Raw genomic sequence first — 57671 nt, 5'->3', positions numbered from 1 at the left:
CCGCCGACGCTGAGTTTGTACCGGTCGTCCGCCGCCTCTTCGAGTTCGATCGCGTCGCCCTCGTAGACGTAGTGGTCGTCCTCCGCTTCGAGTTCGATCTCGCGGTCGTCGACCTCGAGGAGCCAGCTCCCCTCCTTCGGCGGGAGCGGCGACTTATTCGCCTCGACGACCTGGCCAGGGGTCAGCGACCAGATTCCGAGCATCCCCTTCGCCTGGTTGTCGGTCATCCGCTCGTGGTAGCCCTCGACGTCGCGGATGTCGTCGTAGGGACCGTCGATCGCGATCAGTCCGGCCGCGCTCGCGCCGCGGGAGGTGTTGTGTCGCAGCTCCGGCCACGGCGGCAGTTCGCCCGTGGGCGTGATCGCGCGCATGTCCTTGGTGTAGTCGACTTCGCCGTCGACGAGGAGGAACAGCCGCTCTAAGTTGTTCGAGGGTTTGCCCATCTCCTCGCGGAGGTCGCCGAGAGCCAGCTCGGCCTCGCCGCTCTCGACGATGACCGACATGGCCAGACTTCCCTCTTCCAGCCCGTGCTCGTTTTCCACGATGGTGATGAACTCGTCGGCCTTCTTCCAGTCGTCGATGTCGCCGACCTCCGGGATCACGACGCCATCGAGGTGTTCGACGGCCCCGTTTTCGGGATCCGCGAGCTCGAGGATTTGCTGGAAGCCCTGGTATCGGGTCTCAGGGCTCTCGCGGTGCCAGACGACGCGGGGGTGGATCTCGCCGGGGACGTCGGCGCCGTGTTCGGACAGCACGTCGATGATGTTCTCGATTCCCTCGTCGCGCATCGAGGGGGCCGTCGCGTCCTCGTTGTCCGGCACCCAGACGTCCGGCGCTTCGATGCCGCTGAGCTGGGCGGCACGGCGCAGCATCTTGGCGGAATCGTCTTCCCCTTTCACGGCCGTCGGCGTCGTAAAGAACGTTCGAACGAACTTCCGATCGTGAAGGCGATCAGTGTGCGTACTCATGAATCCAATTATCGATATTCTTTCCTACTATTAATATTGTGCGGTGCGCTCTCTCGGTAGCCCCTATCACGGTCGACCGCACGAATCGTAGTTATCTCCCACTTCCAACCGGTTTTGTCGGCAGTTTCTACCGGATCGACACCCACGATCGGGCGTAGCGAAGTAGAACGTCAGACACGGATCGCTGACAGCGCTCGCGTCGTCAGACGTTGTATTTGTTGAGCTCGATCACGTTCACCGTTCGCTGGAGTTCGCTGACGAACTCGTTCGACTCCCAGTCGTCGTCGATCCGGGCGGTCGGCCCCGACACGCTGATCGCGCCGATGACGTCCGAATCGAACTTGATCGGCGCGGCGATACAGCGAAGCCCCTCGAGTCGCTCCTCGTCGTCGACCGCGAAGCCGCGCTCTCTCGTCCGCTCGAGTTCCTCGAAGAGTTTCTCGCGCGACGTTATCGTCTGGGGCGTCACCTGCGGCAGGCCGTGTTGGTCGATGATCGCGTCGACGCGATCCGCCGGGAGCCGAGAGAGGATCGCCTTCCCGAACGCCGTGCTGTGCATGTGGTGTCGACAGCCGATGTAGGTGTCCAGTTCGACCGCGCGCTCGCCCTTCGAACGGCACAGGTAGACGCCCTTGCCGGCCTCCTCGACGACGAGGTGGACCAGTTCTCCCGACTTCTCGGCCAGTTCTTCGACCTTCGGCTCCGCGACCTTGTAGACGTCTCTCTCGGCTCGGATCTGCCCGCCGATATCGAGGAACTTGAGGCTGAGACGGTAGGTTTTGGTCTCCGGGTCCTTCACGACGTAGCCGTGTTTCTCGAGCGTGCTGAGGTGGTTGTGGACCGCGCTCTTTCCCATCTCGAGTTCGTTCGCGACCGTCGTCACTCGAGCCTCCCCCAACCGATTGAGTTCCGCGATGACTTGCAACGATTTCTCGGTCGTCCGGACCGGGTGTTTCGCCCGTTTCGTCATACCGTACTGTATTATCACGGGAAGTATAAGTGTTGTTCTCACATAGCAAACAATGGGTCCGCCGGAATCGAGGAGAGTCCCCAGTTATCGTTTTCCGTCGGCGGCGCACTGGGGATCCTCCGGTTCCCGCCGATCATCGCCCGCCTCCAGGCTGCTTCCGGGCAATATCGTTTCGGACAGTGACTCGAACGGCGTCGGACCGATAGTCGCGTTTTGTGTGAAAACGGATCCGACCGCGCGTCACCGCGGATAATTGCGAATCTCTGCCTGTCGACCGCAAGAGGCGTTTTCCCCGATCGATCGTTCTGGAATAGAAAACGCCCACCCGCGGTCGCTTTGTTCCTCTCCGTTTCACGGCGACACTATCTCGTCTATTTACAGATGTACCAGTGTAATTCAATCGGGCGATGCGTTCAGGTTCGGCGATGATTCTGGAATAGAGAACGACCGAACGGACGTCTCCCTCGTCGGCGGTTCGCGTCGTCGAGGGCCCGATAGCCGCGTCTCGTCGGTTCTCCTGTCGATGCGTACCCCGTCATCGCGGAACATGGACGGATCACGGATGAAATGTGAGCAAGACTGGCGGAACCGGACGGAAAACGGGCGAACGGACGGAACACGAATGGCATACGATGACGGCGAGAGACGACGGAGGTAACTCTCGTAGAATCAGTGATCCGCGTCGCACCGAACTCCGTGAGCCGCGCTACACCGGAGTCAGTCCAACGGCTCGACGAGTTCGACTTTCCGACCGTCCGGGTCGTAGACGAACGCCGTTCGAGCACCGGCCTCGGGCTGATCGCCCGGTTCTTTGACGACGCCGTAGTGATCGATCTCCGCGAACACCTCGTCGACGTCGTCGACGCCGATGGCGAGGTGGTCCCAGGCCGTTCCCTCTTCGAACTCTGTCTCACCGTCGGTATCGGAAAGCTGCAGTTCGATCCCGTTCTCGTCCGCGATGTACCGGTTTTGCGTTTCGCCGTCCGGCGTTTCGAACTCCCAGCTCTCCTCGAACCCGAACTGTTCGTAGAACTCGATCGTCTCGTCGGCGTCGGCGACGTTGATGTTGAGATGGATGAACTCCATATCTCAGTTCCCGACGACCATTCTCTTAAAGTCGTTGATCAGTGCTCGAGGCGACCGGCTCGAGACACGGGTCGGTCCCCAATCAGTGTATCTTTCGCAGGTAACGGATGCAAATAATGGCAGGGTTTATAATAATTGATGTACGAAGAAGCATACGATGGCTGTTGAAAAGCCACAGGGCGATCTCAGCAACTACGAGGAGTTTCGAAATACGCTCGACCACGACTACAGCGACGTCGGCGAGTACGCCGAACTCGCGGACGATTTGCGATCGGTTATGAAGGGGGAGGTTCGGTTCGACGAGTACGCACAGGTGCTGTACTCGACCGACGGAAGCATCTACCAGGCCCGGCCGGCCGGTGCCGTTCTCCCGCGGGACACGGAGGACGTGCGAAACGCTATCCGCGTCGCGGCCGAGCACGACGTCCCGATCATGGCCCGCGGCGCCGGGTCGTCCCTCGGCGGACAGACCGTGGGGCCGGGCTGCGTCGTGCTCGATCTGTCGACCTACATGGACGACATCCTCGAGGTCGACGCCGAGGAGAAACGGGCGCGCGTCCAACCGGGTGTCGTCCAGGACCACCTCGACGACCACCTCGCACAGTACGGCCTCAAGTTCGCGCCGGATCCTGCTTCATCGAACCGCGCGACGATCGGCGGCGGGATCGGGAACAACTCGACCGGCGCCCACTCCGTTCGCTACGGAATCACCGACGCCTACACCGAGGAGTTGAACGTCGTCCTCGCCGACGGCTCGCTGATCCACACCCGCGAAGTCGTCCTCGACTCCGAAGAGTACGAGGAGATCGTCTCGAGGGGCGACCGCGAGGCGGAGATCTACCGAACCGTTCGCGCGCTCGTCGAGGAGAACGCCGACGAGATCGAGGCCCGCTATCCGGACCTCAAGCGCACCGTCTCCGGCTACAACCTCGACAGGGTGATCTACGAGAACGAGGACGGAGAGACGGTCATCAACCTCTCGAAGCTCTTCGTCGGCGCGGAGTCCACCCTCGGCGTGATCGTCGAAGCGGAGCTCAGTCTTGTGACCCTCCCCGAGGAAACGGCGCTCGTGCTCTACTGTTTCGACGATCTGATCGACGCGCTCGAGGCCGTCCCCGAGGCCCTCGAGTTCGATCCCAGCGCGGTCGAACTGATGGACAGCGAGGTGTTCAGGCTCGCCCGGGAGTCCGAGCAGTTCTCCCGCTACGAGGCGCCGATCCCCGACGGGACGGAGGCGGCGCTGATGCTGGAGTATGACTCCGAACTCCACGACGACTTCGAAGCGGCGATCGGGCGGACGAACGCCCACTTCGTCGATGAGGGCGACGCCTTCGAAGCCCTCGAGGCCTACACCGAGGACGAGCAGGCGGACCTCTGGAAGCTCCGGAAGGCGGCCATTCCGCTGCTGATGAGTCTCGAGGGCGATCCGAAGCCGTACCCGTTCATCGAGGACGCGACGGTTCCGCCCGAGGAACTCGCCGAGTACGTCCAGAAGTTCATGGGGATCCTCGACGACCACGACACCTCGGCGGCGTACTTCGCCCACGCGGGCAGCGGCACGCTCCACATCCGGCCCATCCTCAACCTGAAGGAGGACGAGGGCGTCCAGGCGATGCAGTCGATCTCCGGGGACGTGACGGACCTCGTCGTCGAACACCACGGCTCGTTCTCCGGCGAGCACGGCGACGGGCTCGCCCGCACGGCGTTCAATCCGAAGATGTACGGCGAGGACCTCTGGGCCGCGTTCCAGGAGGTCAAGTCGGTCTTCGACCCCGACTGGCGGATGAACCCCGGCAAGGTCGTCTACACCGACGAGAACCCGACCGACATGCGCGAGAACCTCCGGTACGGTGCGGGCTACACGTCGATCGAGCCCCAGACGAAATTGGACTTCACCGACGAGGGCGGGTTCTCGCAGCTCGTCGAACTCTGCAACGGCTGTGGGACCTGTCGGCAGACCGACGACGTGATGTGTCCGACCTACCGGGGGATGAAAGACGAAATCGCGACGACCCGCGGTCGCGCGAACATGCTCCGGGCAGCGATCTCCGGCGAGATCGACGAGGAAGAAATGTACTCCGAGCGCTTCCAGGAGGAGGTGCTCGACCTCTGCGTCGGCTGCAAGGGCTGCAAGAGCGACTGTCCGACCGGGGTCGATCTGGCGAAACTCAAGGCCGAGACCAAACACCAGTACCACGAGCGGGAGGGGATCGGGCTGCGCGAGCGGCTGTTCGGCAACATCGATACGGTCTCGAAGCTCGGAAGCGCGCTCGCGCCGCTGGCCAACGCCGGGAAGCAACTGCCTGGCAGTCGCCTCGTGATGGAGAAGGTCGCCGGCATCGCGCCCGAGCGGACGCTGCCCTCCTTCGAGCGCGAGTCCCTCCAGGAGTGGTTCGCCCGGCGCGGGTCGCGGGTGAGCCCGGAAGCGGCCCACCGGAAGGTGGTGTTGTTCCCCGACACCTACACGAACTACAACTACACCCGGCCCGGGAAAGCCGCCGTGCGCGTGCTCGAGTCGGCCGGCGTCCACGTCGAGATCCCCGAGGACGTCGCGCCGAGCGGCCGCGCGGCGTTCTCGGTCGGCATGCTCGACGCGGCCGAGGATCGCGCCCGAACGAACGTCGACCTGTTCGCCGAGTACATCGAGGACGGGTACGACGTCGTCGCGGTCGAACCGTCCGACGCGGTGGTCTTCCAGGACGAGTACCGCGATCTGGTGAGCACGCCGCAGGCCGAGACCGTCGCCGCCCACGCCTACGGCATCAGCGAGTACATCGACAAGTACCGGCTCCTCGAGCGACTGCCCCTCGACGAGACCGAGGAGACGCTCGCGTATCACGGCCACTGCCACCAGAAGGCGACCGGGAAGGACCACCACGCCGTCGGCGTCCTCCGGCGGGCCGGCTACGCGGTCGACCCGATCGACTCTACCTGCTGCGGGATGGCCGGCTCGTTCGGCTACGAGGCCGAACACTACGACCTCTCGAAGGCGATCGGCGAGCGGCTCTACGAGAAGTTAGACGAGAGCGACGGAATGCCGGTCGCGCCCGGCGCGTCCTGCCGGAGTCAGATCGGCGATCAAGAAACTCGAGACGAGAGACCGCCACATCCGATCGAGAAGGTGAACGACCTCCTCACGGGATCGTAGTCGCCTCCCCGATTCAGGGGCGGTTTCGCGAACTCGGACTCGCGCGAAACTCGGATTCACACGCTGGCACCCATTCACGAGCCGATTCCGGATTCGCAAACTAGTGGGATGCCCTCTCGAGACGCATCGAAACGAGAACCAGCAGCAGCTATCGTCAGCGACCGCTTCGCCGCCGCGGATCGAGCAGTTCCACCGGGTGGACGGCGTCGCGCTCGAGCAGCGAGCCGAGCTGGTCCTCACAGGAGGTGCCGCTCGCGGCAACGATCCGATCCCGCGCCTCGGGCTCGGTGAACTGCTCGCGGAGGCGGTCGCCGACGTCCACGCTCAGCTCGTAGTACTCGGACTTGTAGCCGAAGCTGCCGGCCATCCCGCAGCACTCGACGTCGCTCTCGAGGACGTCGTAGCCGACCTCCTCGAGGACCGTCGTCGTGTACGGCTCGAGGCCGAGGGTCCGCTGCTGGCAGTGGGAGTGGTAGGCGATCTCGGCGTCGGCGCCGCCGAGCGCGTCGGCGTCGGCGCCGTTCTCGAGCAGTCCGTAGACGTACTCGAGCACCTCGTAGCTGCCCTCGCGCAGGCGCTCGAACGACGCCTCGGGCAGCAGCTTCTCATACTCCCGGCGGAACATCGCGAGGTCCGACGGTTCGACGACGACCACGTCCCGGCCCGCATCGATGTGTTCGGCGAGGGCGGCGTAGACCCGGCTGGCGCGCTCGTCCGCAGTGTCGATCATCCCCTGCGAGAGCGGCGCGCGGCCGCTCTCGGGCACCGCGGGGATCCGAACGCGAACGTCCAGCGCCTCGAGGACCCGGACCGCCGCCTTGCCGCGGTCGACGTCGACGTGGTTCGTATAGGTGTCGGGATAGAGGACGACCTCCCGTTTCGCGTCGGCCGCATCGACCCGTGACCCCCGACTCTCGAACCAGTCTCGAAGCGTTTCGCGCTTGAACTCCGGCAGTTCGCGCCGACTGTCGACGCCGGCGACTCGCTCGAGGACCGTTCGCGCCGGTCCGGCGGCGGCGAGCCAGTTGGAGACGGGCGCGGTCGCGCTCCCGAGTTTCGCGAGCGCCTCGTAGTTGCCGAACAGTCGTTTCTGCAGGTCGATCCCGCCCGGTTCCTCGTCGGGCGTGAGCCCCTCGACCAGGAACTCGAACTGTCCCGCTTCGCCTCCGCGGTTGAGCCGGTCGCGGACGACGGTGTTGATCCACGGAATGTCGATCTTCACCGGACACTGGTTGACGCAGCGCGAACAGCCCGTACAGAAGTCGTTGAACTCGGCGGCGCTGTCGTAGCCGTGGACGCCGGCCTCCCAGCCGGTCGCGATGCCGCCCGAGTAGGTCTCGCCGCCGAAGGCGTGGCCGCCGACTGACTGGAAGTTCGCACACGAGTTGGCGCAGGCCGAACACCGAATGCAGTAGAGCGTCTCCCGCAGCTGGTCGTCCTCGCGCATGGCCATGCGGCCGTTGTCGATCAACACGAGGTGGAACTCCCGGTCGTCGTCGCGGTCCGCGAACGCGACGTCGGGCTCGTCGACGTCGACGACGGGCGACTCGACCGGTGGCGTCAGCAAGGAGATGTAGGAGGTGATGTCCTGGCCCGTGCCCGAGCGCCCGATCAACTCGATGAACGGGGACAGATCCTCGACGCTGGGGACGATCTTCTCGACGCCCGCCACCGCGACGTGCGTGTCCGGGACGACGGCCGACTTGCGGGCGTTGCCCTCGCTCGTGACGAGCGCGATCGTCCCCGAGTCGGCGGTGATGAAGTTCGCGCCGGTCATCCCGACGTCCGCCTCGCGGATGAGCCTGCCCAGCCGCTCGCGGGCGAACGCGGTCAGCTCCTCGGCGGTCTCGAGGGGCTCCTCCGGATTGAACCGCTCGTTGAACAGCCGGGCGATGTCCGCTTCAGATCGGTGGATCGCGGGCGCGACGATGTGCGACGGCGCCTCGTCGGCCACCTGTAACACCCACTCGCCGAGGTCGGTCTCGACGACGTCGACGCCGTCGGCCTCGAGGGCCTCGTTGACCTCGAGCTCCTCGGTGGTCATCGACTTCGATTTGACGAGCCGATCGGCGTCCTTCTCGCTCGCGACCTCCCTGATGTAGCGGTTGGCGTCGGCGGCGTCGTCGGCGAGATAGACGGTCCCGCCGTTGTCCTCGACGGTCGCGGTTAGTTCGTCGATCAGCTCCGGCAGCCGCTCGATGGCGTTCTCCTTGATCGCCCGCGCCTCGGATTTGAGCTCCTCGTAGTCCTCGAGGTCAGCCACCGACTCATATCGGCCCCGGTTGAACCCGATGGTGTTCTCCTCGACCGCGTCGCCCTCCGTCTCGAGCAGGCGGCGGATGTGCGCCGCCTTCGAACGGCGGCCGTCGGCGTCACTCATCGGTCTCACCGTCCTCGAGCAGGACGACGTGGACTGCCTTTGGTCCGTGCGCGCCGCGGACGAGCGCTCCCATGTCGGCCGTCGCGCTGGGTCCCGTCGCGAGGATCGCGCTGCCGCCGTCTCGCAGTACGGGTCCGAGGCGATCGATCGCCGTCGGCATGTCCGGCACGAGGTCCGACTCCCGGAGGATCGGAACGTGCAGTTCCGGGAAGAGACTGACCTGTTCGCTCCCGTCCGGCCGCGCGGGCAGGACGACGCTCCCGTAGTCGGCGATGCCGAGCGAGGCCGACGTGACGCTCGTCGTCGCCGCCTCGAGCGTCGCCGGCGTCGGCGCGTCGTCGATCCAGTTGGGCAGCGAGACCGCATCGAACTCGAGGGGCGTTCCGATCACCGGCTCGCGGACGATCTCCTCGAGCGTGGACTCGAGGTCCGTCGGTTCGGTGCGCGTCACTGGCACCTCGAGATCGGCGAGCGACTCCTCGAACCGCTCCCGCGTCGTCTGTACGTCGACTGTCATACCCGAAACCACCGAGGCCGGCTATTTCATTGTTCCCCTCGTTTTCGACGCGAGTACCGCTTCGATGAGGAACGGTGGTCGGACGCGTTTCGATCGGCGCTCGCTCACCACCCGAGGATGTCGCGTCGAAAGTCGACCTGTATTATCAATACAGCTTTTCGCTCGCTCGAGATCTGCTTCGACTGGTATCGCTTCGACGTCCGGTCGATCAGAGACGTTCATTATACTATTCGGTTGATGAACTAGGCTCTTCGAGCATCAACGCCTATTGCTCGTTCACGCCGTCGATGATGGTACACCACATGATAACAGTCGACAATTATAAATACTATCTGAACAGTTTACCACCCATGCCAGGCTCCACCAATGATGGCATCAGGGTAGTCTTCGAAGCACCGCTGCTCGGACGGTCTGCCGGAGGTGATTTAGATGGCTAGCGCGGTCGAACTCGCGCTGGCGGCGACGCCGCTCCTGCTCGCCGGGGTGTTGCTCGTGGGGCTATTGTGGCCGGCGACGCGTGCGATGCCGATCGCGTACATCGCCGCGCTGCTCGTCGGTTTCTTCGTCTGGGACATGCCGGGGGAGTATCTCTTCGCCGCCTCGGCGGTCGGCGTGATGACGGCGATACAGATCCTCTGGATCGTCTTCGGCGCGTTGTTGCTCCTCTATACGCTGATGCAGGCCGGGGCCTTCGATCGGATCAACAGGGGATTCGCGACGATCAGCGACGACCGCCGAGTACAGATCGTCCTGATCGGCTTCTTCCTGGCGGCGTTCATCGAGGGCGCGGCCGGCTTCGGGACGCCGGCGGCGGTCGTCGCGCCGCTCCTGTTGGCGCTCGGGTTCCCGGCGCTGGCCGCCGTGATCGCCGGACTGGTCGGTCACATCCTCGCCGTCACGTACGGTGCGGTCGGCACGCCGATCGTCATCGGGATTCAGGATCCGCTCGGCTCTACCCAGGCCACGAGCACCGCGATCACGGAGGGCGGATTCACCGTCCAGGAGTTCTCCCTACAGGTCGCCGTCTGGGCCGCGACCTACCACTCCCTCGTCGGATTCGTCATGCCGCTGTTCGCGGTCGGGATGGTCGTCTACTTCTTCGGCGACACGGACGAACGCAGTCTGCAACCGGCCTGGGAGGTCGCGCCGCTGTGTCTGTTCTCCGGGATCGCGTTCGTCGTTCCCTACTGGCTGTCGGCACAGGTCAGCGCCGAGTTCCCGAGCCTGATGGGCGCGATGGTCGGTGGCGCGATCGTCGTCGGCACCCTGAAGGCGGGCTACTTCGTGCCCGACGAGGAGTGGGACTTCCCGGACCGCGAGGAGTGGCCGGACCACTGGGTCGGGACGATCGAACCCGGCCAGGCCAACGCACCCGGAGTGGGCGGCGGCGCCGGCGACGTGACCGCCGCCGACGGCGGCGTCGCCAGAACCGACATGTCGCTGCTTCGCGCCTGGGCGCCGTACATTCTGCTGGTCATCTTGCTCGTCGTCACGCGAGTTGTCGACCCGCTCCCGTCCGTCCTCCAGCAGTTCGGTACGCAGTGGAACGACATCCTCGGTACCGGTCTCAGCGGGGGCATCGACTGGGTGTACGTGCCCGGCTTCTGGCTGTTCATCTGTGCGCTGATCGCGATCCCCCTGTACAGCATGTCCGGTACTGAGGTCAAAAACGCCTGGAGCGAAGCGATACAGAAACTCATCGCCCCGCTCATCGCGCTCGTGTTCGTCATCGCGATGGTGCAGGTGATGCTCCAGTCCGGCGCGCACACCGACGCGACCGAGAGCATGATCTTCGTGCTCGCGGAGGCGACCGCCGCCGCTGTCGGCCCTGCCTATCCGTTCATCGCCGCGCTCATCGGTGCGCTCGGTGCCGCGATGGCCGGTTCGAACACGGTGTCGAACATCACCTTCGGCGGATTCCAGTTCGAGGCCGCGTCACAGCTCGGACTGCCGACCCAGATCATCGTCGGCGCGCAGGCCGTCGGCGGCGCCATCGGGAACCTCGTGGCGATCCACAACGTCGTGGCCGCGTTGGCGACCGTCGGCCTCGTCGGCAGCGAGGGCCGAGTCATGCGATTGAACCTGATCCCGCTCATCTACTACGCGGTCGGGGTCGGAATCGTCGCCACCCTGTTTAGCTACGTTATCTTCTCGGGACTCTTCTAGCCGTCCCGCGCCGTTCTTTTGCGGGCCGACTCGAGGGTGAATTCGCGGCTCCAACCCGAGCGAATATCCGATGAACGATCGATTCCGAACAGCGACGCGTGGCCGCCCGTCCCGAGAGCAGCGAATCGCCGTGGCGCCTCGAGTCGATCTGCTTCCGGAAGAAATCGAACCGCTACTGGTACTATTCCTCGGCGCCGACGACCGAATTGCGCAGCGTCCCGACGTTCTCGTAGGTGATCTCGACGGTATCGCCGGGCTCGATGAGTCCGGGATTCGCGGGACTGCCGAAGGCGACGACGTCGCCCGGGCGGAACGTGAACCGTTTCGAGAGATACGAGACCACTTCGTAGGGATCGAACAGCATGAGCTCCGTGTTCGCTTCCTGTCGCCGCTCGTCGTTTACGTCCGTCCACATGTCGATACCGGTCGGGTCGACGTCGGTCTCGATCCACGGACCGAGGGGGCCGGAGCCGTCGAACGCCTTTCGCGCAGTCCGCCCCTGCTGATCCAGCGCGTCCACGTCGTTCATGATCGTGTATCCGCGGACGACGTCCGGAACCTCATCCGTCGAGAGGTCGTGACAGGGCTCGTCGATGACCGCCGCGAGCTCGCCGGCGTAGGTCAGTTCGTTCGTGAACTCCGGATAGGAAATCGGCTCCTCGTGGCCCAACAGGGAGGCGGGCGGTTTGATGAAGAAGTCGGGTTCTTCCGGCCGTTCGTAGTCCATCTGATCGAGCGTCTCCGCGTAGTTGCGGCCGACGCAGTACAGCGCCGAGGGATCACAGGGCGGGAGCAGCTCTCCGTCGACGCCGACTTCGTACGTCTCGTCGGCGTGTACGTGGCCGTCTTCGTACTCTCCGATAACCGGTCCGTCGGACGTTTCGATCCGTGCGAGTCGCATTATCGGCTCTCTTCCGTCCAGGACGGTAGGTTTACCGATTCGGTCGCGGTCTCGAGTACTCTTCCGCCACGGAATCGCGCGTCGTCCAGTGGTAGCGATTTCGTCGCGTAGCGCTTCGGCGGCGTACCGATACGGCACCGACTGTATCTATCAGCTTCGATATCCATCTGACCGAAACGCACCGGTCAAACCCATGCTTCAAAGTAGATAATTCTACGTTCCAGACTGATTGCCGATCTGTGGTTCAGTAGAATAGTTGATCAGAGAACTATCAGATACCGCTTCGTATAGCTCCATTACTGGCCAATAATCCTTGAATAACTGCCTGTTTTGGCTCAATTGATCGGTACAGAGGTGGCATCTCCGATATACAGTGATATGGGCGAAGTACATCCGCACTATTTGATTATCGACCTATATCAATACCTCATTATTTGACTTTCATCACGACTACTGGACATTGTTTTAAGAAGGACTCGGAATACACGCGTTTCAAAACACAAATATGTATTGTTGAGGGTCAAATTATAAAACATGTCATGTCTAGGAAGAAGTGTCTCTACCGCTAACGGAGGACATCGTAGCGATGAACCGAATCCGTCCGGTGAGAAACGGACCGAATCGCCCCTCGTCGCGGGAAGTTACTAGTCGATCGGGAGAGCAAGCGACCGTCGCCGATGACCCGGCGCGACCTCCTCCCTAGATTTATGTCACTCTATACCAATCAAATACACAATGACATCGCTCACGGTCGATCCGTTGAATCCACGGGTTCTCGCGCGCAACTACGATTACGCCCAGAAGAACGTCCGCGTCCTCGCGATGTGGTACGGATGCGAGATCGAACGGATGCTCGAACTCTTGGCGGCAAATGATATCAAACTCTCGAGAAACGATCGGCTACAGTTCGGCGCGGAGTATCGGGCGCTCCAGCGCGATCTCTCCGCATAACGATCTGTTCGTGATAACTCTCGAGGGCCGAGTAGATAACTGGATCGACATCCGTTCGAACGGTCTTCGATCGGGTCGTATAGTGGGCTACGCCACACTCGAACACATAAAATAGTTTCCATATACAAATATTTGGTGGTGACGGGAATTCGTTTTGTTGTTCCCGTTACGGCGGACGGTCCCGATACCGTAGTTACCGCCGTCGAAACGTGTTCTCAGAAGACTGTAGACCTCTGAAAACTCTGGACAGCCGCTGACAGTTGATAAAATTCGGGATAAATCCATAACGTTATATAATCGCTATCTTTGCGCGATTGCCGGCTAGATGACCGCTACTGCCGAACGTTCCGGCCGCCTCGATCGGACCCGCAACTGTCCCGGATTCCGCTGGAAGTTTCTGTTGCACGCGTCTAAATAACTACTCCCACAACGGTGCGAACCGACACTCAGTGTCGGCGTTCGCACTCGATACCGTTCTATCTTTCTCGTCTCTTTGTGGTATGTTATCAAACACCAACTATTATGTACGAGACCGTAGTCCACGGCCGTAGACGAAGAATGGTGCCCGAAAACCCACTCAATGTCCGCGCTGTGGCGGGAGACTCCGCAAAGGAATCTCGTGGCACGAGTTCCTGCTATCGAACGTGTTGAACTGCGAGGAGTGCCAGTACGCAGCGTACCTGATGCCGCCGGATACCCATGCCTGAGCCGAATCGCTCGAACGTACCGCTTTCTCGAGGGCAATGTCGACTTGTGTTGGCCACCGCGGTTTCGAATTCCCTTCGGATGACTATGATCGGTGCGGATTGGACGACAAATCGGCGGCTTGAGGAACGACGATCGTCGTTCCGCTCCTCGCTGTGGCAAATCGGCATGATTATTTTTCTTGCCACAGCAGGCAGTGATATGGACGTCTACGGTATCATCGGAAACCCCGTCGAGCACTCACTGTCGCCGCCGATGCACGAAGCCGCCTTCCGCGAGCGCGGAATCGACGCCAAGTACGTCACCTTCGAGGCCGATCCTGATCGGATCGAAGAGGCGTTTCGCGGCGCGGAAGCGCTCGGTGTCGACGGTCTGACCGTCACGCTGCCGTTCAAACACGACGCCTTCGAGTTCGCCGAGCCGGACGAGCAGATCCAACGGGTCGGGGCGGTCAACACGATCGATTTCACTGAGAACGGGCCCGTGGGATACAACACCGACATGACCGGGACCCTCCGTGCCTTCGAGCACCACGGTGTGGATCTCGAAGACACTCGCGCGGTCGTCGTCGGCGCCGGCGGCGCCGCCCGGGCGCTGGCCTTCGGATTCGAGGACGCGGGTGCTGACGTACAGATCGCCAATCGGACGGCGTCCAAGGCTCACGACCTCGCCGACGAGGTCCCGGGGGCGACCGGTCACGGGCTCGAGGCCCTTCCCGACCTGATGGCCGACGCCGACGTCGTCGCCAACGCGACCAGCGTCGGGCTGGAGTCCGACGAGTCGGTCGCGCCGGCCGACGCCTGGCACGGGGACCTCGTGGCATTCGACGCGGTGTACAAGCCGCTCGAGACGCGGTTCTTGAAGGACGCGGCAGCCACTGGCGCCCAGACGATTGACGGCGCCTGGATGCTGCTGTTCCAGGGCGTCGACGCCTTCGAGACGTGGACGGGCGAGGACGCACCGGTCGAGACGATGAACGAGGTGCTGCGCAGTCACCTGTAATCCACGCTCGGTCAACGACTTCGAACTGCGAACTGACCGCTCAAGCGCACTACTTTCGCTTTTCCTCGGTCGCTGCGAGGTGTCGTCCGTCGATGGACGGCACCTCGAGACCATCGGTTCGGGCGTGTCAGCGATCGTTTCGGCGTTACTAACGAAGGACGCGAGTCCCTAATCAGACGTCAGCGTCCGACTCGAGGACCCGCTTGCCGGCGATCAGGAACCAGCCCTGTCCGTAGAGGTTGATCGCCTGCGGAGCCTCCGGACCGCCGGGCATCGCCGCGTTGCGCTGGACCGCGCCGTCGGGGGTCACGACCGTCTTGGCCGCACCGATCGCGTCCTCGGCGACCTCGCGGTACTCCTCCTCGAGCAGGCCGCGATCGACGGCCTCGGTGAAGGCGTAGGCGTACTGGAGGGTCCCCGAGGTCTCCAGATACATCGTGTCGTCGTCGATGAGGTGGTGCCAGAAGCCGCTGGCGTCTTGATACTCGGCCATGCTCAGGAGGTGGTCACGGACGAGTTCCTCGAGGCGATCTCGCTCGGGGTGGTCTTCGGGCACGTAGTCTAACGTGTCGAGGACGCCCGTGGCGAACCAGCCGTTGCCGCGCAGCCAGAGCGAACCGTCGGGGTAGCTGTTGGGCTGCTCGCGCCAGATGTGCCGGTAGAGGTCGCTATGGGGGTCACGGAGGCGCTTCGCGTGAACGAGAATCTGGTCGACGGCTTCGTCGATCGCTTCGGGCGTGTCCGTAAGCTGGCCGTAGCGGGCCATGAACGGACACATCATGTAGATGGCGTCGATCCACAGTTCGATGTCGTCCATGTGGTGGGTAATCCCCCCGTCCTCGCTCCGAGGCGCGTCCTCGTGGAGGTACTCGAACTGTCGTCGGCAGGCGTCGAGATAGGAGTCGGGACCGCCGTTCTCGTAGGCCTCGAGTGCGAGGACGGCGACAGCTCCGGCGTCCGGAATGGGACGGAAGATGCGGTGTTCGTCCCACTCCGGGACGACGTCGATCGATCCGTAGGCCATCAGCCCGTCGCTCGACTGCGATCGGACGGCCCAGTCGATATATCGCTCAGCGATCTCGGTGTGTTCGTCGTCGTCCGTCGCCAGCAGGCCGCGGAGCACCATCGGCCGTTCTCCCTGGATGAAATCCTCGAAATCGAGGTCGATCGTGTACTCGGCGACGGTTGGAAGCAGTTCTTCTAGCAGACGTTCCATAGGCATACGCGGATATGTGACGGATTATCACTTAAGGTTATAGATGTCGGTTGGTTCGACGACCATCGAATCGACCTCTCGTATGGTCGAACGCACGGCGACATACTACGTGCTGACGAATAGAGCCTATTGGACCTATTGAACCTATTGGACCTATCTTGTCGATGGCGGAGATCGTTTCTGAAAAATTCTTAGGGGAAGCGTTCTCGAGCGCTATGCCGTGTAATCGGTCGAAGAGTCGGTCATCCCCGCGACAGCGGCGACTACGGGAGGGCCGCGAGGCCTCGAACGCGGTGATCCCCAGTGGCGAACACGAGTTCATCCGCTGGGGCCATAAGAAACTGCTCGAGCGGTTCCGGATAACGACGCTCTCACACCGGATCGCTGCTGTCGGCTTTCGTATCGGTTCATTGCCGGTCTATTGAATCACGATGATTGTCAGATCGAAACCCGATATGGTCGTCCGCGATGAGAATATCTGTTTGGTAGTCGGGAATATCGAGTGATGGCGGTTCTCGTTGCCGATATAACAGTTCTTGGCGGCGTGAATCGATAGAACCAGAACGGTAATCTCCGCTATGAGATACGTGTCGTAGCATATGCCACAGAATTTATTACATACATACGCCTGTAATGGTTCGTGAGTAGGGAACTGCTCGCGTTCGCCGGTCTTGACGACGAAGTGAGATAGGTCACCGGCGGTACTAACCTTACGCACGCCGGCGGGTGCGCCGGACGAGAATCCCGCGCGTTCGGTCGCGGCGGCCCCACCGAACGGGAATCGACGTGGGCGCTGCGCCTCAGCAAGAGCTAAATTCTGTTGCGGAGTACCGGAGACAACTACAAGCGGCACTCAACAACCGCTTCTGTGAGTTACTCGTTGAACTCACAACGGCGATTGGTCATACTATCGACTAATAGTGAGAAGTTTGGCACCTTCATTGACGTCTGACCGTTGAGTGAATACTGTGGTTAATATATGCTATAGTGCTGTACAAACTATCCAAGTCACTCCCTGACGCTCGGGCGACTGTCTCTCTAGGGCTTGTGGAAGCGATCGACTCGCATCTCGAACGTATGAACCACTTTTCGATGTGGTTTTGGTCGTCACACTCGAGGTGGCCGCCAGTTCTGACCAGGAAGGGACAGTCAGATCGCTGTAGTCATCGACGGAAAAAACCGTATCGGAGAGATTGCGTTGCTCGGTCAATTGCTGTAGGACTGCAACTGCTGAATCAGTATCCCAATGACCGAAGACTGCAACGTTGAGCATCAACTTCCACTCGATCTTATTGTAGAATATCTCCAAGACCAGTTCTCGAGAATACTATCATATCTATCACCAATTGCGACTCGAAATGGAGCCGTCCTCAAAAGCATCATATCTGATAAGTAACACACCGTACCGCTCTCATCGATACCAGTGGTTTTCCACGCTGTCGGTCAGCCGATATCCCACGAATACATCAATCATATTTCCTATATATGGGTAATTACATGGTACTAATTACAACCATATGCTTGTAACCTAGTCGTCGAATTCGGATTCTCGAGCTACGTATTTCGAGAGGTAATAGTCGAGATCGCTCGTCTCAGCTAGTTTGCTACACCACTTACGGCGATGGCGCTGGCCCACGGGCTAACGGCTGCTGTATTGTTGGGTGGGAAGTTTGAGCCGTCCGCTACCAGCGGTGGGGGACTAACACAGGTGAGAACCCCCGTCGGTAATGGCCGTGGTACCAATTGAGCGGCCGAATCGATATCGTTCTACGATGCGAAACAACGTGACAACTGAGACCGGCCCTAAATCACTCTTCACCCTCTCTCAGCGCAGACACGGCATGCAGAAACAGTTTCACCACTATTGTTTGGATGAGAACGAGTCAAATACCAGTATCGGGGTTCTTACCTATCGTTTCGTCATACAAAACCAGGTATTTGTAGAGGCGTGTGAACAGGACCACGACCAAAGGTCCCGACTAGCGTTAATTTCAGAATTTTAAAACCCTGGGGATAGTGGATGTTCTCCGAGGTAGACGGATACATGAAATCGTCGACGACCACGGGTTCACTCGAGACTGCGGGTCGGCCGTATCTTCCCTCAGTACTAACCGCCTCACCGGAGATAGCGCGTGAACTCCGCAACTACTCCGCAAGAATCAGTCGAGGGCGACGTTAACGACCGGCGCAGGCGACTCGAATATCACCTCCTGTGTTACGCTTCCGAACAGCGCCTTCCCGGTCGGCGACCGCTGCCGTCCACCGATGACGACGTATCGCGCATCCTGCTCCTCAGCGTACGCCGTGATCTCGGCCGCGGGATTTCCGACGCGTACCGATACGATGGGTTCTGGCAGTGTCGAATCACCCGTCGCCCGGGACACGATATTCTCTCCGATCTGTTGTACCTCGTAGTTATCGGTCAGATCCTGTCCCTCGACGTCTTTCTCGAGAACTTTGACGAGTTCCGACCGCTCGAGAACATGAACCGCATGCACGTCCTCATCGAAATTAGCCGCTAACGTCTGCGCTTCTTCGAGAACGGTTGCTGCTCCCTCCGAATCGTCAATTGCTGCCACGATCGCCATACAGAGATACTGTACTGGACCAACAAAGAGATTTCGGGAGAGAGGTTATCGAGCAATGGCCTCACCGAAATGCAGCAAGGTAGCAAACGAATCGTTCCGCGTCTTCCCCTAGTTTTAAGCCGGTTCAGGTCGGTTGTTAAATCGGTATACGAGTAGCAAGACTGTCGTGCTAGGCGGTTCAGGAACGATGGCAGCGGGCTGCGTCTACGACCTCCATCAGACGAGCGACTTCGACGAAATCGTCGTGGCGGACGCTGACGAAGAAAACGCGCGTCGCCTCCTCGAGGTCATCGACGACGACCGATTTCGGTTCGAATCCGTCGACGCGACCGACACGGACGATATCGCGCGGGTTCTCGAGGGGGCCGACTACGTCGTCAACGGCTTGCCCTATCCGTTCGAAGAGAACGTCCTCGATGCGATGCAAGAGGTGGGCGATCTCACGGGCGTCGATCTGAACGCGTTCGACTTCGAGGAGGTACTCGACCGATCCGAGGAGTTCGCCGAAGCGGGGAACTCCCTCTGGTTCGCCAACGGTGGTCTCGTCAGTACTATTGCGCTCGGAATGGCCGCCTGTGACGAATTCGACGACGTCGAAGACGTCAATTTCTACCGGGGGATGTGGCGTCTCCTCACTCAGACGACGCCCGGACTGACGGACACGGTCACTTACGAACACGACCCCGACGTCGACGAACGGGCGAAGTGGGAAGGTCATCAACGACCTCCCTGCGTTCAGCGAACAACGGACGTACGAGTTCCCCGGATCCGATCGGCGAAGCGGAGACGTACGTCATCTCTCACCCCGAACCGGTCACCTTCCCGAAGGCTCCGATCGCTCAGGAAAAGAACGTCGACCGCATCATTACGCGCGGCGCGTGGCACGACGAATGGAAGCGCTACGAGCGGACGCTTCACGCATCGAACGCGTTCGAGACGGATAGCCTCGAGGTCGACGGCACGGAGGTCGACCCCGTCGAAGTTATGCAACAGCAGGTAAAGAATCAGGGACTGGAGCTCGAAACGCAGTGGAAGTCCCCCGAAGACCTGTCGCCTGAAACGGAGTGGACGCCGCAGACCATCCTTTCGGCGGAGGTAACCGGAACAGCAGACGGTCAAGACGATCGTGCCGTCTTCCACCTAGAGCAGCCGTCCCCGTTCTTCGACGTCGACGAGATCACGGTAATGCGCGAGTACGGTTGCTACGTCGGTGTCCCGCTGTCCGTCACGCTCCCAACCCTTCTCGATTCGTCCCATAGCACGCGCTGCGGAGGGTGTGAGTAGCCATCCGACTCGACTTCACGGACGACTCACTCCTCGAACTGGCTCGGCGAGTGTCGCCTCAGCCGTGCATTGGCAAAGCAGAACTAAGAGTCGTAATCCGGAATGACGCCGTATTCGAGGCTTGAACGACACGAGCGTCGCCTCGAGGCGCAACTAGTGAGTGATCGCTCTCGACTCTCGAATTCCGCTCATCGGCCGACATAACGGTAGATGTGCAGCCGGTGTGGGGTGTTATCATAGATTCCGCAAACGGTTTATCTGGACCACGTGTAGGTGTTATACCGACTTTGGAACGGTCACCTACTACGCAATGATACAATGAGAAAGATGGAAGACGCGTTGCTGTTCAGCGCGCTCGCGTTCGTCTGGGGAACAGCCTTCACAGCGATCGAAATTGGGCTAGAAACCCTGCCACCGCTTCTGTTCGCGGCGGCCCGATTAGACATCGCTGCGCTCATCTTCGCTGGAGTCGTGCTACTCAGTCGAAACCAGTGGCTACCCCGGACTAGAGCGGACATGGCTCTCATCCTCTCGAACGGCATCCTCGTCATCGGAGCGCAATTCGCGTTCGCCTTCATCGGCCAGAGCTACGTTACCAGCGGTGTCGCCGCGATCATCATCAGTTTCACACCGATCATCACTCCGATTATCGCCATCCGTCTCCTCCCGACGGAACGCATCTACGTCACGGACGTCATCGGTCTGTGTGCCGGGCTCGCCGGCGTAATCGCGATCGCAATCGCCGGTGGGTCCTTCGACGGACAACTCCTCGGTGTCGGACTGCTGTTGGCGGCCGCAGTCGTCTTCGCGCTCGGCTCCGTGCTGACGGAACGTTGGACGGCCGCTCTCCCGACGATGTCCCTCTACGCGTGGTCGATGGGCACCGGCGCGATATTCCTGCACGTCACAGCCTACGCCTATTCGGGCGCATCGTTCCGAGACGTGGCGTGGACGCCATCAGCGGCCGCCGCACTCGTCTATCTCGGCATCTTCGCTACGGCGGGAGGGTTCCTCCTCTACTTCACCTTACTGAATCGAATCGGTGCGACGAGCGTCAGTCTGATCAACTACGCGTCACCCGTTGTGGCGGCGATTTTCGGTGCAGCACTCCTCGGTGAGCAAATTACCGTGGCGACCGTTGTCGGATTCGCGCTCATCGTCGTCGGATTCGCGCTTTGCAATATCCGACCGCTCTGGCGGCTTCTCCGGTCTACCTGGAACGCGGACGTCGATAGTCGATCGCTCGAACGCGATGAAGTCTGCGTCCGAGGCAATCTGTACAAGAAAACGGATGACTCACAAAACTACCAACAGCCGAGTGACTAACTGTTTCTCCCGACCGACGCGATTCGTTCAGTGGTACTGCGGTTGGTTCGTTACCAGTCCGGGATACACCCGCTAATCAAATTCCTCGAGTTCTCACCGCTCAAAATACACGTTCGATCGGTAACGAATTCTCTAGTCAACGAAGCCAAAACGAGATGGTGGACTCCCGACTCGAGTAGACAGACGGTCCATTCGTGCGTTCACGCCATTTGTGGAAACAGTCGCGTGAACTCGCCCTTATGTGCCTCGTTCGCGAACTCAACCGAACGCTCTCGCGGTCAGTAGCGGTGACGCACGTGCCCACGCCGAACTGCTACTCTCTGCTGGGACGTTGGGCAATGTATTCGCGTGTGTCTCCCTGCAAAACGTACTCCGCCCGCTGAAGGTCCCTGATCGACTCCGAGCCAGTGACAAACATTGCCGTCTGCAGTTCGGCGATCAGATCCTCGATTCGTTCGATAACGGCGTCCGGGCCGTCAGTAGCCGGTTTCAGGAACGGTTTGGCCAGTCCGCCCGCGAGTGCACCTAACGCGATTGCTTTTGCCACGTCCAGTCCCGTTCGTACGCCGCCACTCGCAATCACGCAATCGTGTTCGGCTACGCACTCGATCGTGCTTGCAGCGGTCGGGATTCCCCACGCCCGGAACAGTGTGCCGACTTTCTTCTGTCGCGGTGCGTTCGCCGCGGCTGCGCGGTAGGCTTCGATGCCGGACCACGTCGTGTCGCCTTTTCCGGCGACATCGATCGCGTCAACTCCCGCCTCGGCTAGCTTTCGGGCAGTCTTCCCGGAAATTCCGTTCCCTGTTTCCTTGACGATGACGGGCACCGAAAGATCCGCAGCTACGCGGTCGATGGCCGCCAGACAGTTCCGACCATCGACATCGCCTTCAGGTTGGATGGCCTCTTGGAGGAAGTTCAGATGGACTGCGAGCGCGTCTGCCTCGACCATCTCAACTGCGCCCTCGACTACCTCGAGGTCGTACTCGCGAAGTTGTGCAGCGCCGAGATTTCCGTAGATGAACGCATCGGGTGCGGCATCCCGGACGACAGTGTACGACTCGAGGACGCTGTCATCGTCGAGTTCGAGGCCGGCTCGTTGGCTTCCGAGTCCCATAGCGATACCCGTCTCGCCGGCAGCGCAAGCCAGTGCACGATTGATTTCCGTGGTGTTGTGATGACCTCCGGTCATGCTCTCGATGAAGATTGGAGCAGATAACTCGTGTCTCAAAAATTCGATAGACGTATCGATAGCCTCGTAATGAAGTTCCGGAAGCGCTTCGTGGACGAGCTGTACGTCTTCGAAACCCGCTCCTGAGGTTTTGACATCTTGATCCTGAACGATCCGTATATGGTCGTCTTTTCAATCCTCAGTCTCCGACGAGTGCTGTCCCGTTATTAATCTAACTTTCGAAGAATGTTGCAAAAAATACTGGTTTATCGATTCGACACTGTCTAGTTTAGCACCTCTGCTGGCGTCTGTCTGTTGAGTGACTGGTGCGGTCGCTGTGTGTTATAGTAGTGTACAAACTGTTCAAGTCACTCTCTGACGATCGCCCGACTGCCCACCTACGAGTTGTGGAAGCGGCCGATCCGCATTTTGAGCATGTAAAACCACTTTTCGATGTGATTTCGATCGACGTAGTCGGGGTGACAGCTCAATCCTAACCGGGAGAGGGCAGTCAGACAGTCGTAGCCATCAACGAGAAACTCAGTCTCGGAGAGATCGTGTTTCTCGGTAAATCCATGCAGAAACACAGCAGCTGGATCGGTACCTCGCCGCCCAAAGAGCGCGACGTTGAGAATGAGTTTCGTGCCGAGGTCTATTGCAGTATACAGACAAGATCGATCGCCGTTAATCCTGATAGCGGTTTCATCAACCGCGACCCGCGACGGCTGCGCCGTCGGCGGGTCTGGTACGCTGTTAGCTAGCCGATATATCCAGTGCCAAATTGCTTGATGAGACCGTTTGAAGCCGAGTAAGCGAAGAATCGCTTGTGTCTCTCGAAGCGAACAACCGGTCGCGTGGAGCCGGACGGCGAACGCCCTGACGCAATCGCCGTCCGCTCATTCTCCCAAGATTCTTCTAAATCCGCCTCGTAGCCCTCGCTGAGCAGGTCTGCGAGCATCCTAACCAATTCACTCAACGACCTGCTCGCTTCTCAAACTGGCTCAACTAGACAGTGCCGTATATGATTATATTCCAGAAAGTATCTGTGTGCTGCACTCGGAGTCAGACCTCAGTGGAGGAATTGCTTCCGTCGAACACACTTGATTAGTATTGTTTTATAAGATATATGTCTATTTCCGGCTCACGAACAATCCACCGAAACAGGACACGAGGCGGTGATCGCGCGTGAACGCAGAGACACCGGTCGGTGACCCGCTCGAGGCGTTCCTTTGATCGAAGTCGAAGGGCGGCAAAGGGAACGGCAACTACCGTCGGACCCTCGAGGGCTTGCTCTCGGACGACTCCCTTGGGCCGTCATTCGAAATCGTCTCACTATCTTCGATTCACCCTCCTCGATTACTCTTCAACGTTGCCGAGTTCTTTCCATTCTCTGGTCGATTCTGTTCGACTTCGAGTCGGCTCCACCCCTGCTTGTGCCTCGAGTATCCCGTTCTGGTCGGTCGGAAAGCGTGATCGGATTCGGTTTGGAAGCCCATTGATCGATCAGTCAGGATCAGAGTCATGGCCAGTGTTATTCTCGACAGTTACGGTAAATGGCTCTGCAATAGAGACTCCATCTGCGTATTCTGCGGTTACGCTAAGTTCGTAGTCTTTGGACGGTGCATCTCTTGGGGGGCGTATCATCCAGTCAGTTGCGGCGTCGTTTTGCGGACCAGATGCACCCGAAATCGCTGGTCCGGCCGCGATATCGGTAAACGTCGTTGAGGTGGGCTCGGATTCCCAGCCATCGGGCGAATCACAGGTGACGTGAACGCTATCGATTGCCATTGGCGAATAATTAGTGAATGTCAGCGATCGAGTGACTGCCTCACCCGGTGCGACTGTCGCTTCAGTATCGCCGAGTGAAACCGTTGCGAATGGGTTGGTACCGTCCGGGTTACCACTACTGACCCGGAATAATGCAAGCCCATGTGACGGAACCGATGCACTAATAAGACCGGCGGTCTGCCAGTCGGTTCCGTTCCAGAGATCGCGAGCAACGTAGCAAGAGGCAGCTTCAAGTCCGACCGCCTGAGCACTGGTCGTAACTGTCGTTCTCCTATCGCTACGATTCAGTAACCCGACTGCTCGATCCCCATTCGCGAGTGTTTTCGCCCAGACTGAACGTGAGAGACCGTCCTCACCCCTGATGTGTTGAATCCGCGTCGCCTGATTGCCCGCCGGATCCTGATCGATCGCGATCACCTCGTCGTTAGTGAGAATATCGCGAGTCTCGTCGGACATATTGCGAATGTCGTTACCAGCCATGAGCGGCGCGGCCATCATCGCCCACATGCCGAAGTGCGTTCGGTCTTCCGCTTCGGTTAGGTTTGGATACTCCGGCAGGTCCACGCCGACCACGAGCATGTCCGGATCATTCCAGCGACCGGGACCGGCGTATTCGGCGAGGGGCTCATTCTGATCGATGATGTCGATAATGCCGTTCCCCCACAGATCCTCTTGGGCCCTCCAGAGGGGTTTAATATCGCCAGTTGTCCGCCAGAGGTCGCCGCCTACCTCTGGGGCCCACATCCACGGATCGTTATCTCCCCATTCACAGATGCTGAAAATAATATCCCGATCAACGGCTTCGAGCGCGTTGTGCATTCGCGTATAGCGCTCAACCGCCGATAGGCCGTAATGGTCCCCGCAGTTATCGTATTTGAGGAAGTCAACTCCCCAGTCAGCGAACGTCTGTGCATCGGTTTCTTCGTAACCGAGGCTGCCGGGAAGGCCCTGACACGTCGTCGTCCCCGCTGATTCGTAGATACCCAGTTTGAGGCCTTTGTCGTGAACATAATCGGCGAGAGCACTGATGCCGTTCGGAAACGTCTCGGGATCTGGTTGGAGTTTCCCGTTCGCGTCGCGTTCGGGTGCCATCCAGCAATCGTCGATACAGACGTACTCGTAGCCCGCTTCTTTCATCCCGCTTTCGGCCATTGCATCGGCGGCGTCCTTGATCAATTCCTCGTCGATGTCACAGTAGAACGTGTTCCAGCTGTTCCATCCCATCGGTGGGGATTCCACCAATGTCTTGTCTGCACTCTCGCTCCGGTCGCTGTTGTCGTCGGCGGTAACCGTCGAGTTCGCGAGGAGACTACTGGCTCCCGTCGCCGCTGCCACTTTCATCGCGGACCGTCGCGTTATTGGTGGTGTAATCGAATCATCGTCGTCTACTCTCTCCGCTGCACCTTCGGGTTCATATTCATTTCTTTCGTTCATGATTTCATCTCTCTATTTGAGTGTCTGTAACACACTCATATGATTCCCAATCACAACCATTCACTTAAGCCTTGTGCAATGTGTTATGAGAGGACATGTCGATGTGTACCTTCCGCCGGTCAGAGACACGCAGATCAGCGTTCGTACGATAGTATTTCCCATTTTGGTCGCGAAGGAGAGCCGCGGCCACCTTGAGCAGTCCCGGAAAAATAACCGCGCAATGATGGTAATCCTTGTGGGCTCAGCGTCGTCTGTGGCCGTTTTTGGTATCGGGCCGTCGCTCGGTTTCGTGTACTCAGCTACGAACGATCGATCGAGCCCGTTCGACACCGAATCTCTCGAGAAGCTCGGATCGAAGTAGCCAATACTGGGACGAAAGAGTGTGGTTTCGGGCCCGGAACACGTTGAAGCCGTTACGTCTTACCTCCTTTCCCACCTCTGAATACCGTCATGAACGAACGGCGATGCCCATTAGGTCTTCCGTCCAGCGTCACACGATATTTCGTCGGTCCGTACAGGTGGTCTCAGGCCAGTTCTCACTCAACGACTACCGCATCGATATCATAGTAGCCCCAGCCGTTCTCTATTGTGATCTCGTTGTAGCCCGCGTCGAACTGATAGCTCCCCGCGGTCGTCTGCTGGAACGAGGTCGTGTATGGGAGCGATGCCTGCCCGACGGACTGCCCGTTGATGTACAGGTTACACTCTTTGTCGTCGTGTGGCGCGGCGTATCGGATCTTGACAGTCCGTTGCCCGCTCGCCGCCGCGTCGAAGTCCATTGTGACGGAGTCGCCCGAGCTGTCGAAGCCAGTGACGTACGCGTCGCCCCAATACCCCGATCGGCTCGTTGACGTCGAGACGCTGTTGAGCGAGTAGTACTCGGCGTTCAGGTAGTGAGCCGTCGTCTCTCCACCGCCGCCGCCGGAGCTTCCGCCGCCCAGCTTGTCGTACACGGTGCTGAAGTACGAGGTTTTCGAGTAGGACGTCGCACCGCAGTCGTCGCCCCAGAACGGGGCGGTCATGTTCATGGGGTCGGACTCGCCGTCGCCGTTCCAGGCCCACCCGAGCACTGGCCAGCCCAGCGACTTAGCGTGGTCGACGACGGCGGACCAGTCCGTCCGATCGTCCGGGCCGAGCGGGCCGAATTCGCCGATCAGGCATGGATGGGGCTGGTTCGTATCAAGGTAATCGAGGTGCGACATCTGTAGCGGCTCCCCGGCGTACTGGTTCCACGCCTTCGCGTACACGTGCACAGAGAACGCGATGTCGTCGTCGCTGATGTAATCGACGCTGTCGGCAGCGATCTGGGGCTCCTGCCCGTACCCGGGCACGTCGCAGATCACCGTCCCGTCGTAGGCGCTATCACGCAGTCTGCTGAGCGCGCTGTCGTAGGCGTTGCCGTACTCCTGCGCCGATACGTCGTGGGTCCCCCACTCGTTGTGGAGGTTGATCACAAACGAGGAGTTCTGCGAGAGATAGTCGTAGTTTTGCACCCACCAGTCCGCGGCGTCCTGCAGGTCCTGTGGGTCTCCGGAACCGTTGTTCGGCCAGTGGTGATAGGTCGCGATGACCTGATACCCGTTAGCGTTCGCCTCGTCGATCCAGCGCCGGATATCGGCCAAGTCCGCACTCGTCTCGCCGCCACTCGGCGGTTCGATCTCGATACGGACGGTCTCGATATCAGGATGGTCGTTCATCAGGTCCCACCCCAGGTTCTGGTCGCCACCGCAGTAGTACGCGGGTTGGAGATTGACGCCGTCACCGAACGATGCGCCCGCCGCAGTCGTCGTTGTGCTGCTCGCCAGTACACCTAAACCGATCGTCGTCCCAATCGCAGTGGACTTAAGTACTTCACGTCGGTTGTACATCTTTCTAACTCCAATAGGTGATTCAATAACATCTCTATTAAACATTATGATTGAGTTAAATCAACTATTTCGAAAGCGGTTGCGGACCGGCTGAGGATGTTTAGTCTCCGCCGCTCTGATCACGCCGTCAATTGCGTCTTGCGCGGCGTCGCTTCCAGTCCGCGTGGAGCGGACGACCGGATTCGGCATCCATCCGGTTCGCGAACCGTTCTATCCGTCGTATCGTGCGGTCGTCTCCGGGGAACACGTAGAAGCCATCGTCGTACGGGGCCCGCTTTTTCAGAGTGAGCTGCCAGACGACGCCCCCGTCGGCGTCCAGTTCGTCGAGTCTATCATACCAGGTGTCGTAAATGCTGTTCCGACGGATGATCTGCTGTCGCGCGTCGCTCGCGTTCCGATCCACCTGGATGCCGAACTCACCCAGGTAGACGGGCTTCCCGACCCGTTCGTGGCCGTCTCTGACATGGTCCTCGATCCATTCGGTACCGTACTCGGGGTTGACGCCCCAGTGGTCGGGGTAGAGGTGGAACGAGCACGCGTCGACGGTGTCGATTCGGTGGTGGTCCACGTATGCGGTTCCCTGAGAGCCATCGCGGAGCCAGTCGTCGCCGTCGCCGTCGTAGAACCCTTCCATACCGGTCGACACGAGGTGGTTCGGATCGAGGCGCTTGATGAACCCCGACATCTCCTCGATCCAGTCTCCGAGTACGTCGACGCCCTTCGTCTGGGCGCGCGGCTCGTTTCCGAGTTCCCACATCGCGATGGTCGTATCTTCAGCGTACGGGACTCCGGAGATGGAATTCGTTCGCGTCACGACCGTTTCGACGAAGTCGCGGTACAGCTGCCGCGTCTCGAGGTCGGTGTAGAAGTCGTCGTGCTTCTCGGCCGTCTCGGACCATTCGACGTACTGTTCCATGCCGCCGTACGCTCCCCAGTTGTTCGCGAGTGGGAGGATTAGACGGAGCCCCCGGTCCGCTGCAGCCTCGATCACGTAATCGAGATGCTCGAAGGCGGACTCGTCGTACTCGCCTTCGGACGGCTGGAAGCAGTGGCCGTTGCGTCCGGCGCAGAATGCCCACGTTCGGACGGTGTTGAGCCCCAGATCAGTCGCCCGGTCGAGCATGGTGTCGACCTCGTCTCTGGTCGTCCAGACGTCTGCAAGCCAGAAGTTGTTCGTTCCAGCGAGGTACTGCGACTCGCCGTCCACCGAAAACGACGTTCTGTCGGTCGCGAGGAAGCCGTCCGGTCGGTTCGACGCTTCGTCGGACGCCGGTGCCGCGAACCCGGGGAGAGTGAGTCCGCTGGCGACCGCACCGCCGCTGCAGAGAATCGTGCGTCTTCGTACCATAGATAGTGCGTTTCGGATTCACCGACATATGTAATAAATATTTTCGAAGGGGAACTAACGGTACAGATGCCATCGGACACAACGACAGGACAAGAACTAAGCGTTCGGGCGAATCTGTTCGTACAGAGCACTCGCATGCAACTTTCGCTCGTTCTCCCGCCGGAACCCGACGAACGGTGGGACAAGGCAAAGCAGATCGGCATCAACCACGCCGTGTATCACTCGCTCGAACTCGGCGACGGGCGGCGTCCATCGCAGTACGACGAACTGCTCCGTGTCGTCAACCGGTACCGCGATCACGGGCTCGAACCCGCCGTGTTCGAGGGGAGCGTCCCGCTGACCGACACCACGCGCCTCGCGATGGACGGCCGGGACGACGAGATTGACGAGTTTTGTCGGTTCCTTCGGAATCTCGGGAAACTCGGCGTCGATGTCGTCTGTTACGACTGGATGGCGGGGCTCCGGTGGGCCCGGACCTCGGTCACGACGCCGAGTCGGGGCGACTCGCTCACCACTTCCTACAGTGATGAGCAGATGCGCCGCGGGCCTGCGCCTGCCGCGGCCCGCTCAACGACGGCGGACGACCTCTGGGCGAACCTGGAGTACTTCCTCGAACGCGTCGTTCCGGTCGCCGAGGAGGCGGGCGTCAAACTCGGACTACACCCCGACGATCCGCCGATTGGGGACCTCCGTGGAATGCCGCGGATCATCAACTCGCCCGAGGCCTACGAGCGCACACTCGACGTCGTCGACTCGCCGTACAACGGCATCACGTTCTGCCAGGGCAACTTCGCGGCGATGGGCGTCGACGTCCCGGCGACGATTCAGCGGTTCGGCGATCGGATCAACTTCGTCCATATCCGCGACGTCGAGGGTGGTGCCGACGGCTTTGTCGAGACGTGGCACGATGACGGACCGACCGACATGGCTGGCGCGATTCAGGCGTATCGAGACGTCGGCTTTGACGGTCCGATTCGCCCGGACCACGTCCCGACGATGGCCGGCGAGGACAACTCGACCCCCGGGTATCACCTCTCCGGAAAGCTGTTCGCCAGCGGGTACATTCGCGGCCTGCTCGACGCGACCGAGTGAGACGCCGGCGTCGACTTCGCGGTCACTCTCGCTACGGACGCGGCGCGACGGTCGGTGGTTCCCGGAGTAGCGCGCTCGTGCTCGGTCACGGACAGCGTTCTCAGTTTCACGCGGCGCCCGTCGTCAGTAGGTTGCACGGAGGTGGTTCAGCGACAGTTCCTCAGTGAGTCGCCGTTCGAGATCGTCGGGTGGGTCCGCGGCGTTGAACGCGACCCTTTGCTCTTCGCCAGGCGTCAGGTGGAAGTAGTTGTCCGAGAACTGGCCGTCGAGCGGGACGTTCAGTTCGACGAACAGGGCGGCGGCGTCCGCCTTAATCGTCACCTCGTTCCTGTCGACAGCGACGTCGAAGTTCGGCTCCGGGAGTTCGAGGTGCTTGTACTCCTCGAAGAACGTGAACGCCGGATACGTCTCGTCGCTCCCGTCGAAAGTGACGCGGAGGAATGCCTCCTCCCGTGGGATGTCGCCGAGTAATCGATCCGCGTTGACGGTCGCGACGCGGGCGCTGTCGAGCGCCGCGACCGAGACGCGCTCGTCGGTCCCGTCGATGCGTTCCCCGTCGAAAGTGTATGCTTCGACAGCGACATTCCCTTTCAGGTGGTCGCGTTCGTCGTTCGTGAGCCAGATTTCGACCTCGTCGCCGTCGTCCGTCATCGTCGTCGAGAGCAGGACCGGTGCGTAGATACGGCGGCTGACGTGCTGGAGCGCCTTCCAGTCGCCGCCGTACTCGATAGATGACCACGACGCGCAGGGCCAGAGATCGTTCAACTGCCAGTAGAGCGTCCCCATGCAATCGGGTTTCAGCCGCCGCCAGTGTTCGATGGCGACCTTCATCGCCAGTCCTTGCTGCACTTGACTGAGATAGACGAAGTCTGCGAAGCTAAACGGGATGCGGAACAACGCCGCCATCCGCTGGAGGATCGTCCGATTTCCCTCCTCGTGTCGCTGATGGTGTTCCATCAGCGGCGCGGTCGGGTTGAGTTCGTTGTCGGGGAGCACCGACGAGAGGGCGTCGACCGAGGGGAATGACTGGTATCCGAACTCGGAGACGAATCGCGGTTCGACCGTCTCGTACTCCTCGAAGTCCGCGCCGTCATGCCAGACGTCCCAGTAGTGGATGTCGCCCTTGTTCGCCGGGTAGGGGTCTTGCCTCCCGGTGCCACTGGATGGTGATCCGGGCCAGTACGTCCGTGTCTCGTCCTCTTCAGCAACGGTATCGCCGATCACGTCGTAGAACAGCGTCTCGTAGTCCTCCTTCAACTGTTCCAGTTCGTCGGCGTCATCGAACCAGCTTTCAAGGCCCATTTCGACTTCGTTATTTCCACACCAGAGCGCGATCGACGGGTGGTCGGCGAGCCGGCGAACTTGGTACCGGACCTCCTCCTCGACGGACGCCAGATAATCGTCGTCGCTCGGGTACAGTGCGCAGGCGAACATGAAGTCCTGCCAGACGAGCAGTCCCCGCTCGTCGCACGCCTCGTAGAACCCGTCTCGCTCGTAGTAACCGCCGCCCCAGACACGAATCATGTTCATGTTGGCCTCGATCGCGCTGTCGAGCAGCGATTCGTATCGATCGCGCGTGATCCGTCCGTACAGCGCGTCCGCCGGGATCCAGTTGGCACCCTTCGCGAACACCGATACCCCATTGACCTCGAACGTGAACGACTCGCCGTCGCCCTCCCCGTCCGGTTCGCGGACGAGTTCGAGCTCTCGGAACCCGATGCGAGTGGACGTCTCGTGAGCCGGGTCGGGCAGGAGCGACGAGGCGGCCGTCGTCACGCCGCCGTCGGCTGTCACCGCGTCCGTGTCGTCCGCAACCGACTCGGGTTTCGTGTCGACGGCTATGATGAGGTCGTAAAGCGGTTGGTCGCCGTACCCATTAGGCCACCAGAGATCGGGATCTGAAACGTCGAGGGTGATCGTAACCTCATTGTGCCCCTCGACGACATCTACGACTTTATGTGTCGCCGTATTTGCGACCTCGGCAGCGAGCAATACGTCACCGTCGGCCGGTGCGTCGAGGCCAACGGTCACGTCGAGGCTGACGCTGTTGCCGTCGTGGTCCTGTACAGTCTTCGTGTACTCGATCCGCGGTTCAGAGTAGGCGAGGAGGTCGATGTCTCGCCAGATTCCCGAGGTCGGAAGACACGGCCCCCAGTCCCACCCGTAATGGCACTGGGCTTTCCGGATAAAGTTCCGTCCCGGCTGATCGACCGGATATCGAAGTGTTGGAACCTGATACCCGTGATTCTCTGAGTGACGAACGCTATACTCGACCGGAGAGTGGAACGTGATTTCGACCTGGTTCTCCCCGGGAGTGAGGGCATCACCGACGTCGAACTCGTACTTGCGGTGCATGTTAGCGGCTTCGCCCACGACCGTGCCGTTGATGCGTACCGTCGCGATAGTGTCAAGGCCGGCACAGCGCAAGCGTACGCGTTCCTCGTCGAGAAAGTCATCGTCGAGCGTCACGGTGTGTCGATACACCCAGTCGGACGTCCCGACCCACTGGAGGTCGAGTTCGTTGTCGTCGTCGTACGGATCGGGGATTTCACCTGCGTTGAGGAGGTCCGTATAGACTCCGCCGGGAACCGACGCATCTAACCAGCGATCGGTATCCGACTGACGTAACTTCCAGCTACCGTTGAGCGACTCTATCCGCATAACCGAACTGTATCAATAGAGCGTAATAATGCTACCGGTACCCGGGATGGGATCTCCGCTGCATTTTAATCGAGATAGGGGGACAACAGTAACCGGCCAATCACTGTGGGACTCTTGTCCGACCGAGGGACTACTGAGCTGGCAGTTCAGTCGAGATCCACCGTCACGGGTCCGGAGAACTCCAAGAGGAGTTGCTGTGTCCGATCACCGAAGATTGCTTTTCCGGTCGGGGTGCGTTGAGTGCCACACGTGAACAGATGATCGCAATCAGTCTCCTGGGCAGTCTGAAGGACTGTCTCGACATATTCACTGTCTGAAGCGACGCTCACACGGTATGTGATCTCTATGTTGTCGCCGTCAATAGCGTCATTGACTACGGACTGAACGGCGTTTCGCTCGGCGTCGAGGACGCTATGCTCGTCGTAGTGTGTATCTTCGACGTCTCCCATCGCTTCCAGCGTCTCGACGTTCGCTGCGAACGATTCCGGGTGGATAATGGACAGGACGATCAGCCCGCAATCGCTACCGCGAGCGGTCGCGGCTGCTTCGGCGAGTAGTTTTCGGCCTTTCTCAGTGTCTTCGGCGAGTACTAATCCACGTCGCATGGGGAGGCCAACGAACTGACTATACAAGAATCTACTGTCGCGAGTAGCGAAGCCATGATCAACTGACAGTAGTTCGATTGTTTGCTCTACTAGAATGGAGGTAGTTCACCCCCTCCCTATGTTTCCTACAGTCAAACGAAATACCTCTGTCCCGTGATCGCTTGCTGCTCACTCGAGTTGTGCTCAGGTGGGATCTGATCGTGATGATTTACGATCGTATTTTTGTAATAGTTGTCTATAGACGGATTATCGTAGCGCCCCTTTACGAATGTATGGTTGTAATAGAAACGCTGCACTCGATGGCGTCCCGGTCGCTTTAGAGTATGTCCGTCCACTCCGAATACGTGGTATTAATCTCGACGACGCCGGCGACGTTCTGGAGCTGATTCGGCACATCAGTGCGGAACCGCTCTTCGCCCATTCGCTCGACCGGCGCGGAGACGCTGAGCGCTCCGAACGGTTCTCTCGCCTCGGTGCTGATAGCGGCGGCGACGCACCGATACCCCTCGTACCGTTCTTCATCATCAAACGCTACCCCCCGATCACGGATTTCTTCGAGTTCCTCTCGGAGCTCGTCGCTGTCGGTGATCGTCTCCTCGGTGTACGGGGTGTAGGAAGTTTCACTGAGATACGAATCTAATTCGGCGTCCGATAGTTCTGCCAGAAACACTTTACCGGCCGCGGTGCAGTAGAGTTCCTCGATACTGCCTACGTGCGTTATCGGCTCGGTGACGCGGTCTCCAGTCGCCTGATAGAGCGTAATGCCGAATCCGTTGCGGTCAACGATGAGGCGCGCCTGTTCGCCGGTTTCCTGTGCGAGTTTTTCGACATCGTCTTTTCCGAGGTGATAGAGCTGTTCACGCTCGCGCACCTGGCCGCCGAGCGTGAGAAACCGGAGACTGAGCTGATACTCTCCGTCAACTTTGTCGAGGTAGTCGTGTTTGGTCAGTGTCGCTACGTGGTGATGGACCGTGCTCTTGGAGCGATCGAGTTCGTTCGCGATCTCCGTGACGCCCGCCCGCTCCTTCCGGCGGATGACGTCGACGACCTCGAGCGCTGACTCGACGGACTGGATCGTTTTCCCGTATCCCCCGGAGGCTTCTTCTGGCATACCTGCTACTAGGATCCACGGATAGTTAAACATGCTCACCTCTCGATCGTGAGCCAGTACGGCGAGGACGATTCCGAGCCGACTACGGGTAGCGAACGCGGTAGGTCACCGACTCGTCCGGTAGAGACGGTCGATGACACGCTGCACGTCGAGCGCCTGTTTGACGTTCGTCATCTCCGGCCGCTCGCCAGAGCGGACCGCGTCCAGAAACGTCTCCAACTCGTCACGGTACGGATCGTTCAACGAGACGATGACTTCGCTGTCGACGAAATGGTCACACCGTCCCGACCGAGCCTCGTACAGCCGGAGATCGTTCCGCTGATCAACCTCCGGCTCGACTTCCTGTAACGTGTTCGTAATATCGACCGTCATGCCCGCTTCCGTCCCCTGAATTTGATAGCTGTGTGACGATTCCATGTTCGCCGCCCACGCGACCTGAATGTCCGCGGTCATTCCGGAGTCGAACTCGCAAAATGCCGTGACGGAATCCTCTACGTCATACATCTTGCCTCGGTCGTCCTCTCCCCACATGTGGAGGTACGAGTAGTCATCGTGCTGGCCAAAGTTCGATCGGGCTGTCGCCATCGCGTCGGTGATCGTCGGCCAGTCAGTCCAGAAAAGGAGCAAGTCAAGCAGGTGTGCGCCGACGTCCATCAGCGCGCCGCCTCCGGCGATATCCTTCGACGTGTACCACGTCCCTCGACCGGGAACGCCACGCCGTCGCACGAATTGGGCGTCAACGTGAGTGATTTCGCCCAGATAGCCGTCCTCGACGTAATATTTGGCGACCTGGCAGATGTTCCGATAGCGGTGGTGGTACCCGACCATGCAGATGTTTCCGGTCCGGTTCGCTACGTCGGCGATACGCTCTGCGCTCTCCAAATCGTGTGCGAGCGGTTTTTCGAGCAGGATGTCATGGCCCGCCTCGAGTGCGTCTATCGCCGCCGTCTCGTGGAACTTGTTCGGCGCTGAGATGATTACCGCGTCCGGATCCTGTTCATACAGCTTCTCGAGACTCTCGAACGTCGTCGCGTCGTGTCGTTCCTGAAACGTCTCTCTCGTCGCCGTATCTGCATCTACCCCGAGGACATCGTGACCGAGTTCTTTGAGTATTCTCACGTGATTCGCTCCGTGCGTCCCTAACCCGACCAGACCGACCGTCAGCGTCATGTTCTCCATGTTTGCTAAATTTTCTCACCCCCACTCGATAAACCACTTACGATCGATCGTGTTACACGAACGGACTCGTTTTCGATCATCACCCATTGGACGCGCCGAACCCGGCCGGTCCCAACCGCATTCCGACGGCGCAGATGGCAGGAGAGTACTAGTACAAAACGTCACGGCCATCCCGCGAGTTGTTTCACTCCGTCAAACATACGGGGCCGTGCGTTTCGTGGCGCAGATATCCGGACGATAGTACCGTGGAAATGCTCGGCACGGCGTTTCCACATCGACCGTTCCCGTAGGTGACACTGTCTCGATATCCCATAACGTGATTTCGTCGGTATAGATTACCACTGTGTTTGCTATCGTGAAACGCCGCTCGAGGAACGAACTGTTCTATTACGCTCGCGCGTGTAAACACACATTGGACACTTACCGACGCCTCACGGACGCCGACGGTCGTCGATCGCCCGCGAAATCCTCTCGAAAGCGCAATTGCATATCCGGTTGCTGCGTCGATGAGAGCCCGATATCGCGATCGCATCCCTCAGTAGCGATACCTCTCCAAAGTTACCATACTTTTATTACTAATGAGACTCCACCTCAGAGTGGATAATGACAGACAATAACCGTGATTACGTTAGTCATATCGATCGCCGTGCGTTCCTGCAGGGCGCAGGCGCCTCAGGCGCCGCTGCACTGGCGGGCTGTACGGGCGGAACCGGATCCGGGGACGGCACCCATGTCAGCTATACGAATCAGGTTCCGACGAAGATTCAGTATAACCCGCTCAATCCAACGAGTTACTCTCAGTACTCGCATTACCTGCTTTTCGACCGATTTGCGAATTTCAACTTCGCAAAAGGCGAGTTCACTCCCTACCTCATCCAGGATTGGGAGTTCGGCGACAAGACGTTCGAAATGACCGTTCGCGACGGCGTCACCTGGGAAGACGGCGACGACGTCACGGCCGGTGATGTCGCGACGCAGCTGCGCCTCGCGAGGTTGACCGGCGGAACGATCGATCAGTTCACCGAAGATATCGAAGTAGCGGACGACCAGACCGTCGTTCTCAACCTCGCTGGAGACGTTAACCCCCGAATTGTCGAATTCAATTCGTTGGGACAGCGGTTCATGACCCTGAAAGAGAGCGAGTTCGGGGAGTACGTCGACATGTTCGAGGATGATGCTGAGCAGGCCCAAAGCGAAATCCAGAGCCACGCCTACAAGGATGTCATCGCCAACGGCCCGTTCACTGTTTCAGAGCGCGGGAATCAGCAGATTCTTCTCGAGAAGCGGGACAACCACCCCGACTCAGGCAACATCAACTTTGATCGGGTCGCGTTCCGCTACCTCGACGGGAACACAGCCGTTCATCAGGCGATCGGCGCGAACGAACTTGACTCCGTGATGGTGTTCGCCCCGCCGAACGTCGTGAATAACTTCCCCGATCACATCCAGATGGAGACCATTCCGGGGAAGGTCGGATACGGATTGATTCCGCAGCATGACCACGAGCACACGGGCGACAGAGCCGTTCGTCAGGCGATCGCGCACGTGCTAGACCGAGAGGCCATCGTCAAGAACGTTGGCGAGACGCTGAAGCAGGCGCCACCGCTGCTCACTGGAATTCCCTCGGACGACCAGGAACGGTGGCTCGACGACGCCTACGACTCGTTCGAGGACTATGGCGTGAACGAACGACAGACCGACGATGCCAACCGGATCCTCCGTGACGCCGGCTACTCGAAGGACGGCGATACGTGGGTCGATAATAGCGGAGACGTAGTCGAACTTCCCATCACCGTCCCGTCTGGGTGGACCGACTGGGTCACCGCGACCCAGACGATCGTCGATCAACTGAACGACTTCGGATTCGAGTCTCAGGTCGATTCTCGGAATTTCAGCGCGCTGAACGGAACGGTCTGGCCGAATGGCGACTTCGTCCTCTCGGCCGGCGGGTGGCTTCCCGGTGGGGGTCGGGCGTCGTTCCCATACTTCTCGCTTCACCACCAGCTCCTCGAGCACTACCGCAACTTCTCGTACAACTACGACCCCGCCAACGAGAACCGCGGCGGGAGCAACGGCGACGTCACCGTCCCCTCTCGGACCGGGTCAGAAACGATGACGGTGAACCCTAGCGATCGCCTCAAGGAACTGTCCGAAACCTCCGACGAAGCGACAACCCGCGAGATCTCGATCGAACAGGCGTGGGTGACCAATGTGGACCTTCCCATGATCCCCGTCATGGAAAAGCAAGAACAGGCGTTCCTTGCCACCGACGAGTGGTCCGTTCCCGAACAGGGTGCCGAGGTTTCGCAGGTTCGGTGGCCGAACCTCTGGCTCATTCGTCAGGGAGAACTGCAATACGACGGATAGAGGAATTGCGATGCAACCGCATACCATTCAACCAAAAACCTTATTTAGTAGTATTACGCAGTCCTACCCATGAATAATTACTATGTCAAGCGGACTGGGCGTGCAGTGCTTACGTTGTGGTTCACTGTCACGCTCACCTTCGGGCTGATACGGGCGATTCCCGGCGGCCCGTTAGAGATGCTCAGGGCGCGATTGGTCCGACAGGGCGTCGATCCTGCGCGCATCGACTCCATCATCCAGTCCCGACAGGAGGAGAGCCAACCGATCTACGTCGAGTACTACGAGTACATGTCGTCGCTCCTGTCCGGGAATCTGGGGGAGTCGTTTTACTTTAGAGAGCCCGTCTCCAGTATCATCACCGATGCGCTCCCGTGGACGGTATTCGTTATGGTGACGGCGACTATCGTCCTGTTTGCGATCGCCGTCGTCTGGGGCGCGCTCATCGCGTACAAGGAAGGGTCTAGGTTCGACACGGTCTCGAGCGGTTTGTCGATTCTGCTCTCGTCTGTTCCCTTCTATGTGCTCGGCATCCTGTTCGTGGTCGTGTTCTCGTACAAGTTCGGTATCTTCCCCGCGCGGTACCGAACGAGCCCAGGCGTCTCCCCCAGCCTGTCGCTCCAGTTCGTGGGGAACGTGTTGTACCACGCGGCGCTCCCGATCGCATCGATCGTGATCACGCAGGTCGGCCTGCAGACGCTCGCGATGCGAGGTAACAGTATTCAGGTGCTCGGCGAGGACTTTGTCCGGGTCGCGCGACTGCGGGGACTCTCTGACCGCCGAATCGCCGTTAGATACGTCGGCCGGAACGCGATTCTGCCAATGTATACCGGGTTCCTGACGCTCATCGGGTTCAACCTTGGCGGATCGGTGATCCTCGAGGAGGTCTTTACGTACACGGGGATCGGATACTACATGTTCGAGGCCCTCATCAACAGGGATTACCCGCTCATGATGGGAATCTTCCTCGTCATTACGACCGCGCTCGTGTTGTCGGTCTACATCGCTGACTTGACGTACGGACTCGTCGATCCTCGTGTCAAATCGGGTGATTCCAGTGAAGCATACTGAATCCACGACCGAGTCGGAAGAGGAGTTCTCGTTCGGTGCCGCGCAGTCCGACGTCGAAGTCACGACGGCGGACCGATTGCGAGACTTCTACCGGGAGTTCGTCTACAAACCGGGGCTCGTCGCGTGGGAGGACAACCGGACGCGTCTCGGTGCATCCATCCTGGCCGTATACGTCTTCATCGGCACCGTCGGCACGTGGCTCTACCGGTCGCCGAGCACGAACCAGTCGGAGCGGAGTCTGCAACCGTTCCAGACGATGGAGGCACCGCTCGGAACGACGAATTCCGGTGAGGACATCCTGGCCATGGCGATCCACGCGACACCCGAGATGCTCGTCATGATCTTGTCGGGCGGCGTCTTTGCGACGGGGCTCGCAGTTCTGATCGGAACAGTCGCGGGATACAAGGGGGGGACGACCGACCGCGTTCTGACGACGTTCTCGGACGTCGCGATGTCGATTCCCGGCCTCCCGCTCATCATGGTGCTGGCGGTCGTCGTCTCGCCGGAGCGCGCCGTCGTGATCGGCATTCTCATCACGATCAACTACTGGGCTGGGCTTGCTCGGTCCATTCGATCGCAGGTGCTGACGATCCGCGAAAACTCCTACGTAGAGGCGTCCAGAACGATGGGCGTTAGTACGCCTCGGATCCTGATCAAGGACGTCATCCCGAATATCATGCCGTACGTGCTTGTCAACTTCGCCAACGCCGCTCGGTACGTCGTCTTCGCGTCGGTCGGACTCTACTATCTGGGCATCCTCCCCACGTCGGTCGCTAACTGGGGGATCCAGCTCGACAATGCGTACAGCCAGGCCGGTGCGCTCAGCGGCGGCGGGACGATGTATCAGCTTGCGGTTCCTATGATCGCGATCATGTTTCTCGCCCTCGGCCTCATCCTGCTCGCGCAGGGGATGGACCGAGTGTTCAACCCCCGTGTTCGGACCCGACTTGCCAGCGAGTCCGAATCGGAGACCGAAGACGATGAGGAAGTCGCCGCGCCCACGGAGGTGATGACCTGATGGAAACCGATCAGACCACTGCAGACCAGGTGTACAGTACCGACGATCCGATCGTCGAGATCCGCGACGCGGCCGTGACCTACGATGACGGCGAATCGTACGTCCTCGATCACGTCTCGATCGACCTCGACCGTGGTGAGATACTCGGCGTTGTCGGGGAGAGCGGTTCGGGCAAGTCGATGCTCGCCTCGTCGTTACTCGACGCGGTCCCGTCTCCCGGTCGCCTGATGGGCAAGATCACCTACCGTCCGGACGGCGACGAACCGGTTGACGTACTCGACCTAGAGAAAGACGAGCTGCGGTCGCTCCGTTGGGAGGAGATCTCGATGGTGTTCCAAGGGGCGATGAACTCGTTCAACCCGACGATGCCCATCCGAACGCACTTCGAGGAGACGCTGAAGGCCCACGACGCGGACGTCCCAGAGGGGATCGACCGGGCCGAGGAACTGCTCGAGGACCTGCACTTGGAACCGGAGCGCATTCTCGACTCCTATCCGCACGAACTCTCAGGGGGAATGCAACAGCGCGCTCTGATCGCGCTCAGCCTCGTCCTCGAACCCGACGTGCTGGTAATGGACGAGCCGACGGCGGCGCTCGATCTCCTGATGCAGCGGTCCATTCTGATGCTGCTGTCGGATCTACAAGAGAAGTACAACCTCACGATGGTGTTCATCACGCACGATCTGCCGCTCGTCGCCGCGCTGGCCGATCGGATGGCCATCATGTACGCCTTCAGGCTCATCGAGATCGGCGAAACGCGCGATATTGTCGAGAACGCGGCCCATCCCTACACGCGCGCGTTACTCAATTCAACTCCAAACCTCAACGCGCCGCTGTCGGAAATGCGACCGATCGAGGGCCAGAGCCCCGCTCCGATCAACATGCCGTCCGGGTGCGCGTATCATCCGCGCTGTCCGCTCGCGAGTGAAGAGTGTCGGACGGACGTGCCCGATTACCACGATGTCGCCCCCGACCACGGATCGGCCTGCTATCACTGGCGGGAGTCGTACGATGAGGTGCCACTCGTCTACGAAGACTCGCTGGGTGGCACTGCGGGAGGTGAGAGCCGATGAGTGCCGAACCACTCGTCTCGCTCGAAGACGTCAAGGTTCACTTCACCAACGAAAGACTGCTGAACTTCGGTGACTCTGAGACGGTCCGCGCGGTCGACGGCGTGTCGCTTGACATCGAGGAGAACGACGTCATCTCGCTCATCGGAGAGAGCGGCTGTGGCAAGACGACGCTCGGGAAGACGGCGATCGGCCTCCAGCGGCCCACAGGCGGGTCGGTGAAGTACCGTGGCGAAGACATCTGGGCCATCCGCGACGGCGACGCCGACACCGACACGGAGTGGGAGGACGTTCGGACATCGCTTCAGATCATCCACCAGGATCCCGGCGCCTCGCTCAACCCCAATCGGCGGATCATCTCGATCCTGTCCGAACCGCTTCGACAGGTCAATCCGGAACTCAGCCGTTCGGAAAAGCGAAGCCGAATCTACTCGCTGTTGGAGCGGGTCGGCATGAACCCGCCTGCGGACTTCGCGGAGCGCTACCCGCACCAGTTGTCGGGCGGCGAACAGCAACGCGTCGCGCTGTGTCGCGCGCTACTGATGAATCCCGACGTTATTCTCGCCGACGAGGCGATCAGCGCGCTGGACGTGTCCTTGCGCGTCGAGATGATGGACCTCATGCTCGATCTGCAGAACGAGTTCGACACGTCCTATATCTTCATCTCCCACGACCTCTCGAACGCGCGGTACTTCTCCGCCCACGGCGGCGGGAAGATCGGCGTAATGTATCTCGGCGAACTCGTTGAGATCGGACCCGCCGAGGACATGATCGACGATCCCCAGCACCCCTACACAAACGTGCTGCGCTGGGCGACTCCCGATCTGGCGCTGCGCGAGACCGGCGAGCTGCCCATGCGAAAGATCGATGTCCCCGATCCGGTGGACCCGCCGAGCGGCTGCCGATTCCACACGCGTTGTCCGAAGGCAACTGAGGCCTGCCGTCAGGAGACGCCGCCCGGGTACCGACACGGGGAACAGACAGTCGCCTGCTTCCGCGAAGACGAGAACCACGAGTACTGGGATAGCCCCGAACTCACAGACTAACCTCGAGCCATCCGTTCCTTCGTCGCGGTCTCCGGACCTCGCGGGCGTCCGTCGTCCGCCCGTCGAACGTCCGCGACACGGTGAAAAAGCTTATTCGGATGACGGACGCAGATGAGTACTATGTCCTGGAAGGAATCGTTCTGGTCGCTCGTCCGTGACTACCAGACGCAGTTGGGGATGCTCTGGCTGTTCCTCGTGTTCATGCTGGTACTCACGGCCATCACCCTCCTGTTCGGCGAGCGCGGAACCGAGTCATACACGCTCGCGATACTCAACCTCGTAATCGTGCTCGGCTTTGGATCGATCGTTAGCGCCGTGTTCTGGATGAGCGTCCGCCGAGATATCCCTCGCTGACCGGGAGGTACTTGACGCTTGGTCGGTCGCTGGTCCGGCGTTACCAGTGCGCTTCGACGATGTCCGCGGCGTGATCGAGCGTCCCGTAGGAGCCCGGTCGGTCTTCGGCCTCGTAGACGAGCCAATCGACTTCCAGCTCCTTGACCAATTCCACAGTCGCGTCGACATCCAGATCGCCCTCGCCGACCTCTACCGTCTCGCCCGCTGCGGCGTCGTAATCTTTCAGGTGCACGAGGTCGATCCGTTCCGCGTGCGCCTCGAGGAACGAGAACGGCTCGTACCCCGCCGCGCCGACCCACCCGAGATCCAGCTGGAGGCCGACGTCGTCGGTCGCCTCGAGCAGGTACTCCAGCGCGGGACGGCCGTCCAGTTCGGTGAACTCCTGATCGTGGTTGTGGTAGTGCAACTCGAGTCCGTGCTCCGCCAGCGCTGCGGCGGCGTTCGAGACTCGCTCGGCCGTTTCCTCGACGGCCGTTTCGGAGGCGAAGCGCTCCGGATCGAGCCACGGGACGGCGACGGTCTCACAGCCGAGTGCACGGTACGTCTCGGCGATGCCATCGGCGTTGGCCTCGATCTTGTCAAGACCAATGTGGGCGCCCGCGACACCCAGTCCGCTCCGATCCAGCGCCGCGTCCACCGACTCGACGTCGGCGTCGCTGAGGCCGGCGAACTCGACGCCCTCGAACCCCGTTTCGCCGACGCGTTCGATTACGGCCGGGAGCTGATCGTCGACTGCGTGCAGGCTGTACAGTTGGAATCCAAACGACGTCATGCACGTTGCCTACCGATGCCGGCACCGTAAGTGTGAACCAACAGTCAACAGTTGCCCCTTCCGTGCTCGCCGGTGTCGCTATCGCGAACCCTCGTCCTCCGAAGTCACGATGCGGACCGCACCGGACTCAGGGGTCTCCCGCCAGAATTATCTCGTCGACGGGCCAACGAGACGCGCATTCGTATGATCGACGACGAGGTTCCATCCATTAGCTTTCACAACGTTGCGGCCACGGAGATCGCGGGCTGGACGGACGAGGGGCGTCTGCTTCGCCGCGTTCCCGAGTCGGTCGCCGCCGAGGTCAGCGTGGCGGCTCGCGATCGGTTCCGTCACCCGTCGGGTTGCAAACTCAGGTTTGTCCCCGCGGACAAGACGACTGTATCGGTGATGCTCTCGGCAGCGTCCGAGACCATTGTCCGCCCATTCTGGGGCGAGTTTCAGGGGGGACAAGACGTACGAACTCGGTTCGACTCCGCGGACGCTGGAACTCTCGAGGCCCGACGGCATCGCCCGTCTCGAGCCGGATGTCGTCGCGATGGGCGCCTTTGATCCCCGCGCGTGTCGTCTCCGATTCGACGCGTGGGAACCAGTCGCGTTCCACGGCGTCTCCGGTCGGTGTCGGCTGCCGAACGAGACCGAACCGCTGAGCGGGCGCCAGACAACGTGTCACTGATCGACGGACCAACCGTCGCAGACGCGACCGGATTAACCACGGATCTGCTTCATCCCGGTGACGCTGGAATGCGGTCGATTGCGGACGGGATCGCGGAGAAGGTAGCGACGGCGCTGAGTGACTGAGAACCGTACATTCACTGAGCTAACTACCGACCGGGCGTCCCCTCCTCGTCGGCCGCCGCCGGTGACGGGGAGAGCGCACCGACGTCGACCATCGACTGCAGCGGATTGTCCACCACGTCGAGCGAGAGGTCGACACGTCCGCGGCGGCGAACGGACTCGTAGCCAGCGAACAGTATCTCGGCCGTGGTCAGTCCCACTCGCGCGCTGATTACGGGTTCCGCTCCGGTCTCCAACCCGTCGACGACCGCGGTGACCGCCCGATCGTGGAAGTGCGATCCGTAGCGGCCGTCGCCTTCGTCGTTCGTCACGTGCATCGTCTCACCGTCTACGTCGATCGATCGGCGGTCACTGCCGCGTGCGATCTCGAGCATCGGGCCGTCCGTCTTATCAATACGGATGGTCCCGTCCGTGCCCCGGAGCACGATGGCGGCGTCGGTGAAATCGCTGCCTTCGCCGGTCGAGATGACGCCGTAGACGCCGTTCTCGTACCGCCACTGCGCCCACATCTGATTCTCCTGATGGGCCCCGAACCGGACGTCCTTCTCGCGGTAATCGAGTCCTGCGAGGACCCACTCGGCGGCGCGGTCGCCGTTGAACATCCCGGCGAGGTCAACCGTGTGCGCGCCGGTGTCGAAGAAGTCTCCCCATCCAATCTCGATTCGTCGGAGCGAGCCGATCTTCCCGTCATCGAGCAGGCGTTTGGCCTCGGTGAACGGCCGTCCAAACCGACGCTGGCGGTTCAGCGTCAACTGTACGTCGTGACGCCAACACTCTTGTGCCATCTGTCGGGCATCTTCCCACGTGTTCGCCATTGGCTTCTCGCAATGGACCGCATCGACGACGCCGCTTTTGGCACATCCTACGACGATCTCTCTGTGTATCGCCGGTGGAACCGCAACGCTCACGATGTCCGGCTCGAGCGTTGAGAGCAGTTCCTCATACTCTTCGAAAGTGTTCTCCGCCGGTAGTTCGAACGCGTCGGCGAACGCGAGACGGTTCTCTTCGACGACATCCGCGCAACCGATGAGTTTGCAACGGTCATCGGATTCGAACGCTTCGGCGTGTCGATACCCCATCGCGAACCCGTCTACGGTCGGGTTATCCGGATCGGGTCCCGTTCCGATAACTGCGACTGTGTAAGCACTCATAGACTTCGCTCTTCTGTTGTATCACCTGCGGTAAATGCATTTCTCTCCAGGTTCACGTCACTCGTCCTGATGAGCCGATCCCGACCGGCTACCAGCTTTCAGCGAGGCCCCGTCTAGTTCCGATATTATTATCCATTACGTAGGCGATCATCTATCTGCAATGGCAGACATAGCTACGCTCAAGGAAGAGTATCTCTCGTCGCTCAAGCAAACGCTGACGGACAACGTCCTCGATTTCTGGTTCCCCCGCAGCATCGACGTTGAACACGGAGGGTTCATCACCAGTTACGACGAGCACGGCGAGTTCGCCGGCAACGACAACAAACAGGTCGTCACACAGGCGCGCATGGTCTGGTTGGCAGCGCGGCTCGTCCGCGAAGGGTATGGCGACGAGTACCGTGACATCGCCGATCATGGGTTCGCATTTCTGGTCGACGAGCTGTGGGACGAACCTAACGGCGGCTTCGTGTGGGAAGTCCGGCGCGACGGAACCACGGTCAAACCAAACAAACACCTGTACGGACAGTCATTCGGTCTCTACGCGCTCTCCGAGTACTACCGCGCGACCGGGGACGACAAGGCAGCCGACTACGCCCACGAGCTAGTCGACTTGATGGACGAACACGCCAAAGACGGCGAGCACGGGGGGTACATCGAGTACTTCACGCCTGACTGGGAACCGATCACGGAGGGACAGACATACCTCGAAAACATCGAACCGGACTGGTCGCCTAAGGAATCAGGCGACAGCGTCCTCGATCCGACGCTGAAGCTGATGAATACGCATCTCCATCTCATGGAGGCGTTCACGACCTACTACGAGGCGTTCGACACTAGTCGCGGACGGGAGCGCCTCCACGAACTACTAACCATTCTCACTAACACGGTTTACCGGAAGAATCGCGGCTTCTGTACGGACAAGTATGATCCCGACTGGTCGCAGAAGCTCGACGAGGAGTTTCGGGTCGTCTCGTACGGGCACGATCTGGAGACCGTCTGGCTCGCAATGGAAGCCGCTGACACGCTCGGCCACTCACAGGACCTGTACCGGGAGTTCTTCAAGACGCTGTGGGATTACTCGCTGGAATACGGGTACGACGAGGAGCGCGGCGGGTTCTACTTCTATGGCGGCTTCGACGAACCCGCAAGCTTCCGCGTCAAAGCCTGGTGGGTGCAGGCCGAGTGTATGACCAGCGCTTTGCGAACCTACGAGTGTACCGGCGACGACCGGTATCTCGACGTCTTCGCCGACACGTGGGAGTTCCTCGACGACCATCAGATCGACCGCGAACACGGCGAGTGGCACTCCGGCATCAACGACGATCTCGAACCCGTCGGTCGCAAGGGCGCGGTCTACAAGGCGGCATACCACAACGGTCGAGCGCTACTCGAGTGTATCGCAGCCCTCGAACGGCTGTAGACGAATTCGAGCGCTCGAGCGTGTGCGTTGGGAACGTCCAGCCGTCCCGTGAGTTGTCGTCGCAAGGGCGCGTCGATTCAGCTTAGGGCCTTTCACCGGCCGTTGACGTGGCGCTCGTCTCGACGGTCGTCGCTGACGAACTGGCAGGTGCAACCGCTGTCCGATTCAGTCTCCGAGGACGAATGCGGCCAGCGTGTCGTGATTCGATCTCGTATCGGATACAAGCGACGGGAAATCTGGAATCGTACGCCTGCTATTAAGGTCTCGGTCTCGATCTTCTGTTTCGTCGTTTCGGTCCGGTCTATAGTTCGACTCGGCAAACAGGAACGTATCGTCCGCTTGTGCTGTTCACTGTGTGTCATCTTCCGAGTCCGTGCGGCCCCCGTCCGCCTCGTCTCCCGACCCGTCTTCGCCGAGCGCAGCCTTCTCTGCCGTTTCTTCAACGGTAGATCAGTCAGCCGGCTCTTCGTCGCGATGGGCGTCCCGTAGCGGTTGCTGACCTCGATGACGTCGGTGTCGACGGTCGGCGTCACCAGAAACTCCGCACCGGCCAATTGCACGGCCCGCGCCGTTCCCGCGTCCAGGACGGTTCCGGCACCGACGAAGACGTCGCCGAACCGACTCGAGAGCGTGTCGATCGTTTCCACGACGTTCTCCGTGTCCGCGTGACCTCGAGCGCCGTGACACTGCCGTCGGCGACTGCGGAAGCGACGTCGATTGCAGCGTCCGGTTCGACGCCTCGAAGAATTCCGATCACACCACTGTCCACGATCTGCTCTATCTCTTGCAGACTCATACGGAGTACCGACGGACGGTACCTACTAAGATACTTACCTGTCGATTTCGGACCCCCCTTCGGCGATGACTGCCTCGACTTCGTCTTCGGTGATCACCGTCAGACCGCCTTTGATCGTTCGTTTCAACGCCGCTGTTGCCGCCGCCCTCGTCAACGCCTCCGAAACAGACGCGTCGCGGACGTACCGCGAGAGGAACGTGCCGACGAACGCGTCGCCGGTTCCGATCGGATCGAGCGTCTCGGTGTCGAACGCTGATTGGCTCGCGCTTCCCTCGGCGATGCTCGCGATCGCGCCGTCCGCACCCCGCGTTACGACGACCGTCTCGCAGTCGAACCGCGTGCGAAGTTCGTCTGCGATCGCCTCGCCCGTCCCGTCGAGGATCGACTGCGCGTCGCGTTCGGGGGCAAACAGCAGATCGACCTTCGGAAGTAGCACCTCGTACGTTGACTTCGCCGTCGATCGCGACCAGAGCTTACTCCGGTAGTTGAGATCGAAGGCGGTCGCCGTGTCGACGTCTTCCTTTAGGGCTTCAAAAGACAACTCGAAGAGTGGGTTGATACTGTCTCAGGGTTCCTTTATCCTTACGGTCGCTCTGATGGTGTTGAGGACATCGTTCAGTCTGTGTATGAGTACTGTCCGAATCAGGTTATTCGCTCGGACAGACACAACATGTACGAGAGGGCGCTGACTGGTGGATTAGAGCGGAGGTATATCGAGACAAACAAACCCTCGAAAATGATATTAAAATATTCATGACTAACTCTGCAGCTCAAGATATCGTCTCAATCGTAGGTTGTCATACTGAGTATGACACATTGGACGCCAACCGGATTGAATATGTAATCTAATCTTTGTTCGAATATGATCTAAAAATTGTCACGTGAGAGAGGCCGTTTCTGCAGTTTCGCAGTTATAGAAGCGGTTCCTCGGTTGATAGCGTTTAGCGTGAGGCCATCTTTGGTGGAAGCAGTTCCGCGAGCTCGTCATCAAGTACGCCGTTCACACTCTGAAACGAAGCCTCGCTATTTCACATAAGTTATACGAGTGTCTGCAATTCTGTAAAAACGGACTATCGAATGCAGGAGATCTGTTCAGTAGGGGCACTGTCTAGTTCAGCACCTCTGTTAGTATCTATCCATTAAGTGACTGGTTTGGTCATTGTGCGTTGTAATAGTGTGAGAGCTGTTCAAGTTATTGTCTGACGTTTGTCCGACTGCCTACCCACGAATTATGGAAGTGGTCGATACCCATTTTGAAGGTATGAAACCACTTTTCGATGTGGTTTTAATCGACATAGTCGAGCTGACCGCTCAACCAGAACCGAGAGAGGGCAGACAGATGGCCGTAACCATCGGCAAGAAACACAGCCGTGGAGAGATCGTGTTTCTCGGTCAATTTATGCAGGAACGCAGCGGCTGGATCAGTGCCTCGTCGTCCGAACACTGCGATATCGAGAATTAGCCGTGAGTCAAGGTCTATTGTGGGTTACTCCCAAGACTAGCCGCCGTTGATCTTGACAGCTGTTTTATCGATAGCGACCCGTGACGGCTTCGCTGTCGGCGGGTCTGGAACGCTGTCAGCCAGCCGATGTACCCAGTGCCAGATTGCTTGGTGAGAGCGTTTCACGCCAATCAAGCGAAGAATCGCTTGTGTCTCCGAAGCGAATCCCCGGTCGCGTGGTCGGTCCACGCTTCGATTCCGGGCGATCAGTCGTCTTCTAGGTATAGTGGAGTGTGGACGCTTTTAGCCGTTGACGGAGACTTCAAGCATCGATGTCGAGGTCCTCACTGCCGAGGTCAATATCGTCGCAATGAACCAATGAGCACCACTCGGATACTGTCCGTACTTCGATGTCTTGCGTACTGTACTTGCGGTGGACGACAATCCGTTCGTTCGTCGTAGTAGAGGTGCGCTCCTTGAATCCATCGAGAGCAGCTCTGGCCCACAGACCGTATCGCTGGGCGCTGCTAGACGTACTCGTCATTCAGATCCCGACTATCGAACTGCCGACGCCTGCGAACTCATCATTTGCCAACATGAGAGTGACTTCCTCGACATGAAAAGGACTGTCGGAACCGAGGGACTGGTGTTCTTCAATCAACGCAATACTGAGTCAGCTGTTGTCGTGCAGGTATAGGCCGAGTGGAAGGCCGTCGTTGGGTACCACTTAGCTACCGTTGTCGGGCTGCTCATTGCCAGCACTATCTTCCGGATCACGCTGTTACTTCTAGTCCCTACCTTACCCGCAGTCTTTCAGGCATCATGTTTGAGACGATCACGGAGGTGGTCGCAGATAGGGATATTAGCATTACGACGTTTCTAACCCGTAAACCATCAGGCGTTCGACCTCGGCGGCACCCCCCTCCGAAGAGAATGAGACTCCGGTACTCTCACGGTCGGGATACACCAAATTCGTCATCGTGCGGCGACCATCGTTGGCGAACAGTTCCACTGAACACCGATCGATCAGGATACGGAGTTTGACCGTTCCGTCCTCACGCAGTTTTAGGGGCATTGACGTCGTTCCATAGGCGTCATTGTCGAAGAACGCTCCCGCGTTCGTCCGGTCGAAGTGCAGCTCCTCGTTTACTGTATCGTAGACGATGCTGCTTGCCTGAGTCCTCCCTTCACAGACACGAAACTCCACTGTGTCGGCGTTCCGTGGGTCGACGGTCGCAACGATATCGAGCGTTCGATTCCCGATGTCTACCTGCTCCAGAGGGTTTTCGTCCGGCACGACCGTCTCCTGCGAGAGATCGGTAATCACATTCTTCCGCATCCGGGCTACCTCAGCTGCGGGGTACTGGTGTACCTTGACATCACCGTTCACGTTGTGGAGCGCTATTGTTCTTGGAATTGTCATGACGCCTCTCCAGCCAGGATTAGGTCCGTTATCAGCGTAGGCCCAGTTATTCATCCAGGAAACGACCAGCTCCCCATGTCTTGGGGGATTTTCCCAGTTCTGGGCGGCGTAGAAGTCATACCCATAGTCCGCAAGAATCACGTCCTCAGCGACGAACTCCGTCCCGTTGAAATGTCCGATGTGGTACTCGACGGAACAGTTCTCGATTGACGAGACGATCATCACCCACCTCGACTCTGCCGTTCTCTCCACCGGTAACTCGAACAGGCTCGGACACTCCCACTCTTCTCCGTCGGTGTCCCGGTAGGTGCTCTCGTACGCCCAGTCACGGAGGTTATCAGAACTGTAGACCTCGATTCCCGCGGGTCGGTCTCTAGTTCCCTCAACGCGACTGACGACCATACGCCAGCTCGCGTCCGGTTCGTACCAAAACGCGTTGGGATCTCGGAAGTCCCCGGTCGCGCTCTCGATTATCGGATTCGCGTTGTACGTACGGACAGTATCCCCGATGTCCGTGCTGTACGCCAGTCTCTGATCCTCAGTCCCGTCATCGTGGTGGCCTGTGTACGTAAACACGAGAGTATTTTCGCCGAAGTCTGCAGTATCGCCACGGTCGACGACTGCTCCGCCGGAGAACGACTGAACGGACTGGGTATCCTGGATCTTTGTTCCTTGTTCGGACCACGAGAGAAGGTCTTCGCTCGTGGCGTGGTCCCACCGCCGTCGGTGCTCGCCAGCTTGGTAGAACATGTGGTACACGCCGTCGCAATACACCAGTCCGTTGGGATCGTTCAGCCATCCTTCGGATGGCGAGAAATGATATTCGGGACGCCACTGATTCGGGTTCAAAGGTAGTTTCTGTGTCATTCGTGGGGTCTGAACAGAGCAACCTTGTGATTGAGTCGTTAAACTAATATCGATAGGCATCAGTTCCTGGCATCCAATAGTTGTCAAGACTACCGACGATCGGCGTGCATTAATCAGATAATTGCTAGATTCGTTTCAGAATAGGAGTAGATCAGATTAGCTAGGCGCTATCCGATTCGTCTCGTTCGTAGGGGATATGATGTCACTCTGCGGCGTAGTCGGGTAGGTAGTTGTCCTGCAGAACCGCCGAGCGGCCGCCGTCGACGACGAGGTGGGTGCCGGTGACGAACGCCGCGTCGTCGCTGGCGAGGAACGTCGCGACGCCGGCGACATCGCCGGGCTCGCCGATACGGCCGACCGGGTGGATCGATTCGATGTGCTCGTACTCCTCGTCGTCGAGCGACTCGTGCGTGCGGTCGATCTCGACCCAGCCGGGGTTGATCGTGTTGACCCGTATCTCCGGGCCGAGATCCAGCGCCATCGCGCGGGTCATCCCGTTGATTCCGGCCTTGACGGCGTTGTACGGGAAGATCGACGGTGTCGTCGCGAACGCGTGGTTCGAGGACATGTTGAGGATCGACCCGCCCGCCGGCATGTACTCGACGGCGTGCTTCGCGCAGAGCCAGTACGACCGGAAGTCGGTCTCGAGGACGAACTCCCAGTCCTCGATGGTGGCTTCGTCGGCGCCGGTGTAGGTCTCGACGCCGGCGTTGTTCACCAGCACGTCGACCCCGCCGTACTCCTCGGCGGTCGCCTCCATTAGCGCCGCGATGTCGTCGGGCTCGCGCATGTCCGCGCGGACGAACGTGGCGTCGCCCCCGTCCTCTCGAATCGACTCGGCGACGGCCTCGCCGGTGTCCTCGCTCCGGCCGGTGATCACGACGGCGGCGCCCTCGGCGGCGAATCGCCGGGCGACGCCCTCGCCGATACCTCTCGTCGAACCAGTCACGACGACGGCGTCACCGTCGAACCGGCCGGGGCACGGCGTCTCGGTCGGCGCGTGGGGTTCATGTGCCGGCATGGATTACCACTCAGCGACGCTGCCGTCGTCGTGACGCCAAACGGGGTTGTGCCAGTCGACGTCTTTCTCGGCCTGCTCGCGGACGTACGCTTCGTCGACCTCGACGCCGAGGCCCGGTCCGTCGGGAATCTCGACGAACCCGTCCTCGTAGTCGAACACCGAAGGATCGGACAAGTAGTCCAGCACGTCGCTGGTCTCATTGTAGTGGATGTCGAGGCTCTGCTCTTGGATCAACGCGTTGGGCGAGCAGGCGTCGACCTGCACGCACGACGCCAGCGCGACCGGCCCGAGCGGGCAGTGGGGGGCCATCGCCACATCGTAGGCTTCGGCCATGCTGGCGATCTTCTTGACCTCGGTGATCCCGCCGGCGTGGGAGAGGTCGGGCTGAATCAGGTCGACGTGACCGTCCTCGAACAGCTGCTTGAAGTCGAATCGAGAGAACAGCCGCTCGCCTGTCGCGATCGAGATCGTCGTATGCTTGGCGATCTCCCCGAGGTCGTCGAGATGTTCGGGTAGGACGGGTTCCTCGACGAAGAACGGGTCGTGGGGCTCGAGCACCTCGACGAGGCGCTTGGCCATCGGCTTCGAGACCCTGCCGTGGAAGTCGACGCCGACGTCGACCGCGTCGCCGACTTCCTCGCGGACTTCCCGCATCCGGTCGGCAGCCGCCGAGACGGCCGCCGGCGAGTCGATCCGTTCGAGTTCGCCGGTGCCGTTCATCTTGAGCGCGGTGAAGCCGGCGTCGACCTTTTCACGGGCCTGCTCGGCGACGTCGGCGGGGTCGTCGCCGCCGATCCACTGGTAGATGCGGATCCGATCGCGCACGGCGCCGCCCAGTAGATTGTGGACCGGCGCGCCGTAGTGTTTGCCCTTGATGTCCCAGAGCGCTTGGTCGATCCCTGCAATCGCGGACATCAGGATGGGGCCGCCGCGGTAGAACCCGCCGCGGTACATCGTCTGCCAGTGGTGTTCGATCCGAGCGGGATTCTCGCCGAGCAGGTAGCTGTCCATCAGTTCCTCAACGGCGGTTCGGACACTTTTGGCGCGCCCCTCGACGACCGGTTCGCCCCAACCGACGGTGCCGTCACTCGTCTTCACCTTGAGGAACAGCCACCGCGGCGGAACCTCGAACAGTTCGTAGTCGGCAATGACGGGCGCGTCGGTGCTGTCAAATCCTTCCGATGATTCGTTTGGTTGTTCGGTCATCTGTGTCGTGTCGTATGTTGATGTGATGAATATTCCATCGTAACTAATAGTTGGTGATCGGTCGCGAGATGAGATGCATACGCCGGTTAGACTCCCTTTCCGCCGGTGTTCGAAAGACCGTCGACGAGCCACTTATGGACTAATGCGAACAGCACAACGACTGGGATTGCCGTCACGACAGCGGCCGCGGTAACCGCACCCCAGTCGACCTGCTGTGCCGTCTGGAAGAGTTGTAATCCGAGCGGTAGCGTACGCGTTCCCGTCGACTGCGAGAGAAGCGACACGAACAGGTAGTCGTTCCACGACCCGACAAAGGCGTAGAAGGCCGCGACGGCGATCCCCGGAAGCGACAGCGGAACGATGATCCGGTACATGATTTCCAGGTACCCACACCCGTCCATCTTCGCGGCTTCGTCCAGCGACTGCGGGATCGCGTCGAAATAGCCCTTCAACAGCCAGACGACGAATGGCAGGACGCCGACGGCGTGGGCAAAGACGATTCCGACTCTGGTATCGACCAACCCGATGCGGAACATAACCGTAAAGAACGGAATCAACACCAGTACCAGCGGAAGCATCTGACTCGAGATGAGACCCAATACCACGTAGTCGCGACCTGGGTAGTCGAACCGACTCACCGAGTACGCCGCCGGGATACCGACACCTAGCGTCAACACCGTCGTCGCGACCGCGATCAGTGTCGAGTTAATAAAGTATAGCCGGAACGTCTCGTTGGAGAGAACCGCCGCGTAGTTTTCGGCCGTCATATGTGCGAGCGGTACAAGATTGATTTCTCGCGCGCGAAGCATCTCGTCGGTGACGACCGAGGACCTGATGAGCCAGAACAGCGGGATCAGCAGGAACCCGTAGTACAGCAGTAGCATCGAGTAGACGAACGTCGCGCGTCGGACGGTCATCCCATCGTCAAGGCGAGTCTTGAATCGGGTAACGAGCGTGTTCAACATTAGTCGAGGTCCTCCAGTTTGACGTAGATGACGGTAAACATCATCATGATGATCAACATCACGACACCGATACTGGCCGCGTAGCCGAGCAGGTACTGATCGAACGCCTGCTTGTACACGTACGTCGGCAGGACTTCGGTGGTCCGGAGCGGTCCACCGCCGGTCGAGAGCCAGACGAAGTCGAAGTTATTGAACGTATACAGGACATGCAATACGATCATGATCATCGCGACATACGAGATGTTCGGCAGGGTGATGTACCGGAATTGCTGTATCGCCGATGCACCGTCCATTTCCGCAGCCTCGTAGAGTTCGTCGGGGATTGATTGCATCGCCGCGAACAGTGCAATCGCAAAGAACGGAGCGTTCTTCCAGACGTGCATCAGGATGATCAGCGGCATAGCCCACGTGGTGTTTGAGAACCAGTAGTCGGTCGGGAGCCCGAACTCCGCGAGGATGAGATTGACGAGTCCGTATCCGGGTTGGACGAGCCAGTTGAAGACGATCACGATCACGATAACCGGCAGGACCCAGGTAACCATCGTGATGCTCCGGAAGATCGTGATCCCCGGAACCCTCTGTTTGAGCAGTAACGCCAGCCCAAGGCCTAGCAGAAACTGCAGAGCGACCGACACGCCGGTCAAGACTGCCGAATTCCACAGCGCGGTCCAGAACACGCCGTCCTGGATCAGTGCCCGGTAGTGCGCCAGGAAAACGAACTCCCGAGCTTCCGGCTGCAGGAACGAGCGCATCTGGAAGCTTGTCAGGATGCCGTCGACAATAGGGTAGAAGATGATTACGCCCATCAATAGCCCTGCCGGTAACAGCAGCCCCCAGCCAAGCCACGTCTCCGTCGAGAGGGAGACGAACTGATTTCGGTACGACGAGAGTCGATCTTTTTTTACAGTCATATCTATCACACAGTTATAATTGCCTGTGAGTGTGGGTTCGGAACTGGGCTATGCCTCATCGGATCACTCTTCATTCGGGTTGAGTTCGACATTAGCCTCTTCGAGCGTCTGCTCGAGTTCGTTGGCAGCTTCCGCGGGTGTCTGCTCGTCGAAGATTACGTACTCGATCGCGTCGTAGATCCCCTCGCGAACTGGTCCCCATGCAATCGGTGCTGGAGCGACGCCGTTCTCGAATGCATCGATGAACGCCATGTAATCCTCGTTCTCGAGCGTGGATTCGACGTCTTCGTGCACGGGCGTCGCGACCGTGCCGGAGTTGATCTCGCCCATTCGTTCGATCGTTTCCGGACTCGTAAACGTCGACGCGACCGACAGTGCACTCTCGAGATCGTTCGAGTGAGTGTTGATCATTGCGGGTTTGACCTCCATGTAGGTCGCATCAGATGCGTCCGCGTGTTTCGGCAGCAGCGAAACTGCCACCTTCTCGTCGAGCATCTCGGCTTGGGCGTCCGTATCACGGAAACCGTTGATCCACGGCCCGCAATGGATCATCGCGTGCTCACCCTCTGTAAAACCGATGTCGTTTGTCTCGTATCCCGCACTCTGATACGCGGAGCTGGCCGTCGGCTGGTCGCCGTGGAATAGCCGGTAGTAGATGTCACCGAGAATGGCCTCGAACACGTCCGAGTCGGCCTGCAGTGCCCATCCGTCACCGTCCCACTCGTACAACGATCCGTCGGTGTGCTGGTAGACGTGCGAGAGAAACTCCTGTGTAGCGCGGACCTCACCGCGCTCCGTTGTCAGGTGGAACCCATTCATGTCATCGTAATCCGCGTTGATCGTTCCGGCGAGTTCCATGAACTCGTCAATCTCGGACGGCGGACCATCTTCATAGCCGTATTCGGCGAGCACCTCCTTGTTGTACACGATCGCGCGACCGTTTCCAGTGTAGGGGAGCGCCCAGAGTTCGTCCTGGAACCGGAATGCGTCGAGCGCGCTCTCGAGGAAACCGTTGAAGTGTGGTATTTCATCGGTTCGGTCCGTCAGCGGTTCGATAATGTCGGCCGCGACATAGTCGCCAGGGTGTTCGATCACACCTTCGATGACATCCGGCGTACCCTGACGCCCACCCGTCAGGACGTTCTGATGGAGATCGCTATAGGCATAGCCAGTTATCTCCAGCTGTCGCTCGGTGTCCGCCTCGACAGTCTCCTCGATCCAGTCGTTGAGGTCCTGATATTCAGTACTATCACCGTCGATCCACCAAAACGTCAGTTGATCATTGCCGCCGAGACAGCCGGCAATCGAGGCTGCTGCTATGCCACTCGCTTTAAGGAAGTCACGCTTGCTAATCTTTCCCATCGGTCCATCACTACAATCCGGAACAACAAATATAAAGATTTTGGTAGCGACGGGCAGAACCGCAATGAGCACTCGGGTGAGAGCGCAGCAACTATTCAATCGCCGGACTGTCGTTGTCAGACGGGGAATTAGTCGAGGGCCGGCAGATATGCTTTGTTCGCTGCGATCAGTTCCTCGGTCATCTCGTGAATCTCATCGAGGTCGAGCTCGGCCGCCGTTAACGGATCAAGTTTGACGGCCTGGTGAACGACGTCGCGGTCGCCCTTAAGCGCACCCTCGACCGCGAGGCGCTGAACGTTCACGTTCGTTCGGTTGAGCGCGGCGAGCTGCGGTGGCAGCTCGCCGACTGAACACGGACGAATTCCCGTGCCGTCCACCAGACAGGGCACTTCAATGCAGGCGTCGTTCTCCAAGTTCTGGATGTGACCTGCTTCGTTTCGCACGTTCAAGTTGAGCCGTCGCGGCGTGTCTGTCTCGATCGAGTGGATCAGCCGCGAGGCGTACTCCTCGGAGCGCTCGATTGAGACATCGTCGGGATTGACGCCGGTCAGCGCGTCGTCCCGTTCCTCAGAGCGTTTCTTCCAACCCTCAAGGTACGTCGCCGTTGACATGCGCTCGGCGTAGTTCGTCCCCGTCAACTCGTCGATGAGATCTTCGTCCGTGCGGAAGTAGGGAAGGTATTCCGAGTTGTGGTGGCTCGATTCAGTGACGAAAGCACCGAAGTGTTTCAGCAACTCGAACCGGACGGTGTCCTTCCGATATGTCTCCTCGTCGTCTGTCGCATCCTCGAGCAGCGGATAGATGTCTTGTCCGTCCCAGTCACACTCAAGGAACCACGCCATATGGTTGATTCCGGCGACCCAGTAATTGAGTTCCTCCAGCGGGATGTCGGCGTACTCAGCAATCGCCTCCGCGGTGTGGGGGACGCTATGGCAGAGTCCGACGATATCTATATCTGTGGCCTCGTCTACAGCCCAGCAGACGATCGCCATGGGATTGGTGTAGTTCATAAGCAATGCGTTAGGACAGAGCTCCTCCATGTCTCGAGCGATGTCGAGCATCGTGGGAATCGTCCGGAGTCCCCTGAAGATTCCCCCTGGTCCCAGTGTATCCCCGATCGATTGCTTGACGCCGTACTCCTCGGGAATGCGGATCT

The 57671-nt window shown here is 59.9% G+C and carries 41 protein-coding genes and 3 pseudogenes (2 of these 44 cut by a window edge); 15 read left to right on the top strand and 29 right to left on the bottom strand.

Translation table 11 applies throughout. The annotated features are described in order from the left end of the window. The 3 genes from aceB to HTUR_RS22785 all read right to left on the bottom strand — a co-directional run. Window positions 1–968, bottom strand: the 5' portion of a protein-coding gene (gene aceB / locus HTUR_RS22795) for a malate synthase AceB (protein ID WP_012945717.1). The gene continues 343 nt to the left of window position 1, outside the view; only the first 968 of its 1311 coding nucleotides appear in the window; the start codon lies at window positions 966–968; its stop codon lies beyond the left edge, outside the window. Window positions 969–1170: 202 nt separating this feature from the next. Continuing rightward, a complete protein-coding gene (locus HTUR_RS22790) occupies window positions 1171–1938 on the bottom strand; it encodes an IclR family transcriptional regulator (RefSeq protein ID WP_012945716.1) in 768 nt (255 codons plus the stop codon). A 717-nt stretch (window positions 1939–2655) separates the two neighbouring features. Next, window positions 2656–3024: a VOC family protein gene (locus tag HTUR_RS22785; protein ID WP_012945715.1), complete on the bottom strand. Its 369-nt coding sequence runs from the start codon at window positions 3022–3024 to the stop codon at window positions 2656–2658. Window positions 3025–3181: 157 nt separating this feature from the next. On the opposite strand from HTUR_RS22785, the gene HTUR_RS22780 reads away from it, so the two are divergent. Beyond that, window positions 3182–6172: an FAD-binding and (Fe-S)-binding domain-containing protein gene (locus tag HTUR_RS22780; protein ID WP_012945714.1), complete on the top strand. Its 2991-nt coding sequence runs from the start codon at window positions 3182–3184 to the stop codon at window positions 6170–6172. 154 nt (window positions 6173–6326) lie between these two features. Here HTUR_RS22780 and HTUR_RS22775 read toward each other — a convergent pair whose 3' ends face one another. Together HTUR_RS22775 and HTUR_RS22770 are read right to left on the bottom strand one after the other, a co-directional pair. Then, complete coding sequence (locus HTUR_RS22775) at window positions 6327–8552, bottom strand: LUD domain-containing protein (RefSeq protein WP_012945713.1); 2226 nt, start codon at window positions 8550–8552, stop codon at window positions 6327–6329. Beyond that, complete coding sequence (locus HTUR_RS22770; RefSeq protein ID WP_012945712.1) at window positions 8545–9069, bottom strand: LutC/YkgG family protein; 525 nt, start codon at window positions 9067–9069, stop codon at window positions 8545–8547. The genes HTUR_RS22775 and HTUR_RS22770 overlap by 8 nt, the downstream gene beginning before the upstream one ends. Before the next feature lie 429 nt (window positions 9070–9498). Here HTUR_RS22770 and HTUR_RS22765 point away from each other — a divergent pair, with 429 nt between their 5' ends. After that, window positions 9499–11235 (top strand): L-lactate permease, encoded by a 1737-nt coding sequence (locus HTUR_RS22765; RefSeq protein WP_012945711.1) that lies wholly within the window; start codon window positions 9499–9501, stop codon window positions 11233–11235. 181 nt (window positions 11236–11416) lie between these two features. Here HTUR_RS22765 and HTUR_RS22760 read toward each other — a convergent pair whose 3' ends face one another. Next, window positions 11417–12136, bottom strand: a complete 720-nt coding sequence (locus HTUR_RS22760; RefSeq protein WP_012945710.1) for a fumarylacetoacetate hydrolase family protein — start codon at window positions 12134–12136, stop codon at window positions 11417–11419. Window positions 12137–12871: 735 nt separating this feature from the next. Here HTUR_RS22760 and HTUR_RS22755 point away from each other — a divergent pair. Then, complete coding sequence (locus tag HTUR_RS22755; RefSeq protein WP_012945709.1) at window positions 12872–13087, top strand: hypothetical protein; 216 nt, start codon at window positions 12872–12874, stop codon at window positions 13085–13087. A gap of 906 nt (window positions 13088–13993) precedes the next feature. Beyond that, window positions 13994–14794 carry a shikimate dehydrogenase gene (gene aroE, locus HTUR_RS22750; RefSeq protein WP_012945708.1) on the top strand — a complete coding sequence of 267 codons (801 nt, stop codon included), beginning with the start codon at window positions 13994–13996 and terminating at the stop codon, window positions 14792–14794. Window positions 14795–14966: 172 nt separating this feature from the next. Here the strand turns inward: aroE and HTUR_RS22745 are convergent, their stop codons facing one another. Together HTUR_RS22745 and HTUR_RS22735 are read right to left on the bottom strand one after the other, a co-directional pair. Continuing rightward, window positions 14967–16016, bottom strand: a complete 1050-nt coding sequence (locus HTUR_RS22745; protein WP_012945707.1) for a glycoside hydrolase family 88/105 protein — start codon at window positions 16014–16016, stop codon at window positions 14967–14969. 2153 nt (window positions 16017–18169) lie between these two features. Beyond that, window positions 18170–18598 (bottom strand): universal stress protein, encoded by a 429-nt coding sequence (locus HTUR_RS22735; protein WP_012945704.1) that lies wholly within the window; start codon window positions 18596–18598, stop codon window positions 18170–18172. A gap of 187 nt (window positions 18599–18785) precedes the next feature. Here HTUR_RS22735 and HTUR_RS28220 point away from each other — a divergent pair. The 3 genes and pseudogenes from HTUR_RS28220 to HTUR_RS22720 form a co-directional block, all read left to right on the top strand. Continuing rightward, window positions 18786–18974 (top strand): annotated as a pseudogene (locus tag HTUR_RS28220) (saccharopine dehydrogenase NADP-binding domain-containing protein); the annotation flags it as partial. A 329-nt stretch (window positions 18975–19303) separates the two neighbouring features. After that, window positions 19304–19882, top strand: coding sequence for a hypothetical protein (locus tag HTUR_RS28215; RefSeq protein ID WP_049942059.1), 579 nt, complete (start codon window positions 19304–19306; stop codon window positions 19880–19882). A gap of 318 nt (window positions 19883–20200) precedes the next feature. Then, complete coding sequence (locus HTUR_RS22720; protein ID WP_012945703.1) at window positions 20201–21208, top strand: DMT family transporter; 1008 nt, start codon at window positions 20201–20203, stop codon at window positions 21206–21208. A 313-nt stretch (window positions 21209–21521) separates the two neighbouring features. On the opposite strand, the gene fni is transcribed toward HTUR_RS22720, so the two are convergent. The 5 genes and pseudogenes from fni to HTUR_RS22690 form a co-directional block, all read right to left on the bottom strand. Further along, entirely contained in the window at window positions 21522–22556 is a 1035-nt protein-coding gene (gene fni / locus HTUR_RS22715; RefSeq protein WP_226377572.1) for a type 2 isopentenyl-diphosphate Delta-isomerase, read from the bottom strand. A 104-nt stretch (window positions 22557–22660) separates the two neighbouring features. Then, window positions 22661–23334: pseudogene (locus tag HTUR_RS26100) on the bottom strand (IS6 family transposase). 545 nt (window positions 23335–23879) lie between these two features. Beyond that, the gene (locus tag HTUR_RS22705; protein WP_187291510.1) at window positions 23880–25598 is read right to left on the bottom strand and encodes an NEW3 domain-containing protein; all 1719 of its coding nucleotides are present in this window, start codon (window positions 25596–25598) and stop codon (window positions 23880–23882) included. Window positions 25599–26134: 536 nt separating this feature from the next. Next, window positions 26135–27295, bottom strand: a complete 1161-nt coding sequence (locus HTUR_RS22695) for a CBM35 domain-containing protein (protein WP_226377557.1) — start codon at window positions 27293–27295, stop codon at window positions 26135–26137. 298 nt (window positions 27296–27593) lie between these two features. Beyond that, window positions 27594–28814, bottom strand: a complete 1221-nt coding sequence (locus tag HTUR_RS22690) for a glycoside hydrolase 5 family protein (RefSeq protein ID WP_012945700.1) — start codon at window positions 28812–28814, stop codon at window positions 27594–27596. Between the two features lie 135 nt (window positions 28815–28949). Between HTUR_RS22690 and HTUR_RS22685 the strand changes: the two genes are divergently transcribed. Then, a complete protein-coding gene (locus HTUR_RS22685) occupies window positions 28950–29906 on the top strand; it encodes a mannonate dehydratase (protein ID WP_012945699.1) in 957 nt (318 codons plus the stop codon). Between the two features lie 123 nt (window positions 29907–30029). On the opposite strand, the gene HTUR_RS22680 is transcribed toward HTUR_RS22685, so the two are convergent. From HTUR_RS22680 to HTUR_RS22665, 4 genes are all read right to left on the bottom strand, one after another. Beyond that, on the bottom strand, window positions 30030–32567 hold the full coding sequence (locus tag HTUR_RS22680; RefSeq protein WP_012945698.1) for a beta-mannosidase: 2538 nt from the start codon (window positions 32565–32567) through the stop codon (window positions 30030–30032). 146 nt (window positions 32568–32713) lie between these two features. Beyond that, window positions 32714–33172, bottom strand: coding sequence for a universal stress protein (locus tag HTUR_RS22675; RefSeq protein ID WP_012945697.1), 459 nt, complete (start codon window positions 33170–33172; stop codon window positions 32714–32716). Between the two features lie 316 nt (window positions 33173–33488). After that, window positions 33489–34283 (bottom strand): IclR family transcriptional regulator, encoded by a 795-nt coding sequence (locus HTUR_RS22670; protein WP_049942057.1) that lies wholly within the window; start codon window positions 34281–34283, stop codon window positions 33489–33491. Between the two features lie 105 nt (window positions 34284–34388). Beyond that, window positions 34389–35462: a Gfo/Idh/MocA family protein gene (locus HTUR_RS22665; protein ID WP_012945695.1), complete on the bottom strand. Its 1074-nt coding sequence runs from the start codon at window positions 35460–35462 to the stop codon at window positions 34389–34391. A gap of 603 nt (window positions 35463–36065) precedes the next feature. Here HTUR_RS22665 and HTUR_RS22660 point away from each other — a divergent pair. The 6 genes from HTUR_RS22660 (at window position 36066) to HTUR_RS22635 (ending at window position 42385) form a co-directional block, all read left to right on the top strand. After that, window positions 36066–37829: an ABC transporter substrate-binding protein gene (locus HTUR_RS22660; RefSeq protein WP_012945694.1), complete on the top strand. Its 1764-nt coding sequence runs from the start codon at window positions 36066–36068 to the stop codon at window positions 37827–37829. Between the two features lie 69 nt (window positions 37830–37898). Then, on the top strand, window positions 37899–38897 hold the full coding sequence (locus tag HTUR_RS22655) for an ABC transporter permease (protein WP_012945693.1): 999 nt from the start codon (window positions 37899–37901) through the stop codon (window positions 38895–38897). Beyond that, the gene (locus HTUR_RS22650; protein ID WP_012945692.1) at window positions 38884–39915 is read left to right on the top strand and encodes an ABC transporter permease; all 1032 of its coding nucleotides are present in this window, start codon (window positions 38884–38886) and stop codon (window positions 39913–39915) included. The genes HTUR_RS22655 and HTUR_RS22650 overlap by 14 nt, the downstream gene beginning before the upstream one ends. Beyond that, window positions 39915–40988 carry an ABC transporter ATP-binding protein gene (locus HTUR_RS22645; protein ID WP_012945691.1) on the top strand — a complete coding sequence of 358 codons (1074 nt, stop codon included), beginning with the start codon at window positions 39915–39917 and terminating at the stop codon, window positions 40986–40988. The genes HTUR_RS22650 and HTUR_RS22645 overlap by 1 nt, the downstream gene beginning before the upstream one ends. Then, window positions 40985–42031: an oligopeptide/dipeptide ABC transporter ATP-binding protein gene (locus HTUR_RS22640; protein WP_012945690.1), complete on the top strand. Its 1047-nt coding sequence runs from the start codon at window positions 40985–40987 to the stop codon at window positions 42029–42031. The genes HTUR_RS22645 and HTUR_RS22640 overlap by 4 nt, the downstream gene beginning before the upstream one ends. Window positions 42032–42151: 120 nt before the next feature. Next, window positions 42152–42385 carry a hypothetical protein gene (locus HTUR_RS22635; RefSeq protein ID WP_049942056.1) on the top strand — a complete coding sequence of 78 codons (234 nt, stop codon included), beginning with the start codon at window positions 42152–42154 and terminating at the stop codon, window positions 42383–42385. A 40-nt stretch (window positions 42386–42425) separates the two neighbouring features. On the opposite strand, the gene HTUR_RS22630 is transcribed toward HTUR_RS22635, so the two are convergent. Then, window positions 42426–43157, bottom strand: a complete 732-nt coding sequence (locus HTUR_RS22630; RefSeq protein WP_012945688.1) for a sugar phosphate isomerase/epimerase family protein — start codon at window positions 43155–43157, stop codon at window positions 42426–42428. 821 nt (window positions 43158–43978) lie between these two features. Next, the gene (locus tag HTUR_RS22620) at window positions 43979–45103 is read right to left on the bottom strand and encodes a Gfo/Idh/MocA family protein (protein ID WP_012945687.1); all 1125 of its coding nucleotides are present in this window, start codon (window positions 45101–45103) and stop codon (window positions 43979–43981) included. Window positions 45104–45263: 160 nt separating this feature from the next. On the opposite strand from HTUR_RS22620, the gene HTUR_RS22615 reads away from it, so the two are divergent. Next, on the top strand, window positions 45264–46523 hold the full coding sequence (locus HTUR_RS22615; protein WP_012945686.1) for an AGE family epimerase/isomerase: 1260 nt from the start codon (window positions 45264–45266) through the stop codon (window positions 46521–46523). A 92-nt stretch (window positions 46524–46615) separates the two neighbouring features. Here HTUR_RS22615 and HTUR_RS28710 read toward each other — a convergent pair whose 3' ends face one another. From HTUR_RS28710 to melA, 10 genes and pseudogenes are all read right to left on the bottom strand, one after another. Beyond that, complete coding sequence (locus HTUR_RS28710) at window positions 46616–47170, bottom strand: hypothetical protein (RefSeq protein WP_226377556.1); 555 nt, start codon at window positions 47168–47170, stop codon at window positions 46616–46618. Window positions 47171–47353: 183 nt separating this feature from the next. Beyond that, window positions 47354–47860 carry a PfkB family carbohydrate kinase gene (locus HTUR_RS22605; RefSeq protein ID WP_226377555.1) on the bottom strand — a complete coding sequence of 169 codons (507 nt, stop codon included), beginning with the start codon at window positions 47858–47860 and terminating at the stop codon, window positions 47354–47356. A 615-nt stretch (window positions 47861–48475) separates the two neighbouring features. Further along, window positions 48476–48999: pseudogene (locus HTUR_RS26090) on the bottom strand (IS6 family transposase); the annotation flags it as partial. 629 nt (window positions 49000–49628) lie between these two features. After that, window positions 49629–51050 carry a glycoside hydrolase family 32 protein gene (locus tag HTUR_RS22590; protein WP_012945684.1) on the bottom strand — a complete coding sequence of 474 codons (1422 nt, stop codon included), beginning with the start codon at window positions 51048–51050 and terminating at the stop codon, window positions 49629–49631. A gap of 202 nt (window positions 51051–51252) precedes the next feature. Beyond that, window positions 51253–52071, bottom strand: a complete 819-nt coding sequence (locus tag HTUR_RS22585; protein ID WP_012945683.1) for an SDR family NAD(P)-dependent oxidoreductase — start codon at window positions 52069–52071, stop codon at window positions 51253–51255. Between the two features lie 3 nt (window positions 52072–52074). After that, on the bottom strand, window positions 52075–53277 hold the full coding sequence (gene dgoD / locus HTUR_RS22580; RefSeq protein ID WP_012945682.1) for a galactonate dehydratase: 1203 nt from the start codon (window positions 53275–53277) through the stop codon (window positions 52075–52077). 86 nt (window positions 53278–53363) lie between these two features. After that, complete coding sequence (locus HTUR_RS22575) at window positions 53364–54242, bottom strand: carbohydrate ABC transporter permease (RefSeq protein ID WP_012945681.1); 879 nt, start codon at window positions 54240–54242, stop codon at window positions 53364–53366. Next, window positions 54242–55048: a carbohydrate ABC transporter permease gene (locus tag HTUR_RS22570; RefSeq protein ID WP_226377554.1), complete on the bottom strand. Its 807-nt coding sequence runs from the start codon at window positions 55046–55048 to the stop codon at window positions 54242–54244. The genes HTUR_RS22575 and HTUR_RS22570 overlap by 1 nt, the downstream gene beginning before the upstream one ends. Window positions 55049–55216: 168 nt before the next feature. Next, on the bottom strand, window positions 55217–56587 hold the full coding sequence (locus HTUR_RS22565) for an extracellular solute-binding protein (protein WP_187291509.1): 1371 nt from the start codon (window positions 56585–56587) through the stop codon (window positions 55217–55219). A gap of 56 nt (window positions 56588–56643) precedes the next feature. Continuing rightward, window positions 56644–57671, bottom strand: partial view of an alpha-glucosidase/alpha-galactosidase gene (melA, locus tag HTUR_RS22555; RefSeq protein WP_012945678.1) — the 3' portion only. It continues 280 nt past the right edge of the window; only the last 1028 of its 1308 coding nucleotides appear in the window; the start codon falls outside the window, past its right edge; its stop codon occupies window positions 56644–56646.

The organism is Haloterrigena turkmenica DSM 5511 (assembly GCF_000025325.1).
GTDB lineage: Archaea > Halobacteriota > Halobacteria > Halobacteriales > Natrialbaceae > Haloterrigena > Haloterrigena turkmenica.
Note: the sequence above shows the minus strand (reverse complement) of the source record. Positions and strands in the feature narration are given on the sequence as shown.

Coding starts and splice junctions, on each gene's coding strand:
- HTUR_RS22790 (WP_012945716.1), bottom strand. CDS start 1,938: ATGACGAAACGGGCGAAACACCCGGTCCGGACGACCGAGAAATCGTTG.
- HTUR_RS22785 (WP_012945715.1), bottom strand. CDS start 3,024: ATGGAGTTCATCCATCTCAACATCAACGTCGCCGACGCCGACGAGACG.
- HTUR_RS22780 (WP_012945714.1), top strand. CDS start 3,182: ATGGCTGTTGAAAAGCCACAGGGCGATCTCAGCAACTACGAGGAGTTT.
- HTUR_RS22775 (WP_012945713.1), bottom strand. CDS start 8,552: ATGAGTGACGCCGACGGCCGCCGTTCGAAGGCGGCGCACATCCGCCGC.
- HTUR_RS22770 (WP_012945712.1), bottom strand. CDS start 9,069: ATGACAGTCGACGTACAGACGACGCGGGAGCGGTTCGAGGAGTCGCTC.
- HTUR_RS22765 (WP_012945711.1), top strand. CDS start 9,499: ATGGCTAGCGCGGTCGAACTCGCGCTGGCGGCGACGCCGCTCCTGCTC.
- HTUR_RS22760 (WP_012945710.1), bottom strand. CDS start 12,136: ATGCGACTCGCACGGATCGAAACGTCCGACGGACCGGTTATCGGAGAG.
- HTUR_RS22755 (WP_012945709.1), top strand. CDS start 12,872: ATGACATCGCTCACGGTCGATCCGTTGAATCCACGGGTTCTCGCGCGC.
- aroE (WP_012945708.1), top strand. CDS start 13,994: ATGGACGTCTACGGTATCATCGGAAACCCCGTCGAGCACTCACTGTCG.
- HTUR_RS22745 (WP_012945707.1), bottom strand. CDS start 16,016: ATGCCTATGGAACGTCTGCTAGAAGAACTGCTTCCAACCGTCGCCGAG.
- HTUR_RS22735 (WP_012945704.1), bottom strand. CDS start 18,598: ATGGCGATCGTGGCAGCAATTGACGATTCGGAGGGAGCAGCAACCGTT.
- HTUR_RS22720 (WP_012945703.1), top strand. CDS start 20,201: ATGAGAAAGATGGAAGACGCGTTGCTGTTCAGCGCGCTCGCGTTCGTC.
- HTUR_RS22705 (WP_187291510.1), bottom strand. CDS start 25,598: ATGAACGAAAGAAATGAATATGAACCCGAAGGTGCAGCGGAGAGAGTA.
- HTUR_RS22695 (WP_226377557.1), bottom strand. CDS start 27,295: ATGAACGACCATCCTGATATCGAGACCGTCCGTATCGAGATCGAACCG.
- HTUR_RS22690 (WP_012945700.1), bottom strand. CDS start 28,814: ATGGTACGAAGACGCACGATTCTCTGCAGCGGCGGTGCGGTCGCCAGC.
- HTUR_RS22685 (WP_012945699.1), top strand. CDS start 28,950: ATGCAACTTTCGCTCGTTCTCCCGCCGGAACCCGACGAACGGTGGGAC.
- HTUR_RS22680 (WP_012945698.1), bottom strand. CDS start 32,567: ATGCGGATAGAGTCGCTCAACGGTAGCTGGAAGTTACGTCAGTCGGAT.
- HTUR_RS22675 (WP_012945697.1), bottom strand. CDS start 33,172: ATGCGACGTGGATTAGTACTCGCCGAAGACACTGAGAAAGGCCGAAAA.
- HTUR_RS22670 (WP_049942057.1), bottom strand. CDS start 34,283: ATGCCAGAAGAAGCCTCCGGGGGATACGGGAAAACGATCCAGTCCGTC.
- HTUR_RS22665 (WP_012945695.1), bottom strand. CDS start 35,462: ATGGAGAACATGACGCTGACGGTCGGTCTGGTCGGGTTAGGGACGCAC.
- HTUR_RS22660 (WP_012945694.1), top strand. CDS start 36,066: ATGACAGACAATAACCGTGATTACGTTAGTCATATCGATCGCCGTGCG.
- HTUR_RS22655 (WP_012945693.1), top strand. CDS start 37,899: ATGAATAATTACTATGTCAAGCGGACTGGGCGTGCAGTGCTTACGTTG.
- HTUR_RS22645 (WP_012945691.1), top strand. CDS start 39,915: ATGGAAACCGATCAGACCACTGCAGACCAGGTGTACAGTACCGACGAT.
- HTUR_RS22640 (WP_012945690.1), top strand. CDS start 40,985: ATGAGTGCCGAACCACTCGTCTCGCTCGAAGACGTCAAGGTTCACTTC.
- HTUR_RS22635 (WP_049942056.1), top strand. CDS start 42,152: ATGTCCTGGAAGGAATCGTTCTGGTCGCTCGTCCGTGACTACCAGACG.
- HTUR_RS22630 (WP_012945688.1), bottom strand. CDS start 43,157: ATGACGTCGTTTGGATTCCAACTGTACAGCCTGCACGCAGTCGACGAT.
- HTUR_RS22620 (WP_012945687.1), bottom strand. CDS start 45,103: ATGAGTGCTTACACAGTCGCAGTTATCGGAACGGGACCCGATCCGGAT.
- HTUR_RS22615 (WP_012945686.1), top strand. CDS start 45,264: ATGGCAGACATAGCTACGCTCAAGGAAGAGTATCTCTCGTCGCTCAAG.
- HTUR_RS22590 (WP_012945684.1), bottom strand. CDS start 51,050: ATGACACAGAAACTACCTTTGAACCCGAATCAGTGGCGTCCCGAATAT.
- HTUR_RS22585 (WP_012945683.1), bottom strand. CDS start 52,071: ATGCCGGCACATGAACCCCACGCGCCGACCGAGACGCCGTGCCCCGGC.
- dgoD (WP_012945682.1), bottom strand. CDS start 53,277: ATGACCGAACAACCAAACGAATCATCGGAAGGATTTGACAGCACCGAC.
- HTUR_RS22575 (WP_012945681.1), bottom strand. CDS start 54,242: ATGTTGAACACGCTCGTTACCCGATTCAAGACTCGCCTTGACGATGGG.
- HTUR_RS22570 (WP_226377554.1), bottom strand. CDS start 55,048: ATGGGCGTAATCATCTTCTACCCTATTGTCGACGGCATCCTGACAAGC.